Source organism: Bacillus sp. GS3m_15504 (assembly GCF_055825275.1).
The window spans coordinates 1208297-1265967 of record NZ_JBVVNL010000001.1 but is presented as its reverse complement, the minus strand read 5'-3'; the positions used below and the strand labels follow the sequence as shown (position 1 = coordinate 1265967).

The 57671-nt window shown below is 35.8% G+C and carries 54 protein-coding genes (2 of these 54 running past the window's edge); 11 read left to right on the top strand and 43 right to left on the bottom strand.

The genetic code is table 11. From position 1 onward, the window contains the following. Positions 1–1204: the 3' portion of an aldehyde dehydrogenase DhaS gene (gene dhaS / locus AC0L0O_RS06765; protein WP_000080288.1), read on the top strand. It extends 281 nt beyond the left edge of the window; only the last 1204 of its 1485 coding nucleotides appear in the window; the start codon falls outside the window, past its left edge; the stop codon is at positions 1202–1204. Between the two features lie 50 nt (positions 1205–1254). Here dhaS and fabG read toward each other — a convergent pair whose 3' ends face one another. Beyond that, positions 1255–1995, bottom strand: a complete 741-nt coding sequence (gene fabG / locus AC0L0O_RS06760) for a 3-oxoacyl-ACP reductase FabG (RefSeq protein WP_000395025.1) — start codon at positions 1993–1995, stop codon at positions 1255–1257. Between the two features lie 133 nt (positions 1996–2128). On the opposite strand from fabG, the gene AC0L0O_RS06755 reads away from it, so the two are divergent. Next, entirely contained in the window at positions 2129–2278 is a 150-nt protein-coding gene (locus AC0L0O_RS06755; RefSeq protein WP_001035808.1) for a YfhD family protein, read from the top strand. Positions 2279–2349: 71 nt separating this feature from the next. On the opposite strand, the gene AC0L0O_RS06750 is transcribed toward AC0L0O_RS06755, so the two are convergent. The 18 genes from AC0L0O_RS06750 to AC0L0O_RS06665 all read right to left on the bottom strand — a co-directional run bounded on the left by AC0L0O_RS06750 (position 2350) and on the right by AC0L0O_RS06665 (position 17981). Continuing rightward, complete coding sequence (locus AC0L0O_RS06750) at positions 2350–4203, bottom strand: terpene cyclase/mutase family protein (RefSeq protein WP_473785678.1); 1854 nt, start codon at positions 4201–4203, stop codon at positions 2350–2352. 99 nt (positions 4204–4302) lie between these two features. Then, the gene (locus AC0L0O_RS06745; protein ID WP_000447812.1) at positions 4303–4728 is read right to left on the bottom strand and encodes a divergent PAP2 family protein; all 426 of its coding nucleotides are present in this window, start codon (positions 4726–4728) and stop codon (positions 4303–4305) included. A 79-nt stretch (positions 4729–4807) separates the two neighbouring features. Beyond that, a complete protein-coding gene (gene rarD / locus AC0L0O_RS06740; RefSeq protein WP_000535551.1) occupies positions 4808–5749 on the bottom strand; it encodes an EamA family transporter RarD in 942 nt (313 codons plus the stop codon). A gap of 90 nt (positions 5750–5839) precedes the next feature. Further along, positions 5840–6088, bottom strand: coding sequence for a DUF1294 domain-containing protein (locus AC0L0O_RS06735; protein WP_000871355.1), 249 nt, complete (start codon positions 6086–6088; stop codon positions 5840–5842). 168 nt (positions 6089–6256) lie between these two features. After that, positions 6257–6655 (bottom strand): hypothetical protein, encoded by a 399-nt coding sequence (locus AC0L0O_RS06730; RefSeq protein WP_001056288.1) that lies wholly within the window; start codon positions 6653–6655, stop codon positions 6257–6259. 42 nt (positions 6656–6697) lie between these two features. Continuing rightward, positions 6698–6922 (bottom strand): hypothetical protein, encoded by a 225-nt coding sequence (locus AC0L0O_RS06725; RefSeq protein WP_000501867.1) that lies wholly within the window; start codon positions 6920–6922, stop codon positions 6698–6700. 15 nt (positions 6923–6937) lie between these two features. Continuing rightward, positions 6938–7987 carry a P-loop NTPase gene (locus AC0L0O_RS06720; protein WP_000934079.1) on the bottom strand — a complete coding sequence of 350 codons (1050 nt, stop codon included), beginning with the start codon at positions 7985–7987 and terminating at the stop codon, positions 6938–6940. Positions 7988–8053: 66 nt separating this feature from the next. Further along, positions 8054–8290: a molybdopterin converting factor subunit 1 gene (gene moaD, locus AC0L0O_RS06715; RefSeq protein WP_000628488.1), complete on the bottom strand. Its 237-nt coding sequence runs from the start codon at positions 8288–8290 to the stop codon at positions 8054–8056. A gap of 4 nt (positions 8291–8294) precedes the next feature. After that, positions 8295–8759 carry a molybdopterin synthase catalytic subunit MoaE gene (gene moaE, locus AC0L0O_RS06710; protein ID WP_000531877.1) on the bottom strand — a complete coding sequence of 155 codons (465 nt, stop codon included), beginning with the start codon at positions 8757–8759 and terminating at the stop codon, positions 8295–8297. Beyond that, positions 8740–10047 carry a molybdopterin molybdotransferase MoeA gene (gene moeA, locus AC0L0O_RS06705; protein ID WP_473785677.1) on the bottom strand — a complete coding sequence of 436 codons (1308 nt, stop codon included), beginning with the start codon at positions 10045–10047 and terminating at the stop codon, positions 8740–8742. The genes moaE and moeA overlap by 20 nt, the downstream gene beginning before the upstream one ends. An 18-nt stretch (positions 10048–10065) precedes the next feature. Then, positions 10066–11082 carry a molybdopterin-synthase adenylyltransferase MoeB gene (locus AC0L0O_RS06700; protein WP_000840954.1) on the bottom strand — a complete coding sequence of 339 codons (1017 nt, stop codon included), beginning with the start codon at positions 11080–11082 and terminating at the stop codon, positions 10066–10068. Between the two features lie 24 nt (positions 11083–11106). Continuing rightward, the gene (locus AC0L0O_RS06695; RefSeq protein WP_000007901.1) at positions 11107–11886 is read right to left on the bottom strand and encodes a formate channel; all 780 of its coding nucleotides are present in this window, start codon (positions 11884–11886) and stop codon (positions 11107–11109) included. Positions 11887–12075: 189 nt separating this feature from the next. Continuing rightward, the gene (gene moaA / locus AC0L0O_RS06690; protein ID WP_000844139.1) at positions 12076–13092 is read right to left on the bottom strand and encodes a GTP 3',8-cyclase MoaA; all 1017 of its coding nucleotides are present in this window, start codon (positions 13090–13092) and stop codon (positions 12076–12078) included. A 20-nt stretch (positions 13093–13112) separates the two neighbouring features. Then, the gene (gene fdhD, locus AC0L0O_RS06685) at positions 13113–13910 is read right to left on the bottom strand and encodes a formate dehydrogenase accessory sulfurtransferase FdhD (protein WP_000802670.1); all 798 of its coding nucleotides are present in this window, start codon (positions 13908–13910) and stop codon (positions 13113–13115) included. Between the two features lie 16 nt (positions 13911–13926). Continuing rightward, positions 13927–14271, bottom strand: a complete 345-nt coding sequence (locus AC0L0O_RS06680; RefSeq protein ID WP_000039582.1) for a Na-translocating system protein MpsC family protein — start codon at positions 14269–14271, stop codon at positions 13927–13929. Positions 14272–14386: 115 nt separating this feature from the next. Continuing rightward, the gene (locus tag AC0L0O_RS06675; protein WP_000729904.1) at positions 14387–14869 is read right to left on the bottom strand and encodes a helical membrane plugin domain-containing protein; all 483 of its coding nucleotides are present in this window, start codon (positions 14867–14869) and stop codon (positions 14387–14389) included. 12 nt (positions 14870–14881) lie between these two features. Further along, entirely contained in the window at positions 14882–17821 is a 2940-nt protein-coding gene (fdhF, locus tag AC0L0O_RS06670) for a formate dehydrogenase subunit alpha (RefSeq protein WP_473785676.1), read from the bottom strand. Beyond that, positions 17814–17981: a hypothetical protein gene (locus AC0L0O_RS06665; protein ID WP_001983542.1), complete on the bottom strand. Its 168-nt coding sequence runs from the start codon at positions 17979–17981 to the stop codon at positions 17814–17816. Before AC0L0O_RS06665 ends, fdhF begins: the two co-directional genes overlap by 8 nt. 287 nt (positions 17982–18268) lie before the next feature. Between AC0L0O_RS06665 and gerSA the strand changes: the two genes are divergently transcribed. From gerSA to gerSC, 3 genes are read left to right on the top strand one after another with little or no spacing between them, the layout of a single operon-like run. Continuing rightward, entirely contained in the window at positions 18269–19807 is a 1539-nt protein-coding gene (gene gerSA / locus AC0L0O_RS06660; protein WP_000528992.1) for a spore germination protein GerSA, read from the top strand. Then, positions 19804–20901, top strand: coding sequence for an endospore germination permease (locus tag AC0L0O_RS06655; RefSeq protein ID WP_000166508.1), 1098 nt, complete (start codon positions 19804–19806; stop codon positions 20899–20901). The genes gerSA and AC0L0O_RS06655 overlap by 4 nt, the downstream gene beginning before the upstream one ends. Next, a complete protein-coding gene (gene gerSC / locus AC0L0O_RS06650) occupies positions 20902–22038 on the top strand; it encodes a spore germination protein GerSC (protein ID WP_473785675.1) in 1137 nt (378 codons plus the stop codon). It begins immediately after the preceding gene. A gap of 79 nt (positions 22039–22117) precedes the next feature. On the opposite strand, the gene AC0L0O_RS06645 is transcribed toward gerSC, so the two are convergent. The 4 genes from AC0L0O_RS06645 to AC0L0O_RS06630 form a co-directional block, all read right to left on the bottom strand. Then, positions 22118–22252 carry a hypothetical protein gene (locus AC0L0O_RS06645; RefSeq protein WP_001116181.1) on the bottom strand — a complete coding sequence of 45 codons (135 nt, stop codon included), beginning with the start codon at positions 22250–22252 and terminating at the stop codon, positions 22118–22120. Between the two features lie 57 nt (positions 22253–22309). Next, entirely contained in the window at positions 22310–25672 is a 3363-nt protein-coding gene (locus AC0L0O_RS06640; protein WP_131369160.1) for a tubulin-like doman-containing protein, read from the bottom strand. A gap of 73 nt (positions 25673–25745) precedes the next feature. Further along, positions 25746–27845 (bottom strand): vWA domain-containing protein, encoded by a 2100-nt coding sequence (locus AC0L0O_RS06635; protein WP_473785674.1) that lies wholly within the window; start codon positions 27843–27845, stop codon positions 25746–25748. Positions 27846–28095: 250 nt separating this feature from the next. After that, the gene (locus tag AC0L0O_RS06630) at positions 28096–28431 is read right to left on the bottom strand and encodes a hypothetical protein (protein ID WP_000842891.1); all 336 of its coding nucleotides are present in this window, start codon (positions 28429–28431) and stop codon (positions 28096–28098) included. Positions 28432–28565: 134 nt separating this feature from the next. Here AC0L0O_RS06630 and AC0L0O_RS06625 point away from each other — a divergent pair, with 134 nt between their 5' ends. Next, a complete protein-coding gene (locus tag AC0L0O_RS06625; protein ID WP_000555000.1) occupies positions 28566–28961 on the top strand; it encodes a hypothetical protein in 396 nt (131 codons plus the stop codon). A gap of 40 nt (positions 28962–29001) precedes the next feature. Here the strand turns inward: AC0L0O_RS06625 and AC0L0O_RS06620 are convergent, their stop codons facing one another. From AC0L0O_RS06620 to AC0L0O_RS06585, 8 genes are all read right to left on the bottom strand, one after another. After that, positions 29002–29721 carry a class I SAM-dependent methyltransferase gene (locus tag AC0L0O_RS06620; RefSeq protein WP_000828272.1) on the bottom strand — a complete coding sequence of 240 codons (720 nt, stop codon included), beginning with the start codon at positions 29719–29721 and terminating at the stop codon, positions 29002–29004. A gap of 112 nt (positions 29722–29833) precedes the next feature. Further along, entirely contained in the window at positions 29834–31540 is a 1707-nt protein-coding gene (locus AC0L0O_RS06615) for a peptide ABC transporter substrate-binding protein (RefSeq protein WP_000728464.1), read from the bottom strand. 285 nt (positions 31541–31825) lie between these two features. Beyond that, positions 31826–33532 (bottom strand): peptide ABC transporter substrate-binding protein, encoded by a 1707-nt coding sequence (locus AC0L0O_RS06610; RefSeq protein WP_072181027.1) that lies wholly within the window; start codon positions 33530–33532, stop codon positions 31826–31828. 307 nt (positions 33533–33839) lie between these two features. Continuing rightward, on the bottom strand, positions 33840–35543 hold the full coding sequence (locus tag AC0L0O_RS06605; protein WP_000727512.1) for a peptide ABC transporter substrate-binding protein: 1704 nt from the start codon (positions 35541–35543) through the stop codon (positions 33840–33842). Positions 35544–35890: 347 nt separating this feature from the next. Then, positions 35891–37153 carry a dicarboxylate/amino acid:cation symporter gene (locus AC0L0O_RS06600; protein ID WP_001983479.1) on the bottom strand — a complete coding sequence of 421 codons (1263 nt, stop codon included), beginning with the start codon at positions 37151–37153 and terminating at the stop codon, positions 35891–35893. 199 nt (positions 37154–37352) lie between these two features. After that, entirely contained in the window at positions 37353–38390 is a 1038-nt protein-coding gene (locus AC0L0O_RS06595; protein ID WP_000430088.1) for an LCP family protein, read from the bottom strand. A gap of 15 nt (positions 38391–38405) precedes the next feature. Next, a complete protein-coding gene (locus tag AC0L0O_RS06590) occupies positions 38406–39404 on the bottom strand; it encodes a hypothetical protein (protein WP_000348530.1) in 999 nt (332 codons plus the stop codon). A gap of 12 nt (positions 39405–39416) precedes the next feature. Beyond that, the gene (locus tag AC0L0O_RS06585) at positions 39417–39950 is read right to left on the bottom strand and encodes an RNA polymerase sigma factor (protein ID WP_000864751.1); all 534 of its coding nucleotides are present in this window, start codon (positions 39948–39950) and stop codon (positions 39417–39419) included. Positions 39951–40573: 623 nt separating this feature from the next. Between AC0L0O_RS06585 and AC0L0O_RS06580 the strand changes: the two genes are divergently transcribed. Next, complete coding sequence (locus AC0L0O_RS06580) at positions 40574–40933, top strand: DUF4064 domain-containing protein (RefSeq protein ID WP_000182311.1); 360 nt, start codon at positions 40574–40576, stop codon at positions 40931–40933. A 209-nt stretch (positions 40934–41142) separates the two neighbouring features. On the opposite strand, the gene AC0L0O_RS06575 is transcribed toward AC0L0O_RS06580, so the two are convergent. The 3 genes from AC0L0O_RS06575 to AC0L0O_RS06565 are packed head-to-tail and all read right to left on the bottom strand — an operon-like array spanning position 41143 to position 43257. Next, entirely contained in the window at positions 41143–41514 is a 372-nt protein-coding gene (locus tag AC0L0O_RS06575; protein WP_000349666.1) for a VOC family protein, read from the bottom strand. A gap of 50 nt (positions 41515–41564) precedes the next feature. Further along, a complete protein-coding gene (locus AC0L0O_RS06570; protein ID WP_001041454.1) occupies positions 41565–42371 on the bottom strand; it encodes an ABC transporter permease subunit in 807 nt (268 codons plus the stop codon). Then, positions 42364–43257: an ABC transporter ATP-binding protein gene (locus AC0L0O_RS06565; RefSeq protein WP_000626603.1), complete on the bottom strand. Its 894-nt coding sequence runs from the start codon at positions 43255–43257 to the stop codon at positions 42364–42366. The genes AC0L0O_RS06570 and AC0L0O_RS06565 overlap by 8 nt, the downstream gene beginning before the upstream one ends. A 155-nt stretch (positions 43258–43412) precedes the next feature. Between AC0L0O_RS06565 and AC0L0O_RS06560 the strand changes: the two genes are divergently transcribed. Then, the gene (locus AC0L0O_RS06560; RefSeq protein ID WP_002036855.1) at positions 43413–44015 is read left to right on the top strand and encodes a TetR/AcrR family transcriptional regulator; all 603 of its coding nucleotides are present in this window, start codon (positions 43413–43415) and stop codon (positions 44013–44015) included. 23 nt (positions 44016–44038) lie between these two features. On the opposite strand, the gene AC0L0O_RS06555 is transcribed toward AC0L0O_RS06560, so the two are convergent. The 8 genes from AC0L0O_RS06555 to AC0L0O_RS06520 all read right to left on the bottom strand — a co-directional run bounded on the left by AC0L0O_RS06555 (position 44039) and on the right by AC0L0O_RS06520 (position 54926). Then, entirely contained in the window at positions 44039–45070 is a 1032-nt protein-coding gene (locus AC0L0O_RS06555) for an oxidoreductase (RefSeq protein WP_000719757.1), read from the bottom strand. 151 nt (positions 45071–45221) lie between these two features. Next, positions 45222–47645 (bottom strand): DNA topoisomerase IV subunit A, encoded by a 2424-nt coding sequence (parC, locus tag AC0L0O_RS06550; RefSeq protein WP_001147474.1) that lies wholly within the window; start codon positions 47643–47645, stop codon positions 45222–45224. Between the two features lies 1 nt (position 47646). Then, positions 47647–49611, bottom strand: coding sequence for a DNA topoisomerase IV subunit B (gene parE, locus AC0L0O_RS06545; RefSeq protein WP_001062207.1), 1965 nt, complete (start codon positions 49609–49611; stop codon positions 47647–47649). A gap of 375 nt (positions 49612–49986) precedes the next feature. Further along, entirely contained in the window at positions 49987–50400 is a 414-nt protein-coding gene (locus AC0L0O_RS06540; protein ID WP_000151380.1) for a CoA-binding protein, read from the bottom strand. A 79-nt stretch (positions 50401–50479) separates the two neighbouring features. Next, positions 50480–51721, bottom strand: coding sequence for a S1C family serine protease (locus AC0L0O_RS06535; RefSeq protein WP_000542634.1), 1242 nt, complete (start codon positions 51719–51721; stop codon positions 50480–50482). Between the two features lie 202 nt (positions 51722–51923). Then, positions 51924–52601, bottom strand: coding sequence for a response regulator transcription factor (locus AC0L0O_RS06530; protein WP_001044685.1), 678 nt, complete (start codon positions 52599–52601; stop codon positions 51924–51926). Between the two features lie 19 nt (positions 52602–52620). Further along, positions 52621–53073: an anaerobic ribonucleoside-triphosphate reductase activating protein gene (gene nrdG / locus AC0L0O_RS06525; RefSeq protein WP_000867062.1), complete on the bottom strand. Its 453-nt coding sequence runs from the start codon at positions 53071–53073 to the stop codon at positions 52621–52623. Continuing rightward, the gene (locus tag AC0L0O_RS06520) at positions 53070–54926 is read right to left on the bottom strand and encodes an anaerobic ribonucleoside triphosphate reductase (RefSeq protein ID WP_473785673.1); all 1857 of its coding nucleotides are present in this window, start codon (positions 54924–54926) and stop codon (positions 53070–53072) included. The genes nrdG and AC0L0O_RS06520 overlap by 4 nt, the downstream gene beginning before the upstream one ends. Positions 54927–55151: 225 nt before the next feature. Between AC0L0O_RS06520 and plsY the strand changes: the two genes are divergently transcribed. Then, the gene (plsY, locus tag AC0L0O_RS06515; RefSeq protein WP_000258977.1) at positions 55152–55748 is read left to right on the top strand and encodes a glycerol-3-phosphate 1-O-acyltransferase PlsY; all 597 of its coding nucleotides are present in this window, start codon (positions 55152–55154) and stop codon (positions 55746–55748) included. Positions 55749–55856: 108 nt separating this feature from the next. Then, positions 55857–56147: a HesB/YadR/YfhF family protein gene (locus tag AC0L0O_RS06510; protein ID WP_001054445.1), complete on the top strand. Its 291-nt coding sequence runs from the start codon at positions 55857–55859 to the stop codon at positions 56145–56147. A gap of 26 nt (positions 56148–56173) precedes the next feature. Here AC0L0O_RS06510 and AC0L0O_RS06505 read toward each other — a convergent pair whose 3' ends face one another. Next, complete coding sequence (locus AC0L0O_RS06505; RefSeq protein ID WP_000495810.1) at positions 56174–56593, bottom strand: acyl-CoA thioesterase; 420 nt, start codon at positions 56591–56593, stop codon at positions 56174–56176. A 111-nt stretch (positions 56594–56704) separates the two neighbouring features. Between AC0L0O_RS06505 and AC0L0O_RS06500 the strand changes: the two genes are divergently transcribed. Continuing rightward, positions 56705–57671, top strand: the 5' portion of a protein-coding gene (locus AC0L0O_RS06500) for a glycoside hydrolase family 18 protein (RefSeq protein WP_000614849.1). The gene runs 326 nt beyond the window's last position; only the first 967 of its 1293 coding nucleotides appear in the window; the start codon lies at positions 56705–56707; its stop codon lies beyond the right edge, outside the window.

Genomic DNA, 57671 nt, shown 5'->3' with positions numbered 1-57671 from the left:
GGAAGAACATAAAGAAGAGCTTGCACAGCTCGAGACGTTAGATAACGGAAAGCCAATCCGTGAAACAATGGCAGCAGACATACCACTTGCAATTGAGCACATGCGCTATTATGCTGGCTGGGCGACAAAAATCGTTGGTCAAACAATCCCTGTTTCCGGTGATTTCTTTAACTATACACGCCATGAAGCTGTTGGTGTCGTTGGTCAAATTATCCCTTGGAACTTCCCGCTTCTTATGGCCATGTGGAAAATGGGAGCAGCGCTTGCTACAGGATGTACAATCGTTTTAAAACCTGCAGAACAAACTCCACTATCTGCTCTATACTTAGCTGAATTAATTGAAGAAGCTGGATTCCCGAAAGGCGTTATTAATATCGTTCCTGGATTCGGTGAATCAGCTGGACAAGCTCTCGTTAATCATCCACTCGTTGATAAAATTGCATTTACCGGTTCTACTCCAGTCGGTAAACAAATTATGCGACAAGCATCTGAATCCTTGAAACGTGTTACTTTAGAGCTTGGTGGTAAATCACCGAACATTATTTTACCAGACGCTGATTTATCTCGCGCAATTCCTGGTGCACTTTCTGGTGTTATGTTTAACCAAGGGCAAGTATGCTCTGCTGGATCACGCCTATTTGTTCCGAAGAAAATGTATGATAATGTCATGGCTGATCTCGTCCTCTATTCTAAAAAACTAAATCAAGGTGTCGGTCTTGACCCTGAAACGACAATTGGTCCTCTCGTTTCCGAAGAACAACAAAAACGTGTAATGGGCTACATTGAAAAAGGGATTGAAGAAGGCGCTGAAGTACTTTGCGGAGGAAATAATCCATTCGATCAAGGCTACTTCATTTCTCCTACAGTATTCGCTGACGTAAATGACGAAATGACAATCGCAAAAGAAGAAATTTTCGGTCCAGTTATTTCTGCAATACCTTTTAACGATATTGATGAAGTAATTGAACGAGCAAATAAATCACAATTCGGCTTAGCGGCTGGTGTGTGGACAGAAAATGTTAAAACAGCACACTATGTTGCAAGTAAAGTACGTGCAGGTACAGTATGGGTTAACTGTTACAACGTCTTTGATGCAGCATCTCCATTTGGAGGATTTAAACAATCTGGTCTCGGCCGTGAAATGGGATCTTACGCATTAAATAACTATACAGAAGTGAAGAGCGTTTGGCTTAACTTAAATTAACAAAAAAGAACCTGACCTATCCGGCCAGGTTCTTTTCATTATGTATTCATTTAAACTTGCAGTCCTCCGCTCACATTTAATACTTCTCCTGTAATATAGGATGCATATTCTGATGCTAAAAAGGCAGCTGCGTTCGCAATATCTTCTGGCGTTCCAATTCTACCAACTGGAATCGCGCCGACCATCTTTTCTTTCACTTTATCTGGTATCGTTTTTGTCATATCTGTATCCATAAATCCTGGGCAAATTGCATTACACGTAATACCGAAACTTCCAACTTCTTTCGCTGCCGTTTTCGTTAAACCGACAACTCCAGCTTTCGTTGCAGCATAATTTGCCTGCCCAATATTCCCCTCTCTACTTATAGAAGAAATATTAATAATTCTTCCATATCCTTGTTGTCTCATATAAAGAAGTGCTGGTTGCATGCAATAAAAAACACCGGTTAAGTTTACTTGCAGTACTTGTTCCCAAGAAGACTTCTCCATTTTATGTAACATGGCATCTCTTGTAATTCCAGCGTTATTCACCAAAATATGTAATGTACCGAATTTTTGAACCGCATATTCAATTAACGACTTCGCTTCATTTTGATTACTCACATCACATCGATATAAGCTCACTTCATATCCTTCATCCAAGAACTCACGTGTCGTTTTTTGTAACTTCTCTTCATTTACATCGCTAATTAATACTTTCGCCCCTAGTTTTGCATACACCCTTGCAATCTCTTTTCCAATTCCCTGTGCAGCTCCTGTTACAACAGCTGTTTTCCCGTTTAAAAACTCCATCCCTATCCCCCATTTCTATTACTTATACTGTATATTTCGGCTTTTTCCTTTCCAATTCCTCTTTGCATAAAAAAGTCTATTTGTGTCAAACTAACTTTGCAACGTCGCATAAAGTGCAAGGAGATTGTGTCGAATGAACAAAAAAAATTTCAAACAAAACAAAGCTACTGATGGCATTGATGTAGAGTTCTCTCGTGAACTTGCTGACCACAATGACTTAGAAGCAAACGCACGTGCAAATGCCGCTGATGCACGTCAAAAACGCCAGTCAACAGAAAAATAAGGAAGCACAACCTTATTCTTTTCAACAGGGACCTACTACCCAACAAAATAAACCGAGAGATATCTCTCGGTTTATTTTCTATATTTTTTTATATAATGTGCCAAAGTAAGTAGTGGATATATATGGGCATAGCTATGATACCTAATATAAAACGCACCTGGTAAACCTGTTCCAGTAGGATATCTTTCATTCACATAAGGATTCGAAAGCAAATATGAAACACCTTTTCGAATAGCTGGCGTTTCTGTATCATAGTAAGAAATGAGAGCATCTAACGCCCATGCAGTTTGGGATGGTGTACTAAATGGTAAAGTAACGAACCTTTTCTCCACACTACTGTGGCATGATTCTCCCCAACCACCATCTTCATGCTGTATATGTTCAAGCCATGAAGCTGCTCGTGTCAATGAAGGATTGCTAGACGGAATTCCGAGTGACCGTAAACCAGTCATAACAGCCCACGTACCATATAGATAACAAATCCCCCATTTCCCATACCATGATCCATTTTCCTCTTGTACATTCATTAACCAATTTATTGCCCTTTGTATCTGTTTCTCAGGCAATTCGTTTTGTGCATACGTCCCGAAAAACTCTAACACTCTCCCCGTAATATCTGGCGTAGAAGGATCTGTAATCATATCACTTGCATTTTCGATTGGTAATTTTGCTAATAATTTGCTCGTCACACCTTTTTCAAATGCTCCCCAGCCACCATCATTGTTTTGTAATCCTTTAATCCAATTGACCCCTTTCTTCCAAGCATTATCTATATTTTTGTTTCCTCTACTTCGTGCCAATGCCCTTAGCACAGCTGTTGTATCATCTATATCTGGAATTGTCGTATTCACATCCGAAAAACCCCAACCGCCAGGAGTAAGTGCCGGAGCATGTACGCTCCAATCAGCTTTTTTTGTATGCTGTTTTTTTAATAAATACGCTGTTGCATTTTGAATCATCTTATTATCCTTTGAAACTTGAGCCTCTTGTAACGCATAGCTTAATAAAGCTGTATCCCACACGGTTGAAGGAGAGTTTTGCAAATGATTCCCTCTTTCCATCTTCCATATATAAGATGTTATCCCAGCTATAGCCTTTTGAATCATTGATGATTGAAGAGAATGCCCTAACGCAAGTAAAGCATAAATCATATAAAACGAGGCAGTTGCGTAACTATATAACGTTCCATTTTCATCAATACGCTCTTTCATAAAACGTTCTATTTCCTCATATCCTTTATGATGTAACGAAAGTGGATACGATATAATTTGTTTTACATCACTTAATAACGTTTGAAAAACTGGAGACCGATCCTCCCGAAACCATTCTCCGCCTCCGCCCGCAATGTGATTTAAATTTGGTAATAACTTTTTCCCTACTCGAAATCTTTTATTTAAACATAGCATCATCGGAATTAAATGAATACGTGCTGAGCTACTTAATTCAAATATACTAAAGGGGGAATCATTCTGTAGAAACATGATTGGTGTTGGTAAATGAAAGAGTGAAGGATATTCATATTCTCCATGAATTGCTAATAAAAACTTCGTCATAAAATGAGCACGCGCCACACCACCGCGTTCCTGAATAAAATTTTCTGCTCGTTTCATATTCGCATCTTCTTTTGTATATTTTTTCGATGCAAGTAAGGCGGCATAAGATTGAATTGTAGCTGATAAATTACCTCCTACTTCATCTTCGTGCAATTTCCATGTTCCTTCATTTGTTTGGAGTGATGCTACTCTTTCTACGAACGGTTCTATCTCTTTATCTCTACCTAATAATTTTAATAAAAAAATCATATGGCAATCTGTTAATGGAGCTCCTTCAAAACAAAATCGCCACGTACCATCTTGCCATTGCATTGTTTGAAGTGCTGTTGCTCTTCTCACTATTTCTTCATGCGCTTTTTCGTATAATAACAAGTTACTCACCCACCCTTTCGAAATCCGTATAACGATATTCAAGAAGGTAGCTGAATATGTATGAATACAAAGAAAAGCAGAACATATAAAATGTTCTGCTCATAAACAATACCCTACTCCGACAATAATCCCTAATAAAGCACCAACTACTACTTCATACGGTGTATGTCCGACAAGTTCATTTAACTTCTTATATTCTGTTTGTCTACCGTGAAAAAACTCATTCAATATTTTCGCTTGTTTACTTACTGCAAGCCTTACTCCTGAAGCGTCATACATAACTATAATGGCAAAAATAGCAGCAATTGCAAATAAAGTACTTTCCACACCTTCCACAACGCCAACACCTGTCGCCAGTGCTGTAACAGTTGAAGCATGAGAACTTGGCATCCCACCTGAAGCGAAAAACTTTGCAAAATCAAATTCACCCGTTTTGACTAATTTAAAAATCACTTTCGTAAACTGTGCTAAAAACCATGAAATTACAGCGGCCATAAGCGGATCGTTATGTAAAATTGTTTCCACGTTCTCAGCTCCCTACTAGCTATAATGGAAATCCTTTATAGTATCAGTATAAAGAAAAATGCGTAGAAAATACTACGCATTATGATACTTTTGCTGATTTATTTTTTATAAATTTCGGTTGTTTTTGCACTAAGAACTTTGTTTTCGCTACCGAGAATACAAATAATGCAACCCATATACAGAAAAATGCAATCATATGAGTAGATGTGAAATGTTCACCAAATACGAACACACCTAAAATTAAACTAATCGTTGGTGCAATATATTGTAAAAAACCTACCATATAAAGCGGAATAAGTTGTGCTCCTTTTGCAAAATAAAAAAGTGGTAGAGCTGTAACAATGCCCGCTCCTATTAATAGTAATGTCGATGACATTGAGATAGAGCCAAATGAGCCGAAACCATGTACTCCTGTCATTACTAAATAAATAATCGCAAACGGCGTTACTAACATCGTTTCCATCGTAAGTCCAATTGTCGCATCATAGTTTAACAATTTTTTTGTTAATCCATATAATCCAAATGAAAGAGCAAGTGATAAAGAAACCCATGGAATAGCCCCGAAACGTACTGTTAAAATGATAACTCCTACTCCAGCTAAACCAACTGCAACGTATTGCCAAAAGTTTAACTTTTCCTTTAAAACGACTGTACCAAGTAAAATACTAATAAGCGGATTAATATAATAGCCAAGACTTGCTTCAATGACATGATTATGATTAACGGCCCATATGTAGACAAACCAGTTTCCGCTAATCAAGACTGAAGCTATTGTTAATGACATTAATAATTTAGGTCGTTTAAAAAGATTCACGAACTCCCCAATAAACTGACGAAATCTCTTCGTAACACCTAATACGATTAACATAAACACGAACGCCCAAACGATGCGGTGTGCTAATATTTCATCTGCTGGAACTTCCTCAACCCATTTCCAATAGATTGGTAGGATTCCCCACATCGTATACGCACCAGCCGCATATATGATCCCTTTTTTCTGCTGTGCTGATTGACTCCCCATCTTCCTTTTCTCCTCTTCTCGTTTTTCTCCATTATACGGTCCCACGTGCTCACTTTACCAATAATCAATCTGCAATTCTTTCGACATTTCTCATACAGCAAAAAGTAAACATATTGTGATAACGACAAGTAACGGTATACCGAAAACAAATTTCTTTTTATGAGTTTTATGGTGAAACATATACATACCGATCCAAGCGCCAACTGCGCCCCCAGCTGCCGCTGATAAAAACAACGTACTTTCTGGCGTTCTCCACTGTTTCTTCTTCGCTTTCCGTTTATCAAGCCCCATAAGGCTAAAAGCTATAACGTTAATAAGAATTAAATAAATCCATTTCATCGCTTTCTCTCCCTACGAAAAATTCGCTTAATCGTAACATGAAAAAACGATGGAAACAACTGAAGAACACTTTTTATCAAACTAGTTTAATTCATTACTTGCATATTTATATAACCAATTAAAATCGCAGTTATAGCAATTAAATAGAAAAATGTTATGAGCAAAATCTTATACTTCATTTCCTTCACCCACAACCATATCATCGAAAAAACTTCTCTCAATCACTTTTTCATCAAAGTGAAGAACTACAATTAGCCCTACATATAAAGAAACGAAATTTAAAAACCATTCCCCATTATCATCCTTATTAGCTAAACATTTAAATATCTCTTGAAATTGCATACGCTCGTCTATAGCAACAACCGGTCGCACACCAAAATATTTCAATACGAAATGTAAATCAAGCTGCACGGATAAGGATAAAATATATTTTAATAACTCCGTATAATGAGCAACATTTTTTTGACTATATAGCTTCACGAGCTTTTGATGTAAATGAGCAATCGATAATTCTTCATCAGTCATTTTTGTTGCTTCTATCGTTTCAATCATCTTCTTCATATTCATTACATTTACCCCTCCTGTTACAAAACAAAAGCCAAAGCGTATTTATTTTATAATCAGCAATAATTGAGTATTTCTCGTCTCTCTTTCTTCTTCACTAACTAAGTCATACTTTTTTAGAAGATGAAAGACATCATTTAATATTTCCTGTGAATGATTACCTTGCAAAAATCCCTTTACCTCTTTAAAAATCACTTCCGGTAAAAAACTCTTTTGACTTTCAAGCTTACTCATTACATCTTCAATAGAATGATCGATATTACACCCCATAATAAAATTCCTCCTCTATCCTTTATAAATAATATCTTCCGCTAACGATGTAAACACTTCTCCAACAAGAGAATCTTCATCATATACAGATGAACCGTTATTTTCTTCACGTTTTGCAAAAGGTACTTGTGCGATTACTTCTGTTTGCAATTGTTCTGCTAACATTTCACCGCCGCCTTTTCCGAAGAGGTAATTTTTCGATCCATCTTGTTCTTCATAATAAGCCATGTTTTCCACAATACCTAAAATCTCGTGTTTCGTATGTTTTGCCATTACACCTACTCTAGATGCTACGAATGAAGCTACATTGTGCGGAGTTGTAACGATAATTTCTTTCGCTTGCGGAATCATTGCTGCAACATCAATGGCAACATCTCCTGTACCAGGTGGTAAATCAAGAAGTAAATAATCTAATTCTCCCCAGTGCGTATTCGCAAGGAAATTTTGAATCCATTTATTTAACATCGGTCCGCGCCACATAACCGGATTATTTCCTTCTGTAAAAAATCCCATAGACATAATTTTAACACCGTGACTAACGACTGGAATTGCCGTTTGATCAATCATCGTTGGTTTTTGATTCGTTTCCATCATAGCTGGAATGCTAAAACCATATATATCTGCATCTAATATCCCCACTTTTTTGCCCATACGAGCTAAAGCCGTTGCAAGATTAATTGTCACAGTTGATTTTCCGACTCCACCTTTTCCGCTCGTTACAGTAATAAATTGTACCCCTGAATCAGGGCGAAGCATGTTCGGCATACCAGTTTCTGTTCTAGTATTTTTCTTTAACTTCTCTGTTAAAGCTGCACGTTCTTCACTTGTCATAGAACCAAATATTAAATCCACTTTAGAGGCACCAATTGCATGAAGTGATTCTTCAATATCTTGTTGAATTTTTGCTTTTAACGGACAACCTTGAATCGTTAGCACTACTTCAAGTTTAACCTCTGTTCCATTCATTTTTATATTTCTAACCATATTTAATTCTACAATACTTTTGTGTAACTCTGGATCCTCTACATGTTTTAACGCGTTCATTATTTGTTCTTGATTAAGCATAGAACTCATCCCTTCTCGTATTAGAATTTATATATAGCATCTTCTTATCGTTTCAAGAAACGCTTATTATCCCCCACTAACAGGCGGGATGAATGCGACGATATCTCCAGCTTGTATCATCTCTTCATTCGTTACAAACTCTTCATTAACAGCCACCATCACTCTATCAAGAGATTGTAAACAATAGTTTGTTTTGAGCCATCCTTTTAATTGCTGCACAGTCATTTCTTGTTTTTCGGAAATTACTAATCGGTCTAATCCGACTTCCTCACGCAAATTTGCGAACAGTAAAATTGTAATCATTTTCTCATTCTTCCTTCTTCGGTTTTCCTTCTGGATAAGGTGTATTTTCAAGTTGATCTCCAATCCACATCGTTCCATCGTCCCAAAATTCTTTTTTCCAAATTGGGACGATTCGTTTTATACGTTCAATCGCGTATTCATTCGCTTCATAAGCTACTTTGCGATGCGGTGATGAAACTGCAATGACTACCGCAATATCCATTATTTCTAGCCGTCCTACTCGGTGCGTAATTGCTACTTTCGCATCTGGCCACTTTTCATTTATTTCTTCCCCAATTCTCGTAAGTTGTTTTACTGCCATCGGTTTATATGCTTCATACTCTAAATGCAGCGTTCGTTTTCCTTTTGTTAATTCTCTCACTGTACCAATAAAAGTTGTAATCGCACCTGCTTCTCTTCTTGCAACCTTATTCGTTACTTCTTCAACTACAATCGGTATATCTACAATTTCAAATAGCACTTGTCCCATTAGAATCACCTCTCACTTTATAAAATGTCCAAGGCCATTCACTACCTTCGTTATCTTCCAACAAGAGCACATCTACGAACATATCTTTTTTATAACCTCTCGTACCACCTGGAAGTACAATAAATATATTTGTCTCCGCTAGAGAGGAAACTGAGCTAGATTTATCAAACCCTGACGGATAAGCGATTAACTGCCCTTCGTTATATGTTAGTTTTCCTCGTACAAACCTTGTAAATGGATTTGGCTTTAAAAAGTCTTCTCCTAATAACGCTTTTTCTCTTTTTACATGTGCTTTTTCACTAAACATATACGTCCGAATACAAGGTCTTACAAACAATTCAAACCCTACGTAACAAGCAGATGGATTTCCTGATAAACCAAATAATAACTTTCCATTTAATTGCGCTACAGTCGTTACACTTCCTGGCCGCATTGCAACTTTATTGAAAAGAACTGATGCACCTAATTTTTCATATATAGCTGGCAAATAATCGTAATCCCCTACTGATACACCACCTGTTGTAATGAGCATATCTACTTGGCTTAATGCTTCTTTTACAGCCGTAAAACACGTATGAAAATCATCGCTAAACTTCCCAAAATATTTTACTCTTCCGCCTGCTCTTCGGATTTGAGACAATATCATATACGTATTACTATTTCGGATTTTCCCTGGCTGTAATGAATCGTTTACATCCAGTAATTCACTGCCAGTCGCTAATAGTCCAACTACAGGCTTTCTCGCAACTGGCACCTCGCTATACCCGAATGTAGCAAGAAGAGCTGAAATACCTGGATTAATGTATGTTCCTTTCTTTGCAAGAACCGTTCCTTTACGAGCATCTTCACCTTGAAAAGAAATATTATCGCCCGCTTTGAATGACCGCTTCAATTCCATATACTTACTGCCAGCCTCCTCATATTGACGAGTCAGCTCTAGCATAACAACTGCATCACATCCATTCGGCATTTGCGCTCCCGTCATAATTCGAACTGCTTGAAACGGACCTACTTTCTCATCGAATAGCGATCCTGCACCAATTTCACCCACTACTTCAAATACAATTGGCGTTTCATAACTTGCTAAATTCGTATCTTCTGCTCTAATAGCAAATCCGTCATACGGTGAACGATTGAATGAAGGTACGTCATGGTCAGCTACTAAATTCTCCGCTAATACACGTCCGTAAGCTAATTCAATAGGTAGTAGCTCCTTTAAACCCTCATTAGCAAATTCCATTACTTTACGAACAGCTTCTTCAACCGTAATTGGCACTCTTCTTTCCATTATTGACAACCCTTTCTATTAACCGAATACGCGATAATATAACTGTTTTGCTTTTAAAATATCATTTGTACCATGAATGAAAACACGACCATCTCGAAAAATAACGACGCGGTACTCATCTAGTTGGCAAGATAGTAAATACGGATTCCGATCTACTTTCCCCAGTTTATTTAATACTTTTTCTATATCATCAAAATTGTACTGTCTATTTTCTACCGGTCTAATTTGAACTGTATTTCTTCCGCACAAAACAGCTACCTTCGTTTGGTTTTCGTATGATAAATAAGGATAAGTTCGATTCAAACCACATGAGAGACAAGCGTCTGTTTTTATTTTCCCTAGTTTTATAAAATGGTTTTGATTACTCCATATATCAAACATGAAAAATGTTTTTCTAATAGCTGAAAAATCTTCTACTAAAATTTTGAGTGCTTCCGCCACTTGATATGCTGCAACGATTTGTACAGTCGGACTAATAATTCCAGCTGTATCACACGTCACACCTGTAACTGGAACGTTCTTCAGCACACAATGTAAACACGGTGTCTCTTGCGGAATAATTGTACAACTCATACCGTACGAGCCAACGCAAGAACCATATACCCACGGGATATTATATTTTTGTGATAAATCATTTATTATAAATCGGATATCGAAATTATCTGTTGCATCAATTATTACATCAACATTTTCTAATAGCCCTTCCAAGTTTTCTGCACATGCATCCATTACGAAAGCATCTATTTGTACTTCCGAATTAAGTTTTTCTAGCCGATTTTTAGCAGCGATTGCTTTTGGCAATTTCTCTCTCGCATCTTCCTCAGAGTACAGTTGTTGTCTTTGTAAATTACTCCATTCAACATAATCACGATCAATAATCGTCAACTTCCCAACGCCTGCACGTACGAAACTTTCAGCACTTGCACTTCCTAATGCGCCTGCCCCTACAATTAACACATGTTTATTTCGAATCTTTTCTTGTCCTCTATCCCCAATCGGTTTGAACAACTGTTGTCGTGAATACCGCTCAGCCATTACATACCCTTCCTCTCACGAACTCTATTTCATATTAGAATGCTGTTTTTGATAACAAGCATAGTAAGCAAACCCAACAAATCCAGCTCCTCCAATTACATTTCCAATAAAAACAGGAACAAAATTTCTAGCAAGATCCATCCACGTCAGATGCCCTGCAAAAATAACTGCTGAGATGACAAACATATTCGCTACTACTTGCTGAAATCCAATCACTACAAATGCCATTATTGGAATCCAAATTCCGATTATTTTTCCGACAAAATCACTCGTCCCATAAGCGAGCCAAAGCGCCAAACAAACGAGCCAATTACACCCAATTGCTAAAATTAAAGTTCTCCCAAATGATTCGTGTAACTTGCCTTCCGCTATCGCTACTGTTTTATTTAAATAATCCCCTTCTGTTAATCCGCCAAGATGCCCGAAACAATACGCTACGAAAATAGCTCCTACAAAATTCATGAAAGTAATCCAAATCCAGTTATTCAGCACACTTACGAATGTAATTTTCTTTGCATAAAGCGCCATAGACATTGACATCATATTTCCGGTAATTAATTCTCCTCCTGCTAATACGACGAGCATGAGTCCAACAGGAAAAACCGCGCCTCCTAAAACATTTACTAAACTCCCCCAGCGCTCAGGTAAATTACCTAAAACGCGAATGTTAAGTAAAAAACCGAGCGAAATAAATGCTCCTCCTAAAAAACCGAGAATAAGCATTGCTGGCAAGGTCTGACTTACTTTTTGAACACCGGCCTCAATAACAAGCTCAGCAATTTGTTCCGGTTTATGAAATGACATTACCAATTCCTCCATTTTCTCCAAATAAAAAAGCAGCTTCAAAAAACCTCTTCAAAATAAAGGTTTTTGAATGCTGCTTAATTTCTCTGCACATCTTTTACAGAGAGATCAATCATCACTTTTACTATAAAATAGAAAATCTACAATTCTTGTACACCTTCCATTTTTCACTTTTATGTCAACTTTATATTAACCACCGATATGTGACATTTCAATTTTAGGCATAGCTTTTTTATTACTATTACTTAACCGTTCATCTGAATAACGATCTTCTCGGTTGTTCCATATATCGCGTACGACATCTGTTATTTCCTCGTCAGTGTAGTCTGATCGAAGCAGTTCTCTCAAATCATTTCCTTTAGAAGCGAACAAACAAGTATATAATTTTCCTTCTGCAGAAATACGAGCTCTCGTACATGAGGAGCAGAAGGAGTCTGTTACTGATGAAATAATACCTATTTCTTCATCACTTCCAATATAACGATAGCGAGTCGCAACCTCACCTGCATAATTCGCTTCTATCCGTTCTAATGGCATAACTTGATGAATCATATCTACTATTTCTTGTTTAGATACGACCTCTTTTAACTCCCAACCATTATAATTTCCAACGTCCATATACTCAATAAAACGAAGAATATGTTTGTTTTCCTTAAAGTATTGTGCCATCTGCAAGATGTCCTGTTCGTTTTTCCCCTTTTGAACGACCATGTTTATTTTAATTTTCATTCCAACTTCAGCTGCAGCTTGTATGCCTTCCAGAACCCTTTGTACTTTGCTTCTATTACCATTTAAATAGAAAAACCGCTCTTCTTCTAAGGAATCTAAACTAACTGTCACACGTGATAAACCCGCCTTATATAAATCAGGAGCAAACTTTTTAAGTAACGATCCATTGGTTGTTAAGCCGATATCCTCTACACCATCTATTTTATTAAGACGCTCAATAAGCTGCGGAAGACCTCTTCGAAGTAACGGTTCTCCGCCTGTAATCCGTAATTTTCTAACACCTAAAGAAACGAAAATACGCGTTATCCTTTCAATTTCATCAAAAGATAAAATTTTATCATTAGACAAAAACGAGTAATCCGGACCAAATATTTCTTCTGGCATACAATATCGACAGCGAAAATTACAGCGATCAGTAACTGAAATACGTAAATCCTTTAACGGACGTTGTAGTTTGTCTAATGTGACAGATTTCATATTTATTGCCTCGCTTTTACTTATTTTATATTTAAAACACGCTCTGGGTGCGTATATACATTTAAGGATTGATTCCGAATAAACCCTATCGTAGTAATACCTAATTCTTCTGCTAGCTGCAAAGCTAACTCAGTTGGAGCTGATTTTGACAATATAATTTCACAACCAATTTTTGCAACTTTCAATAATATTTCCGAAGAAATACGACCGCTAAAAACAATGATTTTATCTTCTATAGAAATATTATTTTTTAAGCAATAACCATAAATTTTATCTAACGCATTATGCCTTCCGATATCCATTCGACTTAAAATAATACCATCTACATCACATAAAGACGCATTATGAACGCCCCCTGTATGACGAAATGTCTCCGCAGATTGCTGCATTTCTTTCATTAATCGAAAACAGTCTTCTGCAGTAACTTGTACATGCACGTCATTCATTTTCTTTGCGCTTAGTGCATCATTTGCAAAGACAAATCCTTGTCTACTCATACCACAGCATGAAGTAATGTAACGTTTATTTTGCATTTGTTCGTAATACGGATTTACTTTTGCCGTCGTGACATGTACAAATCCTTCTTTCTCTTGTACCCATATGTCATCAATATCTTCATACTTCCGAATGATTCCTTCAGATGCTAAGAAGCCTATTACCATATCTTCTATATATTCTGGAGTACTAACCATTGTAACAAACTCCTGTCCGTTCATTTTAATCGTGACTGGAAACTCTGTTACAATGCTGTCCTCTATATGTTTAAACGCCCCTTGTTCATAACGAAAGATTTCTCTTTCTACCTGTATCGGTTTCACGATCAGTATCCTTCTCTCACGTTATATTTTTATCAAAAACAAATACCGAAACTGCAATATCTTCTTCTACTTTCATATCTGAAAACAAATTCACTAATTTCGCTCCAACAAGTTCTTCCAAATGTTCACGGGAATTTGCAGCATACACTTCTTGAATCATTTTCGTTCTAGCCATATGGACCATTTCAGCACCATCCATCGTACTTGAAATGAATTTTTCAGTAGGTGTTAAGTTTCCATAAAGGGTCGCAATCGCCATATTTTCAGCAAAAACAGTATGAATTCGTTCTGGTCCTTTTCCGAAAAGTTCCTTTCGAAGTTTTCGTATCATATCATTAAATTCATGTACTTTTTTTGACATACCATTATACCTCCCACAAACCTCATTTTACTTTATTATATATTTTACCAAAATGAGCCTTCCGCCCAAACTATTTCGTACAAACATTTGGGCGAAAAGGTTCACTTCATGAAGTTTATTCTTCTTTTAATCCTTTTCCCATACCTTTTAAGAAATGAAGCCCAAACCCGATAGCACGGTTAATATCTGGGTCTTTCAATACTTTCATAAGATCGAATACCCCTACTTTTTTATTACTCTCTAAATGTTCATTACCTTTTTCTAGCCCTACTAATAAGCTACCTATAAGCTTTTTCGTAAGCTCCGGATCAAGTTCTGTTAAAGCACCCGCAGCCCCCATCATATTATTAATTAAATTTGTAACAGGCTCACGAGTCACTTGGCCAAGAACAATCTTTGCGATTGGTTCTTTCGCCTTTAGCATAGAATTTGCTGCTTCTAGCATGCCAATATCATTCAATTCCCCTACTATATTAAACATTTGATTTAGAGCGTCTTCATTATTAGCTAGAAGCTCTTTTAAATCGTCTAATTTTTGCTGTTTTACTTCTTCCTCAGTTAATTCTTGTTTTTGAATCATTTTTATAGGTGCAGCCATATTTTTCTCCTCCTACTTATCCGTTAAATGCACATACCCTGGACGTGCCCACTTACGATGTACCTCAATACCGGATTGAGGATGACGTTTTTTATTACGCGGGTTCGCTTTTGGCATCGGATTTTCGCCATCAACTTCTAGTACTTCCATACGTACTTTCGTCTGTTTATAAGCAGGTGTGTTCGTACGCGTATCAACCGCAGGACCTGTTAAGAAATTAATCGCTGTTTCATTATCTGTAGAATTCATCGGTAAATATAACTCATTTGCTTTTACACGGTCTGTTACAAGTAAACGTAATTTTAACGCTCCAAACGGAGAAACAAGACGGACTAATGAACCAGTTTTCACTCCACGTTCTTTTGCAAGTGCTGGAGAAACTTCAACGAAAACGCCAGGCACTTTCGTTTGAATACCTGTTGATTTATTTGTCATATTCCCTTCATGGAAATGCTCAAGCATACGACCGTTATTAATGTGAAGATCAAACTCCGCTGGGAATTCAGCTGGGCGTACCCAGGCAGCAATCGCAAAACGAGCTTTTTTATCTGGGAAGTTAAATCCATCTTGGAAAAGGAGCGGTGTATTCGTTCCATCAAAACTTCCCCAATGGAAACTATTCCATCCTTCAAGCACTTCATAGTTTGCTTGTGAGAATAGTGGTGATAAACTTGCCATTTCAGCAAAAATTTCACTTGGATGACTATAATTCCAGTTTGCACCTAATTTATTCGCAATCGCCTGCACAATCCACCAGTCTGGTTTCGCATCTCCAAGCGTAGGAAGCACTTGATATAGTCTTTGAACACGACGCTCTGTATTTGTGAACGTACCTTCTTTCTCAAGAGACGGCGCTGCTGGTAATACAACATCTGCATATTGAGCCGTTTTAGATAAGAAAACATCTTGCACAACGAAGAAATCAAGGCTCGATAACACCTCATGTACATGGTTCGCATTCGAGTCTACAAGAGCCATATCCTCTCCGACAAGATACATAGCTTTCATTTTCCCTTCGTCAATTGCGTGCAGCATTTCAATATTATTAAGACCTGGTTCACTATTAATTTTCACTCCATAAGCCATTTCAAATTTCGCACGTTCCATATCATTCGTAACGTGCTGATATCCTGGGAGCCATCCTGGTAAAGTACCCATATCACAAGCACCTTGTACGTTATTATGACCTCGAAGCGGATATGCACCAGCACCTGGACGACGATAATTACCTGTAGCAAGAAGTAAGTTTGAAATCGCAGCAGAAGTATCAGATCCACCTGTATTTTGCGTTACACCCATGCCCCAAAGGATACATGTACCATCTGCATCACGAATCATTTCAGCCATTTGAATAAGCGTTTCTTTTGAAATACCAGTCACTTCTTCAGCATATTCAAGTGTATATTCCGTAAGACTCTCTTTGAAATCTTCAAAGAAGTTTACATTCTCATCAATAAATTGTTGATCGTGCCAGCCTTGATCAATCATATATTTCGTAACTGCCATTAACCAGACTTGATCCGTTCCTTGTTTCGGACTAATAAAGACGTCTGAACGCTCTGCCATTTCTGTTTTACGAAGATCAGCTACAATTAATTTTTGTCCGTGTAATTTATGTGCACGTTTAATACGTGTAGCTAAAACAGGATGACCTTCTGTTGGATTACAACCTACAATAATAACTAGACCAGATTGCGCGATATCTTTAATCGTCCCAGCATCTCCGCCCATACCAATCGTACGGAATAATCCGTCTGTTGCTGGCGATTGACAATAACGTGAGCAGTTATCAATATTATTCGTTTCAAATACTTGTCGAGCTAATTTTTGAATTACATAATTGTCTTCATTCGTAATTTTAGAAGAAGAAATAAAACCGATAGCATCTTTACCGTACTCTTCTTTAATCGATCCTAATTTATTTGCAACTACATTCAACGCTTCTTCCCATGTAGATTCAACAAACGTTCCATTTTTACGAATTAAAGGTTTCGTAATTCGTTCTTTAGAATTTACGAAATCCCAGCCAAATTTTCCTTTTACACAAGTAGAAATTGCGTTAACTGGCGCATCAGAAGAGGGCTGTACTTTAAGGATTTTACGCCCTTTCGTCCACACTTCAAATGAACACCCTACACCACAAAATGTACATACTGTTTTCGTTTTCTTCGTACGAGTATCACGCATGGCCGCTTCCACTTCTGATACCGCAAAAATACCGCTATATCCAGGCTCAACTTCTTTAATTAAGTCTACCATCGGTTCAAGAATATCTGGTTTTAATCCCGTCATAAATCCAGCTTCACCGAGCATCGTTTTCTCCATTAAAGCGTTACAAGGACAAATCGTTACACATTGACCACAGCTCACGCATGAAGAATCATTAATATTTACTCCTTCATCCCAAATCACTCGCGGGCGTTCTGCTTCCCAGTCTATTGATAACGTTTCATTTACTTGTAAGTTTTGACATACCTCAACACATTGACCGCATGCAATACATTGATTCGGGTCATAACGATAAAACGGATGCGTCATATCCACTTCACTTGCATCCACTTTCGGTTCATATGGATATTTTTGATGTTCGATTTCCATTAATTCTGCTGTATTATGCAGTTTACAGTTCCCATTGTTGTTGTCACATACTGTACAGTATAATAAATGATTTTCTAGTAACCGATCCATCGCCTCTGTTTGTGCTTCTTTCGCACGAGTAGAATTACGTTCAATGTTCATACCTTCTGTCACTACTGTCGAACAAGAGCGCATTAACTTCCCGTCAACTTCTACAATACAAGTGTCACATGTTTGAATAGGATCTACTTCTGGCACGTAACAAATTTGCGGATGTTCAATCCCGTTCTCATTTATCACACCCAATATCGTTGAACTGGGCTCCGCTGTATACTTTTTTCCGTCAATTGTAATATGAACCATGTTGTTATTCATGGTCTTTCCCCCTTTTTGAGAATAAAAAAAACTCCACCACGAAAATATACGCACCACATTTCGGCACGTTATCATCATGGTGGAGTAGTTTATTAGCACATCTTGCTAAAATACCAATCCATTTATTCATAAATAAAACGATAGATTCATAACAGGTCATATCACGATTCCATCTTTAACACTATAATTATAGCGTTAAAGTTAAAAATATACAATATAAAATTTAAACTACGCATATGTCCGTATGTAACTATCCATAATAACCCATATAAAGTGAAACTTTAATCAGTGTGGGGTTTTCTTCATCCCCCACTGATTATTAGTTGAACCAATCGGGCTTTTATGGGCAGCCCGACCCCTACCTAACTTCTTTGCTTCCGCTGAATTTTGAGGGGGGCTTACTGCCCATTCAAGCGGGATAAAACATAACAAGGAGTAAGCGAATAAATGGGGCCTTTTAATAAATGGATACGTGGTGAAAAATCTTTTTCTGGACAAGAGCAAGCTGATCACATATTAAATAAATCTATCTCTTCTTCCCTTTCCCTTAATTTAAAGCACTTGTCCAAATTGTTTAGTGGTATTCCAGAATTAATTACACGCACTTTTCCGTTAAAAAACGGAAAAGAAGCTGCTCTTATATATATGGAAGGACTTGTAGATAAAACTGTTATTAATGTAGATATTCTTCGTCCCCTCTTATTTAAAGAATGGAATGAGGACGATTTTTGGGAATCTTCTATTTCTATCGGAAATATTAAAAAAATTCAACAGTGGACAGACATTGAACAATCTCTTTTACACGGCAAAAGTATTTTATTTATAAACGGGCAACTATCTGCTTTGGAACTAGATACACAAGCGGCACCAAAAAGGAGTATTGAAGAACCTACAACCGAAAGCTCACTAAAAAGCTCACACGAAGGATTTAATGAAGTCGCGAGCGACAGTATCGCTCTTATTCGCCGATATATTCCAAATCGCGAATTAAAAGTGAAAGCGTTCACTGTTGGTGAGCGGGCCGCTTCTAAAGTTTTTATGCTTTATTTAGCAGATGTTGCAAACGAAGATGTCATACAAGAAATGTCATGCCGCATCGAATCCATTAAAGTGGATGCCATTCTTACTACCGGTGAATTAGAAGGGTTTGTTGAAGATAATTCTTATACTCTTTTTCCGCAATTATCAATAACTGAACGTCCTGATACGACAGCACATCACATTCTAAACGGGCGTATTGCTGTTGTTGTAGATCGTTCACCAGGCGTATTAATTGGACCTATGACCTTTTCGTCTTTTTTTCAGACGATAGATGATTACAGCTTCAGACCAATAATCCCATCTTTCATACGATTACTTCGTTTCACCGGATTATTTATTGCAATATTTGCTCCTGCTCTTTATATCGCTATGATTTCCTTCCATTATGAAGTGATTCCACTTAAATTACTTTTAACAATTGGAGAATCGCGAGCTAAAATTCCTTTCCCCCCTATATTAGAAGCACTTTTAATGGAATTAGTACTTGAAATGCTCCGCGAAGCTGCAGTTCGGCTTCCTGGACCTGTTGGACAAACAATTGGCGTCGTAGGAGGGATTGTCATTGGACAAGCTGCAGTTCAAGCTGGAATAGTAAGTAACGTTATGGTTATCGTCGTATCTATTACCGCAGTCGCTTCTTTTATCATCCCTAACATGGAAATGTCAGCAGGAATTCGACTTCTTCGCTTTCCGATGATGATAATTGCCTCTTTATTTGGTGTCATAGGAATTATGGTTGGGATGGCAATCATTATTATTCATATACTTTCTATGGAATCTCTTGGTGTTCCTTATGGTAGTCCTTTTTCTCCGTTATTTGCTTCGGATTTAAAAGATATTCTTGTACGTTTACCATGGAAAATAATGAAGAAACGCCCACTATCTCTTAACTTAAAACAAGAAAATCGACAAAGTGATATAGAAGAAATGGAGGAAGATAAGTGACAAAGCGTGCAAAGAGGGAGATTAGTTTATTTCAATACATTTTAACGATTAGTGGTGTTCAAGTAGGATTCGGTGTCCTTACACTTCCGCGTGAAGTTGCACAAGGAGCGAATACAGATGGCTGGATGTCTATCATTATCGGATGCGCTATCACTACTTTAGTCAGTTTATGTATTGTAAAAATTATGGAAAAGCATCCTGGATATACTTTACTCGATGTGCTGACTCGTTATCTTGGAAAGTGGCTAGGAAGAATAGGAATGATTTTTTGGATTCTATATGCTGTACTTGCAGCCGTTTCCTTAGTTTTTTCCCTCCTGTATGTTATTCACATTTGGATTTTACCTAGATCTCCTATGTTTTTAATTATGATTTTGCTTTCTATTCCAATGCTTATGCTTGCATGTAAAGGTGTACTTATTATTAGCCGCTTTGCCGTTTTCACTGTGATTTTTACCCTTTGGATGCCATTACTATTATTTATTCCTCTTAAAGATGGTCATTGGATATATCTTCTTCCCTTTCTAAAGGAAGGGTGGATACCAGTTGTAACTACAGTGAAATCAACTATCATTGCGTTTCTCGGATTCGAGTTTGCATTCGTCCTTTATCCCTATCTAACTAACAAATCAGCTGCAAAAAAAGGAATCATTATTGCAAATATGATTACGCTATGCGTTTACCTACAAGTTACATTCGTTTCTTTCGTTTATTTTAGCCCAGATGGTATAACTAAGTTTTTATGGCCGACTCTTTCTCTTGTTACACCATTTCACTTTTCATTTCTAGAACGATTTGAAATTATCTTTTTATCATTTTATCTCTTCATTATTTTCGATTCTTGTATTCCTTATATTTTCACTGCTTCAGATGGAATCAATCAATTACTTAACAAAAAAGGGAGTCCATTACCTGTTTGGATTTTATTATTCGGATGCATTTTCGTTCTATTCTTTTATATCCCTTCCTCTTACCAAATAAGTGCGTTGCGAGAATTTTGGGGAACTGCCAGTTATTTTATCGTTTTTCTATTCCCAGTCGTATTTCTCTTATACATGACACTTTATCAGCATTGGAAAAGGAGAAAAATTTAAATGAGGCGCTTTATTCATTTCACTATACTTTGCTTTCTCATAACCTTATTAACAGGCTGTGGAGATCGGCTAGACTTAGAAAAACAATCCATTTCATTAATTTACGGTTTTGACGCAAAAGCAAAAGGAAAATTAATTGTGTACCACGTAAATCCTATTTTTAATGAAGATGTAGAAAAGAAGTACGAAACACATGAAGCGAAAGTACGTACACCTCGAGAAGCCAAAGCAACGTTTAATAGTTCAAGTGGCGGTTTAGTATCTACAGAAAAGTTACAGCTCATTTTATTTAGCACAAAATTTTTAAAACAAGAAGGGGCTATGCCCTACCTTGATGTTTGGTATCGCGATCCTAAAAATACTGGAAACATGCGCATGGTTGCAGTAGACGGGCCAATTTCTTCTGTTATATATAATAACTTTAAAGATAAACCTGCTCTTCCTGAGTATTTAACAGATTTAATTAATACAAATAAATTATACAATCGGACAGTTTTCACACCATTTCATGAATTTCATAGGCAAACGTTTAATAAAGGTATAACACCTGCTATTTCAGAAATAAAAAAAGGAAAAAAAGATGTTATCGTTACAGGCTCTGCACTATTAACTTCTCGCGGAATTTATAAGATGTCTTTAAATCGCTATGAAAGTGCCCTTCTGCTCATGTTGCAAAAAAAAGCTAATATACCTGTCTCACTTACAATGAAAATCCCTTCTCCTTCAGTTGAAACTAATAGTCATCTAAAAGATACAGAAGGTGAAGATTTTGTATCAATAAACGTTCTTAGCATGAATCGTGATATCCGTACAGACTATAGCGATAACCATTTCAAATTTAATGTTAAAATGGATTTTAAAATTGCCGTATCTGAACTTACATTCAATATGGATATAGATAAAGATAGGAAGAAATTAACTTCTCTTATTACAAAACAACTAAACAAAGATTTGAACAATTTAATCCATAAAATTCAAAAACAACAACTCGATCCATTCGGATTTGGTGATTATGCGAGAGCGTTTCAATATGAAGAATGGAAAAAAGTTGAAGACGATTGGCCGAGTGCTTTTTCAAAAGCTAACGTGAAAGTAGCACCTACTATTAAAATTTTAGAAAACGGGATTATTAAATAGCAAAAAACACGCTACTTGTTCTTATACGTTTAAAGAATAAGTAGCGTGTTATCATTTTATTTTGAAACTCCCTATATAGTTACGCTTCTGTTTCTGATTCTTCGTTTTCCGCTTGTTCCAATCTTTGCTGCTCTGCAAGTTCAGCTGAAATCATCCCATAATAAATTTCTGGATACAATCCAAATATTTGATATACACTTCCTAAAAACGGCATCGGAATCCCTCTTTTCTAAAGTTGTATTGCCACTTTTAAGGATTCCCTTTTCATTCATTATACATTCGTTTTTGGCGTTTCTTCTTCATCATGAACGCTTAATAAATTTTGCCACTTTTTATAAGGAGCACTATTTGGATCTACATAACCTTTCGCATACGAACGATCCCACAATTGTTTAATAAACATTTCTTTCTCTTTCTTTGCAACCATATCGGCACCTGTACCGTAATAGTTTTGGAAATATAACTCAATTTCATCAAGGAATAATCTTAATAATTCATCAGAAGTTTCTTCTAACGTCGGGTCATATTTCGCTTCACGGTCATACATTAAAATCATATCTAAAATATTATGGACATGCTCTTTACGTAGCCATCTAATATCTTGAGCACCTAATACAAATGGATGTGTATATAAATGCCCACCTTGTATCATCGCCTTTTCTTGTTCTTCTTCAAATCTGGATAAGATGTTTTCATAAATGAACGGATTATGAAGTAACGCTCTGTGCAATTTATAACTTTCGCTTGAAATATTTTTCCCCATCGACTGAATTAAGAAACTACGTCCAACGCCGTTATATTGATAAACGAATTGACCATCAACAGCAACTAAACTAATCCAGCGATATATATACGCGTATAGAAGAGCTCGATTGCATTTATCGTAATCTAACTTTGTTTGCGTTGCATTTAAATCCGGCATGAAGGCTGGTAAGTGCCAATACTTATCTAAATGCGGCGTTAAACTAGATTTTTTACTATTCAACTTATTTACACGGCGATAGTAAGACTGAAAATAATCACCTTTATCATTCATAAATCCATTTGCAATATGTCCAGACGAAAGCTTAGGAAAGTCTTGCAACGATAAGCCGTAATGTGCACGATAACAAATGACCTCAAATGGTGAAAAAGCTTCATTTACTGTATCTTTTTCTTTAAACATTTCTTGCATTAATTCCTCTTGCAGTTCTTTCTTTAAAGATGGATGTATACCCCAATATTGTAATTCCCTATGATGAGAAACTTTTGGCACGAATGGACTTGCTAAATGGAACAAGTCTTCAATTTTTTCACGAACATATTCATCACGATCACGATTCTTATAATCCGCTTCTTTTCGTAATGCTTCAACGATGTTCAGCTCTAATTTATCACGATAGCGTATTTGTAATTCATCGTAACAATAGTTTAGTATGTGCTCACGATAAAAGTCTTCTACCTTTTTCGATTGAATCTCTTCTGTTTTCGCATCCCGGCAATATTCCCCGTATAAGCTCATATAAATTTCCGCACATATATCTTTCGGTAATACACCTAAATTTAAATGTTGTTGCATATCTTGCCATATCTTTTCTTGTAACTTCTCTTCAGCTAATACGTATACATTCGTTGGGTTTGTTTTTCCTTCAAATTCCTTGCTTCGTTTTTGAATTTCGAACAATAAATTTTCACGTGTTTCATGTAAATTATCGAAAAATCTTTCCCAATATTGAATCATTTTATTAACTGCTTGATATAGCGATTGATACACGAGTTCTAATAGCATTTCTTTACGGTATTCGTTTAATTTGTGTACGTACTGCGTTACAATATCTTCAAATTCCTTTTTAAATAAACGCTGCTGGTTATTAATCATTTTTCCAAACCAGCCTTGTTGCTGTGCAATTTCTACTCGGCGTACAGCTGTTACCGTTCCATCAATATTACTCACATTAAATTTCTTATCGTAGTTTTGAATTAAATTACGCTTTTGTTCATTATTTTCATGTAGTCGATTCATTTTTTCGACTAACTGCTTTCGAATTTCATACAACATAAAACGAGCTGCTACTGGATGAACAGAATCGGTTTTCTTTAAAAACCATGTATTTAGTTGATATGACTGTCCTTCAGAACCACTTGGTGAAAAACGGTCTGATTCAATCATGTCATATAAAAGTGTCGTTACATGTTCATGTACGCGGCTCGGAATCGCATACGCATATAAACGAACCGCATGGTCTACCCTTGCTACTTCACCTTTCATTTGTTCCGTCATTTTCAGCTTGGCAGCAGAAATTTTACACTCATGCTGCAGACGATTTAATTCTTCGTCTTTTTGTACCGTACGCTGTACATAACTTTCTACAGCTTCTAAAAACAGTTTAGATTTCGCAATACCAACCTTGCCACCCTCTGCTCCTTCACGCGTTTCATTGTACATTTGTCTATAAAAAATATGAGCCTGTTCTGGACGGGTAGCAAGATGTTCTAAGTCTTCTAAATAACTTTTCCCACGCTCTGGCTTTTCACGCTGCATACCACGTTTTACATCTTGATCATATCTATGCTTCTTCTCTTGAAACAATTGATCTAAATGAAGCCACGATTCATCTAAACCTTGCACGGCCCATTTTAAAGCACAATATTTTAACACATGCTCATATGGGTAAATAATCTTTGCCGTTCCGGCCCCGCAATATCGCCCTTTCCCGCTTGATTCTGCTAATTGCTGAATTTGATTATCTTCCTGTGCAAAATGATTTGCAGACATCGGACTAAATAATTGTAAATAAATCGTATTTGCCATTTGCTCCATATAATCTGATAAATTATGCAGATGGTGTCCATGTAAATTCTCATAATCGTATAAGAAACAATAATTGTACGGTAAATGATGTTGTTTAATCGTGTGATTTGTTCTCCCATCCTCATCTACTTGATCCGGTCGATACTCTAATTCAATCGTCACGCCACCGCGTTTTGATAACTCTCCAGTAGAACCGAGTGTAATCGCATGTAATTCTTTTAACGAAGCGTAGCCGTTTGCTTGCACCGTTTCAAACTCTTTCGCACTAACCGTTCTCGTCTTCACTAACACATCCGGCATTAGAAACGCACCACGTATTAAAATGTTGTGATGTTGCAGTTTTTTCCGAAGCATTTCACGTAAATATAATGCAATTTGTAGAAACATTCCTGAACCTGTTCCGCCCGCTAATGATGTTACGATAATGACACGTACTCCATATTCCGTTTGATCGCTTGTAACTGGAAAAATCTTCTCGATTTCTTGCCAAAAGGACGTTAATTTATCTTCTTTCATCGCAGCACGTAACGCTAAACGGGAAATGACGCGTAACTGTCCTGCTCCTTCTGTTAATGGTTTATCAAGTATAGTTGGATCCATCGGAAACCACTCTGGAATCGTCGGATCTCCCGCAATATACTCCCTAGGTGTTTTACTAGAGCTCGTTTGTGTCTTAAACTTTCGAATATGATCGAATTTACTCAATGTATTCACATCTGTATCAAATACGTGCATTGCTACCTTTTTTCGACGCTCCTCAGGTAGTCTTTCATATATTTGATGTGTCACAGTACTACCGATTCCACCTAAACCAATTAATATTGTTGGAACTTGTAACGTCATGTGAACCACCTTCCTATTCTTGCTTGTTTGAAAAAAGGAGGGAAAAATAATACTCTCCTCTTTTCCCCATCTACTATTCACACTCGTATTTGTAAATCTCCTTACCATATCCTCTATCAATTACTAAAAGTTCATTTGGATATAGTGTCTTATGTTCCATTCCAACCTCATCCTCTGTTATAAACATCCCATCAATAATCATTCCTACTACTTGTGACTCTTTCGCTACAAATATCGATTTCGATCCTTTCTTTGCTATAAACGTAACGGATTGCACAGTCTTCCTCTCTGCTCTATACGGAATACCAAAATAATGTTTCCACCATTTATTTTTGAGTAACTCTGGCTCAGATTGATATAACCAATCTTTTGCTACCTCTTGATCCCATTCGTAATACAATAATGCTTTCCGGTGAAATCTCGGACGGACAATCCATCCTAAAACGATTATTCCTACTAGTAACAGTAATAAAGTGATAGGAATAACAAACTTAAAAATAAGCGCATACTTTTCATAAAACGGCGCATTTTGAATATGGAGTGTTATGTCTTTCTTTACTTTTTGTAATTTTGAATCCTGCACTACGATGGTAGCTTCTACGGTGCCGGTATCTGTAAAATTGAATGTGTCGGAGTAATACGGTCGAGGATAAATATAAATTTGATTATCATGTTGTTTTATTTCATAGTTAATTGATTGTTTAGATGTGACACCAGTTGATTTTAATAGTTTCTTTACAGCCTCTTCTGTCATCGGCTTACCATCTAACTGTGGTTGTATAATAAACGGTTTACTATTCTCTAAGTTTGTTACTTTTTCTTTATAATCTTTCGTGACAGTTTGAAGTGATAATTCAGGCTTTTTAGTTGTTTCGATTTTAAATTCTTTCGTCTGTCTGTAAAACCCCTTTATGTTCATATGAACTTTCCCGCGTATTAATCCTTTTGTAAGCTTAGTTTCGTAATAAAACACATGTCTTTTATCGTCCCACTTCATCGCATATTGCTTTCCATCTATTTCTACTTCTGCCTGGAAGTAAGAAGACTGAACGGGCAACTCAGTAGGCTTTGCTTCAATAACAGCTGTCACACCTTCATACATTTCCTCAACATTTTTTCTATCCTTATCTTCTTTATCATAAGTAGAAACGTTGTAATTAAGCGCTGGTTCAACAAGTACTTGTAACCCTTCTTTCTCAATCTCCTGGTCCACTTCTATCGTATAAGTTCCTGGTTTAATAACTTCCTCATTTTCCGTACTTATATGAACTATATTTCCGAACAATTTCGCTTCGCCTGGTGCATGTATAGAAAAAGAAGATTGTAATTGTAATGGTTTAGAAATTTGTTTGACCTGATAATCGGGCAGAGAAGGCGATTGTCGTACAAGCGTCATACGCTTTAACGGAAATGGTGTTGTAATCTCTACTTTCTTCCCTACTACTTTCGTTTTTACAATCGATTCAACAGAGGAAAACGGATCACGATTTGCAACTAATGCTGCCACTTGATTGACGCTTTTTACAATACCATCCTCTCCACTAGATGGCATCGTAACTCCATTTATCTCTTTCTTCCATATTTCTTTAAACGTATTTAGTTGTGCCTTTTCTTGCTGTCCTAAATCCTCTTCCATCGTAATTAAAACCGGATGTAATGATATCTTTTTTTCATCCATTTCTTTCTTAAACTGCGCTAACTTCTGCAAAATTTGTTCTTTTCCGCCAACCTTATCTTTCTCTAAATCATTAAATGCCCCGTCAGTTAACACAATAAGCCAAAATTCACGTTTCCCATCTATATCGGCTTCCTTTTTTATAGATTGCATCGCCGTTTCTACTGCGCTAAACGGAGTATTTAAATACGTTTTCCATGCTCCAATTCCCTCAATTTCCGTTTGTCTCTTATCCTTCGTTAACGAAATGTTTACTGGATCATTTGGCTTGCTCATTGGAACGTAAGAAAATTTATCTTTTTCATCTAATAGCGCAACTAAACTTTGCAAAGCGTAATTGGCATATTTCCAGCGATCGTTATTTCTCATGCTGCCCGAATCATCATATACAAGTGAAACGACCCTTTCCTTTGCCTCCTCTCCTTTTGCAAAAGTCCAAAAAGGATGTAACCATATTAATAGAAACAACATGAATGTGGCACAAATTCGAATTTTCATGATGAGGCTTCGCCACCTTTGTAGACAAATTCCTATGTTTAAATTTATGAGAGGATACAAGATATATGACTTGTATTTTAGGACAACGAACACAGCATAACTTTATTATGTAAACAGTTATAAAAATTGATTATGATTCCTTCTAGCGTTTCCTATCCGATTATATAAGTAAAAAAGCCTGTTTAAGCTCTACACTTAAAACAGACTTTTCCTACTTTTCATATTGAAAACACTTAACAAAAAGTTTGATTTATTGCTTCACATACACTTCAACAATCGGATTATCTTTATGATCCGCATGTAAGCGTATATTCTCTTCACTTGTACTATAAATGCTAGCTAATAACATAATTGTTAACACGTTAGGAGTTTTTGCATCACTCCCATATTTCCTTTCCAGCGCTTCCTTATATTCAAAATCCAAATCCCCCTGCACATACGTATACACTTCAAATCCGTCTTCTAAATTACAAACTACTGTATCAATAATATCCGCCCCTACTTGCTTCTTCATTTCCTCTCGCAATGCTGCAATAAACTCTTCCCACGGTACTTCGTATGTCTGAAACTGATCTGTCGATTTCATGCCTTTTCCTCCTTATATATCCTCTTCCTATATTTCCCCTTTCCTATAACAATTATGATAGATAGGGCATTCGTACAAGCCGCACTTGTCCCCTTTACATATCGTATTACTGTAATGGGGAAGGAGGAATGAATATGCATAGACAAAAATGTTATGATACATGCCGACGTTACTTCGGAAAAGTTGTTCGGATTGAAGACCGTGATGGCCGTATACATTTAGGGAAAATAATCGATGTGACACAAAGCTCTGTATGGATTGAGCCGGTGCAACAGCGCTCATCTTTTGATTCAGGATTCGGATACTATGACGCTTATGCAAACGGTGGTTGTGATCTTTGCGGCGGCCTTAGCAGATGTGATAGTTGTGGATTTGGATGCGGTGGTGGATTCAGTAGCTGCGGTTGTGGTGGTCGTGGTTGTAGTAGTTGTGGTTGTGGCGGCTGGGGAGGCGGCGGTTGTGGCTGGGGTGTTGAACTCGGATTTGGTTTCATCTTCGGAATTACATTAGCTGCATTATTTTTCATTTAACATAGTAAAGAGTTGACTACCTTTAGCCAACTCTTTTTCTTTATTTTTCACATATAAAAATACGATGCCCTAAAATATGTTGGTACATAAGCCGTACATTTTCATGCTGTACCCATGCCTCATATAACTCATTCGGAATAAATTGTGATACATTCCATTCTGGCTCTTCTACATAGCTAGAAATCGTTTCTGCAATCGTGCCACCGCCAGCAATTGTAATTCTTTTAAAATTTGCTTTCTGAAATAATTGTACCCACTCATTCTCAGTTAATAGTTCTTTCATGCCATATAATTGAGCGATTTTTTCTTCCTCTTCCCTCCCAATGTGGGCATTAATAATCATTTCAATTACAACTAACTTTCCGTCCTTCTGTAATACACGATAGCACTCCGAGATAACCCTTTCTTTCTCTGTAAAAGCAAGTATCGATTCTCCGAGTACGAATTCAAATGAGTCATGCAAACAAGGTAATTGCTCTGCCTTTCCTTCAATTAATTGAATATCTATTCCTTCAGACGACCACCTATCTTTCGCCTTTTGAATCATAATCTCATTCTTTTCAACCGCCGTTACTTTATAACCACAGTCTTTTGTCATATACGCTGCTGTTTTCCCCGTACCGCAGCCTATCTCAAGGACGTTAGCTCCATATCTAAAAGGCAGTTGTGCTAACAATTGTTTTGTTAACGTAAAACCACCAGGGTGAGCACTCCCTATTCCGTAATACGCTAAGAAATCGATGTATGTGTTTCGTTTCATGGGATTCTCCTTTTAATTTTCTATAATACATATATTCACCCATCAAAAAATCGTGCACGTAAAAAAGCATTTCCAAGTGCTATACAGCAACTTGAAAATGCTCTTCTCTTTTTTATTTCTCTTCTACATACGCCCATTTAAAGCTATATTCCGGACTAATATTATGTTTCACAATTCCCTTTATATTTGGTTTCATAACATATGATCTAGCAGTTTGATATAAAGGCACAAGCGCTACATCTTCTTCAAGTAACAATTTTTCTGCTTTCCCTAACTCTGTCCAACGTTTTTTCGCATCAGCCATCCATTCTGTCTTACTTTTAGTAATAATGTCATCATATTTTGAATTTGAGTAGCTCATCTGGTTCTGCGAATTTTTTGTTTCAAACATATCAAGGTATGTCATTGGATCCGCATAATCTGGATTCCAGCCGCCATATGAGAAATCATAATCTTGGTCTGATTCTAATTTTAGTTTTTGCTTAAATGGCTGCAGTTTAATATTTACTGTTACACCTTTTAAATTCTTTTCAACTTGGTCTTTTACATACTCCCCAACTTTTTTCGCATTACCAGTATCATAGTTTAACAGTTCAATTGTGACTTGATCTTTTCCAAGTTCTTTTTTCGCTTCTTCCCAGGCTGCCGCTGCCTTTTTGGAGTCTTGTTTTAAACCATTTTTGAACGTTTCTGCGAAATCTTTACCGTCTGGTCCACTCGCTAAACCTTTTGGTACTAAATAATCCACTGGTTTTGAACCATCATTTAAAATAACATTCGTTAAAGCTTTTTTATCAATTGATAATGCAATTGCTTCACGTAGTTTTTTGCTCTTTAACGGTGTATCTTGCCCACCACGTTTTTGGTTTAGACGTAAATAAAACGTACTTGTTTCCGAATATGCACCAAATTCTTCTTTATTATTTCTATACTTATCAACAAATTCACCTGATAAAAGTGTGAAATCAATCGCACCTGTGTCATATAAATTTACTCTAGTAGCTGGTTCTTTTACTACACTATAATTGATTTCTTCTAGTTTGACAGTCTTTTTGTCCCAATACTGCTCATTTTTCTTTAATTTCCAACCTTGCTCATGCTTCCAATCAGTAAGCACGAATGGTCCATTATAAAGTGTTGTATCAGACTCTAAACCGAATTTATTCCCTTTTTCTTTCACAAACTTTTCATTTAATGGATAGTAAGACGCAAATGCCATTAAGTTCAAGAAATATGGTACTGGTCTTTCTAGTTCCACTTCAAGCGTATAATCATCTACCGCTTTTACACCTAATGTAGAAACTTCTCCTTTTCCTTGATTAATTGTTTCCGCATTTTTAATATAGTAAGCGATAAATGCATACTCAGCAGCTGTTTTTGGATCTACTAGACGTTGCCATGCAAATACGAAATCTTTCGCTGTTACTGGATCACCGTTTGACCATTTTGCATCTTTACGTAGTTTAAATGTATATTTTTTACCATCCTCGCTTTTTGTGCTAGATTCTGCTACAGCTGGGATTGGCTTATTGTTTTTATCAAGGCGATATAACCCTTCCATTGTATTCCCTAAAATTTGTGAGCCAAGTGTATCTGTATTTTTGGAAGTATCCATCGTCGGAATTTCATTCGTTTCTGTACGATTTAACACTTGCTTCGCCGCATATTTAATATCAGACTTCTTCTCTTCCCCACCATTATTAGACGTTGTAGTCGATTTCTTCTCCCCACCAGAAGATCCAGAACATGCTGTTAAAGCCATACTCATTGCCAAAACTGGTGCTACAACTGCCGTGAATTTTTTCATCTTTTTCTTCATTCTTGTACCCTCCCCAATTATATGTACGAAACTAACTTTGAGAGATTTTCTACGAACATAATCATTAATACTTTTTCACCAATTAACACGCTATTAATTACCCTCATTTTTAAAGTTTTTATTATCTTATTTTTATAGTAACTATGTATTTTACTATTATTACTATACGAATTCTCCCCCATCTACTATATGTCAGTACCACATTTCTTATTCTTCTCTATTTAATTGAATATAAAAAGAGCGTGTTAAAAATAACTTATCTACTTTTAAACACGCTCTTTTTTATTATTTACCTTCCGTTACATAAGCCCACTTAAAGCTATATTCTGGACTAATGTTATGTTTCACAATTCCTTTTACATTCGGTTTCATTACATACGCTCTTCCTGTTTGATATAAAGGAACTAATCCTGCATCTTCTTCAAGGAATAATTTCTCTGCTTTTCCTAACGTTTCCCAACGCTTCTTCGGATCAGACAGTAATTCATTACCTGCTTTCGCTACCATTTCATCATATTTTGGATTCGAATAACTCATTTGGTTATATGGGCTCTTCGATTCAAACATATCAATAAATGTCATTGGATCCGAATAATCTGGACTCCAACCTGCAAACGAAACTTCATAATCTTGTGCTGACTCTAATTTTAGTTTTTGTTTGAACGGTTGAATTTTCGTGTTAACCGTTACACCTTTTAAGTTTTTCTCAATTTGATCTTTAAAGTAGTCAGCAATTTTTTTCGCAGTTCCATCATCATAGCTTAGTAATTCAATTGTCACTTGATCTTTTCCAAGTTCTTTTTTCGCTTCTTCCCAAGCTGCTGCACCTTTTTTCGGATCATATTTTAGACCATTTTTAAACGTATCTTGGTAGTCTTTACCGTCTGGTCCTGTCGCAAGCCCTTTTGGTACTAATTGATCTGTTGCTTTTGAACCGTTATTTAAAATAACGTTTGCTAATCCTTTTTTATCAATTGATAATGCGATCGCTTCACGAAGTTTTTTGCTCTTTAACGGTGTATCTTGTCCGTTACGCTTTTGATTTAAACGTAAGAAGAATGTACTTGCTTCCGAATACTCGCCGTACTCTTCTTTGTTCGATTTATATTTATCAACGAATTCTCCTGATAATAACGTGAAATCAATTGATCCTGTATCATATAAGTTTACTTTCGTCGCAACTTCTTTTACTACACTATAGTTAATTTCTTCTAATTTTACAGTCTTATTATCCCAGTACTTATCATTTTTCTTTAGCTGCCATCCTTGTTCATGTTTCCATGAAGCCATAACGAACGGTCCGTTATACAACGTTGTATCTGCTTCTAAACCGAATTTATCTCCTTTTTCTTTTACGAACTTTTCATTTAAAGGATAGTAAGATGGGAATGCCATTAAATTCAAGAAATATGGTACTGGTTTCTCTAATTCTACTTCTAGCGTATAATCATCTACCGCTTTTGCTCCTAAATCTGTTAGTGGTTTTTCACCTTTATTAATTGCCTCTGCGTTTTTAATATAGTAAGCAATAAATGCATATTCTGCCGCTGTATTTTTATCAAGTAAGCGCTGCCATGCATATACGAAATCTTTCGCTGTTACAGGATCACCATTTGACCATTTTGCATCTTTACGTAATTTAAATGTATATTTTTTGCCATCCTCGCTTTTCGTACTAGATTCTGCTGCAGCTGGGATTGGCTTATTATCTTTATCTAATCGATATAAACCTTCCATCGTGTTCCCTAAAATTTGAGAACCTAATGTATCGGTAGATTTTGAAACATCCATCGTCGGAATCTCTTGATTCTCTGTACGATTTAACACTTGTTTCGCTGCGTATTTAATTTCAGACTTTTTCTCTTCCCCACCACCACTAGACGTCGTAGTTGATTTCTTCTCCCCACCAGATCCAGAACAAGCTGTCAACGCCACACTCATCGCTAAAACAGGCGCTACAACTGCCGTGAACTTCTTCATCTTTTTCTTCATTTTTGTACCCTCCCCAATTATATGTACGAAACTCATTTTGAGAGATTTTCTAATAACTAGTTATCAGAAAATTCTTATTAATTAATATTCTACTAATTTTTCTGGTTTTGTAAAGTTATTTTTAAAATATTTAGAAAATTTATTTTACTTAACGATAGTAACATTCTATTTTCTATGACCATACTATACGTATCCTCCATCTACTACATTTCATTTCTTCTCCACTCTTTCATTTTCGCGTTCAATCGTACAATAAAAAAAGTACTTCAAGGCATGTAGACTGCTTTGAAGTACTTTTTCAACTCTATTATTTTTCAGTAACATATGCCCACTTATAGCTGTATTCTGGGCTAATATTATGCTTAACAACACCTTTTACATGCGGTTTCATAACATAAGATCTAGCACTTTGATATAAAGGTACAAGGGCAACATCTTCTTCAAGAAGTAATTCCTCTGCTTTTCCTAGCTCCTCCCAGCGTTTCTTCGCATCAGTCATTAATTCTCCACCAGCTTTTTTGATTATTTCATCATATTTCTGATCAGAGAAACTCATTTGGTTATGAGAGTGCTTACTTTCAAACATATCTAAATATGTCATTGGATCCGCATAATCTGGGCTCCATCCACCATATGAAATATCATAATCTTGATCTGATTCTAATTTAAGTTTTTGTTTAAACGGTTGCAGTTTAATATTTACTGTTACACCTTTTAAGTTTTTCTCAATTTGATCTTTTACATATTCCCCAACTTTTTTCGCATTACCAGTATCATAGTTTAAAAACTCAATTGTAACTTGATCTTTTCCAAGTTCTTTTTTCGCTTCTTCCCATGCAGCAGCTGCTTTTTTCGCATCTGGTTTAACACCGTTTTTAAACGTTTCTTGGAAGTCTTTTCCATCAGGTCCAGCTGCTAATCCTTTCGGCACTAAATAATCTGCAGGTTTTGACCCATCATTTAAAATTACATTTGTTAAATTCTTTTTATCAATTGATAGCGCAATTGCTTCACGTAATTTTTTACTCTTTAATGGTGTATCTTGTCCACCACGTTTTTGGTTTAAACGTATAAAGAACGTACTTGGTTCGTTATACACCCCATATTCCTCTTTATTATTTCTATATTTGTCAACAAATTCACCTGTTAATAAGGAGAAATCAATTTGACCACTATCATATAAATTCACATTAGTTGCTGGCTCTTTTACAACACTATAGTTAATTTCATCTAATTTTACAGTCTTTTTATCCCAATATTGATCATTCTTCTTCAGTTTCCAGCCTTGCTCATGCTTCCAATCAGTAAGAACGAACGGTCCGTTATATACAGTTGTATCAGATTCTAAACCGTATTTATCCCCTTTTTCTTTTACGAATTTCTCATTTAATGGATAGTATGATGGGAATGCTACTAAGTTTAAGAAGTATGGTACTGCTTGTTCTAATTCAACTTCTAAAGTAAGGTCATCTACTGCTTTAACTCCTAGTTCTGTTACAGGTTTTTCCCCTTTATTAACCGCTTCTGCATTTTTAATTGGGAATGCAATGAATGCATACTCAGCAGCTGTTTTTGGATCTAACAAACGTTGCCATGCAAATACGAAATCTTTCGCTGTTACAGAATCACCATTTGACCATTTTGCATCTTTACGTAATTTAAATGTATATTTTTTACCATCCTCACTCTTCGTGCTTGATTCTGCCGCAGCTGGGATTGGTTTATTCTCTTTATCTAAACGGTATAAGCCTTCCATTGTGTTCCCTAAAATTTGAGAGCCCAAAGTATCTGTACTCTTCGACGTATCCATTGTTGGAATTTCCTGATTTTCTGTTTTATTGAACACTTGTTTCGCTGCTAATTTTTCTTCTGATTTGCTATCTCCGCCAGAGCTAGAATTTGTGCTTGTCTTCTTATCTCCACCTGATGTAGAACATGCTGTTAATGCCATACTCATTGCTAAAACTGGTGCTACAACTGCTGTTAGTTTTTTCATTTTTTTCTTTTTCACTTTCTGTACCCTCCCTAATTCTTAACGCTCTCATTTAAGAATTTTCTGATAATTCTGTTTTTCTTTATATATTTATCAGAAGATTCTTATTAACTATTATTCTACTAATTTTTTGAGTTTTGTAAAGTGTTATTATTGAAAATTTTTAAAAAATTATTTTATTACAGTAATATTCATAAAAATTCCATAATCTTTTAAAACACTCTACCTCATTGAATTGTATGTATTGATTTAATAGTCTTTATATCCCTTCTCTACAAAATACCTGTAAATTATTGTTAATAAATAATGTATATTATAACAAACCTCTTTTCTACAAAAATAAAAAAGTCAGCAAAGCTGACTTTTTATCCGGCCATTTTCTCTCTTTTCATTTCTTCTAGTACTTTCATATACTTCTCATTATCAAATTCATTTTCACTTTTTGCAACTACTACAGTCGCAATACCATTACCAATTAAATTAACGATAGCACGTGCTTCTGACATGAAACGATCTACACCAAGTAATAGCGCTAACCCTTCTAACGGAATAACATTCATTGCCGATAAAGTAGATGCTAGTACAATAAATCCCCCGCCTGTTACTGCTGCTGCTCCTTTAGATGTAACTAATAAAATAGCTATTATAGTTAATTGTTGACCTAGTGAAAGATCGACGTGAAAGACTTGTGCTAAAAATATAGTAGCCATGGATAAATAAATTGTTGTTCCATCTAAGTTAAAAGAGTATCCCGTCGGAATGACTAAACCTACTACCGGCTTCGAACATCCGAAGTCTTCCATCTTTGTCATCATTCGCGGCAATACTGATTCTGATGATGATGTCCCAAGAACAATAAGTAATTCTTCTTTAATATGCGCTAAATATTTCCACAAACTAAATTTGTACAGTTTACAAATGAAATTTAACACAATAAAAACAAATAATGCCATTGTCGCATATACACAAATCATTAGTTTACCAAGTGGTATGAGCGTGCTTAAACCGTATTTTCCAATTGTAAATGCCATTCCACCGAATGCTCCAACCGGTGCTAATTTCATTACAATTGATAAAATGTTAAAAAATACTTTCGATAATCTTTCAAAAAAGTCGATTACCGGCTGTCCATTTTTCCCTAGCATCGTTAACCCTGCGCCAAATAAAATAGAGAAAAATAACACTTGTAAAATATCACCTTTTGCAAATGCTTCAAACATGTTAGACGGCACAATATGTAAAAAGAAATCCATCCATTTCATTTCTTGACCACTTTGGACATATTGTGAAACATCTCCGCCCTTTAGTTTTGAAGGGTCTAATCCGTCTCCTGGACGCACAACATTCGCTACGATGATACCAATTATTAAAGCCGCTGTTGTAACAATTTCAAAATATAATAGTGCCTTCCCGCCAACACGGCCTACCTTTTTCATACTTCCCATACTTGCAATACCAAGCACAATTGTTAAAAAGATAATTGGTGCAATAACCATTTTAATCATATTGATGAATGTTTCACCAATTGGCTTCATCTCTTGTCCAACACTCGGCCAAATTGATCCTACTGCAATACCACAAATAATGGCCACAATAACTTGGAATGTTAAATTCTTTACAATTCTCATTTTTAATACTCCCTTATTTTTTCATTTCTCCCAAACTATTTTCATCAATAACATTTATTCTATGTGATGGCCCCCCTGTTATGTAACTTAAACCTTAACTTTATGTTACACTATTATATTATTTTTGAAAATAGTATATAATATTTAATGATAAACGACATACTATTAGACATAATAAAAAGCAGACATTTCGCCTGCTTCAATTTTCCTCAATCTCCTTTTCACTTAATCCTAGATGTGTCCTAAGAGTATTACTCAAACTCTGTAAATCTTTTTTATTAGGATTATAATAATATACACGTTGGCCGTTTGGGCCATTAGGTAAGTATAAATCATCACCTGCTAATTGAATTTTTTCAACCGAACAATTTAAACCGTATTTATAAAAAGATAAAATATCATCCATTGCTAAATTTGTTTTAAAATCACCGTCAACCGCCTCAACTATTTTTTCTAGCTTCGTAATTGATCCTACACTTTTTAATTTACTTAAAATCGCTTCCATAACAAGTTGTTGCCGCTGCCCTCTCATTGCATCACTATCAATATGACGCGTTCTTGCTAGAGCAAGTGCTTCTTCCCCATTTAATTTTTGTAGTCCTTTTTTCAAATGGATCGCATCAGGTTCATCTTTACTATTTTGCTCCGTAAATTCAACTGGAACATCTACTTCAATCCCATCTAACCCATCAATAATTTTAGTAAATGAATTAAAATTAAACTTCACAAAATAATCAACAGGCACTTGTAATAATTTTTCTACCGCTTCCACTGAAGCTTGCGGTCCTCCATCTTTACCATTTTTAACGAAACCACTTCCATATGCATGCGTTATTTTATCTTTTTTCTTTTCAACCGGCACATATGTGTATGTATCACGTGGTATGCTCGTTAGTTTCACTGTTTTATCGTCTTTATTAAAAGTAGCTAACAGTAGCGCATCTGTATGAAATGCACCATTATACTCTTTTTGTCGTTCTTGATTTTCATCTATTCCCATAATTAAAAGTGAAACATTATTGGTGATCGGTTTAACAGTTTCCTCACGTAAATTTGATTTTTCACCACGTGCTAAATTAACATTTGACTTTTGTACGAGATTAGAAGTTTTCATATATACATAAGCACCATATCCAACTCCACCAAATAGTAATACCGCTAGTAGTGAACTTATTATCGTTGTCTTTTTATATTTTCGTTTATATTTCCTTTCTCTTGAAGAAGAGTTATTCTCCATATAATTATCCCCTTTTTATTCAGATAAAATGTTTTTCATTTTTTCATAATTAGTGCTATCCTTTTGAAATACATTCTCTTTCAATCCTTTGTTTATTTGTATCCATTCGGTCGTAATCGAATATTGAATCATACCTTCGTGGAAACTAAGGAATTTTAGCATAATCCCTGTATTTTTCTCTACAACCATTTCAAATTTACCTCTTAAATCTTCAGATGTACTTACAGGCATTTCTATATTTACTGTTCCTTCGATTTTGTAGCAATCAAGTCCAAGATACTTCGTTTCTTTATAATTCCAATCTTTGTATCGAATTAATAGATCAGCAAATTCTGATTGAATACTATACTTTGCGAATCCCACATATTCATCATCATATCGTTTCTTCTCACCTGATTTTCTCAATAACCTTTCCGTAGGATTTAATTTTAATAGTTCATCGTTTCTTTCTTTTCGGTTCCATTTTGTCTCTTTATATGTATACTTCTCGTCATCAAACTCTTTTTTCTTTCCCTCGTTATATATAATTGTTCGTTTTTTCGCTAGTTTATCTTCTTTCGAAGAGATACCTCTTTGTTTCTCCGTATCAATCGCATACTTATACGTTGTAGCAATTCTTGACGAACTAGAATATTCCTCAAATTGTCCTGAAATATTTTTAAAATGATCAATGGAATCTAGCATCTTTTCATGAATCTTTTCCTTATCTGGATAATTTACATTTGATTTTATTTCCTCTTCATTTTCATAATCAGAAAATGCCTTTTTCTTTACATATTCAAATACTCCTCCGTTTTGAGCAAAAATTTGATCAGAAAACTCCGACATAGACACAATTGAGAGCACTAGGACAGCAGCACTTATAGCCATCATATAAACTCTATAACCTTTCTTTTTTACGGGAAGATTATGTAGTGTACGATTAATCGTTTCATTTAACCCTGGCGGCACTATAACATTCTCTTCCTTTATTCTCTTTTTTAATTTCTCATCAAATAATTTTTCACCATCCATCCTTTGCACCCCCTATTCCATCTTTAATCGTTTCTGTAGTTGTTCCCTCGCACGTGACAATCTCGATTTCACTGTTCCTTTTGGTATTTCTAAAAGCTTCGCTATACTCTCTTGATTCATATCTTCATAATAATAAAGCACCGTAACAGCTCTTAACTCTTCATGTAACGATTGAATCGCATTACACAAATCTATATCTTCATACTGATCGCACGCACTCACATTGTAATCATTCTCTTCTGTCACAATTACCTTTTTATACGCTCTAATAATGTTGTTACATTCATTCATTAAAATTCGAATTAACCAAGTTTGAAAAAACTCTTCTTTCTTTAATTTTTTTATATTTTCATAGGCTTTTAAAATTGTTGTTTGTATCGCATCCTCTATATTTGTCTCATCACGTAACATAGCCTTTGCAATACGATACATCTTCACTTTTTCTGTATGTATAAGAGTCATAAAAGCTTCATGATCACCTTTTTTCGCTAAGGAAACATCTGTTTCTTCTTTTACCAACATTTTATATAAAGGGATTACTTTCACAATTGCTCCTCCTGTTTCATCCTCGCTTCAAATTTAACTTTACATGTATTAGACGTATGAGCCTAGAAAAAGGTTCATTTTTTTGAATATTTTCACACAAAATAATATATTCCAAAGTCTTCCGAAACGAATAAAACCCACAGAGAAAGGAATTTTTCTCTGTGGGTTTTAATTTCTCTCTTTGAACAATCGGTTCTTCTCCGCGTGTTTGAGGAAATTATGAGCCACGGCGCTCCGTCCAAACTCAATCATCCCCCTTTGCTAATCCTCTTAATGAGAATCGACGAAACGACCGATTACTTTTGATGTGACAAGAATATAAAAAAATAATGTTTTTTAGATTTTTTTCTTTATTTTACCAAGTTTAATATATTATCATGCCATTTAAATACATAATAGATAAGACTATACGAAAAGAATTTAAAAAGAAAGGAAATAGCTTTATTACCTATAAAAAAGGGGTTAATGAGTAATTGGAACAACTCGCAATTTGACTTATTCGGAGAAACTATAGTCGGTAAACATCATATACTCCCCTTCTAAACATCTCTATTACTATGAATGAGTTATTACAAATTGTACAATCAAATATTACAACTGAAGATGAAAAGGATGCTATTATTATGACAAACAAATTCGAATTTATTTTAGGATTAATTGGAGGCATTTTAGGGATTTTATTTTCATCATTTGCAATATTCATCGGATTTATAAGTGATTTAGGTCCTATCATGGATTCTACAACTGGTGAAATACCAACTAATACAACTATGATTTTAGGTAGTATTTCTTTAATTGCTTCAATTTTAGGAATTATAGGTTCAATATTAATAAAAACAAAGAGAACATTAGGCAGTTTAATCATGATAATTTCAGCGATAGTTGGATTTTTATGTATCTCAATTGTGTATATTTTACCAGGTATTTTTTTCTTAATTAGTAGTTTAATGATTATATTCAGAAAAAACAAAACTTCTACATAAAAATAATATTGTATCTAGAAAATATATTTATGTATTTTTGAAGTATTTTAGGTTTATTAATTTTGACACTCATTTTCTTTATGCGCCGACACTCACAAAAAAAAACAATAGGAACCTTTTCCAACAGATTTTTCGATCACTTTTGTTGTTCTTTTAAACGCCGGAAAAAGGAGCTGTTCAAGACGGTTTCACCGACTTGAACAGCTCCTTTACTTAGACGTAATCCTAAGGAAGTATCCATCTGGATCCACTACTTTAAATCCTCTCATCTCCCATGGATAAGTTTGAATTTCTTCTTGTATTGTGCACCGATTCTCTTTACAACATTCATATACTTCTTCAATCCTATTGACAACAATAATTAGTTCAAAGCCATTCCCCTTCATCTCTTTTCGATTGTAAAAATAGTGATTTTCATTCAATGTTGAATCACTAGCTAGTAATAAGGAGAACTGGTCGTGATTAAAACGCACTGCATGCATATTTCTTTTATACAGCTTTAAACCAATTACTTCCTCATAGAACAATAATGACTTTTCGATATCATTTACATATAGCTTCACCCGGAATAAATGATCCACTAGTTTCCTCCTTATCAAAAAAAGTCCACTCATATAGTGGACTTTCTACTCTACAACGGTAAATCCCTCTTCTTAAACAATACAATCGCTACTATAAAAATACAAAGCGCTCCCGCAGCTAAACCTATACTTACCGGCCATATATTATACGTTCCTTCCGCAATTTCTTTTGGGCGAAACAATGTAAATAACGATAAACTTTTCATCCACTCTAACTTATCACTTAATTTACCTACCATATTTAGTACAAAAAATAAAATAGTTAAACTTGCTGAATAACTAAGTGCCTTTCTTTCGTCATTACATATACAAGAAAAGAAAAATGAATAAGCACTAACGACTAAAAATATGAGCCCTCCGACTATATTTATCTTCAGGAATAATTCTTTATTTAAATTATTATCTTGTAAAAACCATTCCGCACCTACTATGCCCGCTACATACGTAACAACTACAATGATTAGTAGTCCTAATATGAGAACAGCGGCTTGCGTGATTGCAATTTTCACTCTAGATACAGGTGTCGCTAATAAATATGCCATCGCCCCTTTATCTACATGCCGCACAATTAAATGTGTTGCAACTGTAACGCAAAAAATTGTTAATATGATAATAAACAATAGACTATAGTACTCACCAGCTAAAAAATCCATTACGTTTTGAATCGGACTTTCCATGCCAACAATTTTTTTCACACTATCAGGCATAGCGCTTATTAATTCATTTAAACCTTTCGCTGATACCATTGAAGGGAATATCCAAATTAACAACCATAAATATAGAGCTGCACCAGTTGCGTAACTCAAAATACTTTTTTGCGTCTCTTTCAAACTAGCTAAAAACAATTGCTTATTCATGCTTTACCCCTTCTTTCTTATCGTAATAATGCATAAATAAATGTTCTAAATCCATTGCTCTCGTTTGAAGTGCCGTTACATTATAGTTTGAAAGTATTTGTAAAACAGTTTGATAGTTTCCTTGTACAATAATCGATGCCTCTCTACCTTTTACCGCTTCAAATTGCAAATTACATTTTGTAAGAGAATCAATCTCTTCCTCTGATGATACGGTTACATCTATCACTTGTCGTCTCATCCCTTGTAAATCATGAATATTTTCAACCGTTACAAGGCGCCCATCTTTAATAATCGCTACTCGGTCACATGTACGCTCAATCTCAGTGAAAATATGTGAAGACATAAGAATCGTTTTTCCCCTTTGCTTTTCCTCTACTATTAAATCTATAAACACTTGCTGCATAAGCGGATCGAGTCCTGAAGTCGGTTCATCTAAAATTAACACTTCCGGATCGTGCATAAATGCAGCAACAATTCCTACTTTTTGTTTCATTCCTTTAGACATTTTGCGAATTGGTGTTTTCACATCAAATTGCAGACGTTCTATTAGTTCATCTCGTCTTTTCGTATCCTTTAGCCCACGCATTCCTTGCATTAACTTCAGAAATTCTAATCCGTTCATTCCTTCAATAAAAGAAATTTCACCTGGCAAATAACCAACTTCCCTTTGAATTTTCGCTGCTTCATTCCAACAATCCAATCCAAAAATTGAAGATTTTCCAGATGTCGGTTTTATAAATCCCATTAAATTACGAATCGTCGTTGATTTACCTGCACCATTCGGTCCTAAGTAACCGAACACTTCTCCTTCTTTTACATCAAATGTAATATGAAACAAGCCTTTTCCGTTCGAAAATTGTTTTGTGACATTTTGAACTGAAATCATAAATCCACCTCATTTTTTGAAATATTTAATGTATGATATTTCAAAATTATTGTACTCCTCCTCTTCCATATTCGCAACAACTTTTTGAAATATTTATATGTCCATATTTCAAAAATATTGTTTCCACCTATATTTTCCTGTATATTTTTATTGAGGTGATTGTATTGAATGGCTTTGAAAAAGTGAAAGAAAAGAAAAAACGCGCTATTAAAGAGGCAGCTTTCTTATTATTTTCAGAACGTGGATTTAATGAAGTAAAAATAGAACATATCGCAAAAGAAGCAAACGTTTCTCAAGTTACAATTTATAATCATTTTGGAAGTAAAGATGCGTTATTTAGAGAACTTATACAAGAATTTATCATATGTGAATTTCAATATTATAAAGAACTTGCTGAAGAAAAATTACCTTTCCATGACATGATGCAAAAAATGATTGTACGAAAAATGAATACTGGCGGGTTATTTCAACCTGATATGTTACTACAAATGATGCAAAGAGACGAAATTCTCCGAGAGTTTATTTATAGTTATCAAAATGAAAAAATACTGCCATGGTATTTAGAAATATTAGAACGAGCGCAGCGCAATAATGAAATTAATCCTCATCTTACTAAAGAAATGATGTTACTTTACATTCAAATGTTTACTAAATTAGGTGATGATTTCGGGGCACAGCTTCTTGAAGGGGATCGTGAAAAACATATTCAAGATATTGTCACTATGTTTTTCTATGGTCTTTCTGTTCCACAAAAATAAAAAGACACGAAACTCGTGTCTTTTTATTTTATAAATATGATCCTACCTGTTTCACTACTTTCAACCGCCAATTGAATCAACTTAATTACTTCTAAACCTTCTTGCGCTGTTACAGGTGGTTTCTCACCATTTACAATACTATCCCTTACCCTTTTATAATACATGTCATAACAGCCAACTTCTGTTGGAATACGTACTAACTCTTCTTCTGTTTCTACAGTAGCAAAATTAGCTTCAGTATCTACTCCGTAACCGTTATCCCCTGGCTTCATTCCATTTTTTAATTGTTCTTCCTGTGAATCCATACCATATTTCACGATAGAACCTTTATCCCCATGCATTGTAAAGTGTGGACCTGCCTTTTTCACATAACTGCTACTACGTAAAATGACACGTTTAACTCCGTAATGAAGTACTATGTGGAAATAATCATCCACCTCTGCACCTGGGCGTTGTTTGATTATATCTGCACGTATCGCGTCTGGTTTCCCAAATAATGATAATGCTTGGTCAATTAAATGCGAGCCTAAGTCATATAATATACCTGATCCTGGTAAGTTCTTTTCTCTCCAGCGATCACGTACATGTGGACGGAAGCGATCAAAATGCGCTTCATATGCGTATAGGTTCCCTATTCTATTTTCTTCTAATAATTTCTTAATTGTTAAGAAATCATTATCAAAACGACGATTATGATATACACTTAATACGACATTATGCTGCTCTGCTAATGAAATAAGCTCTTCTCCTTCTTCAATTGAAACAACAAATGGTTTCTCTACAACAACATGCTTACCGTTTAATATTGCTTCTTTTACATATGGAAAATGAGTTGTATTTGGTGAAGTAATAACAACTAAGTCAATATCAGCTCGCTTCACCAATTCATCAATTGTACTCACGACGTTAGCATTCGGTAATGTTTCTTTTACTACCTCTTCTTTTGAAGATAATACGGCACGAATATCGTATTCTTCTATCGTTTGTAATAATGGGATGTGAAATGTTGTACTAGAAAATCCAAACCCTACAATCCCTACACCTATTTTTTTCATGTTGCCCCTCCATTTATCCCGCTATTTGTGGGTAGTAAGTCCACTTCATGAGAACGATTTCATTCAGTTATTATAACAAGATTATTATTATTTACATAATAAGTTGCCTAGAAAAAAGCATCTTGCCATTATTCATGGCAAGATGCTTTTTTTATTCCGGTCTTTTTTTCGTCCACGTTTCAATAACTTCACCAGTATCATTAACATCTAGCACTAAACTACCGTTACTATACCGGTCTTTATTTCGATACGCTTTCGGATCAATTTCTTCTACAATATGTTTCTCTGTCTTCATGTAAACTAATTCATCGTCTCGAACGATTTCAATACCGACAATGCGGTATGGATTACGTTTTAACTCTTTGAAAATAACAAGACCTCGCTTCGCCCTCGTTGATTTCTCAATTTCTGACGCTTTTAGGCGTTTTATAGCACCGCGCTGCGTTACGAGAATAAGTTGATCTTTATCAGCATTTAATGGTTTACCAGAAGCGACATAGTCATCTTCTTTTAAATTAATTGCTTTCACACCAGCGGCTCTTACACCGACTGGACTTACTTCATCTTCATGGAAAATAAGTGCATATGCACCGTGTGTAGCAAGAACGATATCACTCGTTCCATCTGTCGCAAATATATCAACAACTTCATCATCTTTTTTCAAGTTTACAGCAACGAATGCTCTTGAGTAACGCTGTACTTTATATTGGTTTAATTCTGTTTTCTTAATCATACCGTTCTTTGTTACAAATACGATAAATCGCTTTTCTTCCTCAAAGTTCGGTACGACAGTTGCCCAAATGATGGTTTCATCCCGATCGAGTGAAACGATATTAGCAACGTGCTGTCCTAAATCTTTCCAACGAATATCTGGCATTTCGTATACTGGCAGATATATATAGTTTCCTTTATTCGTAAATAAGAGGACTGTCTCTGTCGTATTCGTATCGAATCGTTCAAGTAAGATGTCACCCTCTTTCATACCGAAGTCTTTGCCATTTGAGGCATTATGTGAGCGCCATCCAGTACGTTTCACATATCCTTCTTTCGTTACAGTAACGATGACATCTTCTTGTGGGATCATCACTTCTACATCGATTTTAATTTCCTCGATTTGATCTTCAATAATCGCGCGTCGATCATCACTATATGTTTTCTTAACTCTCTTTAAATCTGTTTTAATTACTTGAAGTAATCTTTTTTCACTTTGTAAAATTGCCTGTAGCTCAATAATTTTCTTATTAAGCTCATCTGCCTCTTGTTGTAGCGCTGTAATATCTGTATTCGTTAAACGATATAATTGCAAGGATACAATTGCTTCCGCTTGCGCTTCTGTAAAACCAAATTTCGCACTTAAATTATCTTTTGCATTACGCTTATCTTTTGAAGCTCGAATCGTTTCAATAACTTGGTCTAAAATCGATAATGCTTTCTTTAAACCTTCTACAATATGTTGACGATTTTCTGCCTTTCGTAATTCATATTGTGAACGTCTCGTAACAACTTCTTTTTGATGGCCAATATATGCATCTAAAATTTTCGGTAATGTCATAAGCGTTGGACGACGATTATTAATCGCTACCATATTAAAGTTATATGGAATTTGCAAATCTGTATTTTTATATAAATAATTTAAAATACCTTCAGAATTTGCTTCTTTTTTTAATTCTACGACAATGCGAAGACCTGTACGATCTGTCTCATCACGTACTTCAGCAATACCATCTAATTTTTTATCTAGACGTAACTCATCCATTTTCTTAACAAGGTTTGCTTTATTTACTTCGTATGGAATTTCAGTAATTACGATTTGCTGTTTCCCGCCACGAACCGTTTCAACTTCTGCTTTCCCGCGAATAATAATTTTACCTTTACCTGTTTCATACGCCTTTTTAATACCATCAATCCCTTGAATAATACCACCTGTTGGGAAATCTGGACCTTTCATAACTGTTAATAAATCATCAACAGTACTATTCGGTTTATCAATACGCATCATTGTAGCGTCAATAACTTCTCCAAGATGATGCGGAGGAATTTCTGTTGCATAACCAGCGGAAATTCCTGTAGATCCGTTCACTAATAAGTTCGGGAACGCTGCTGGTAAAACAACCGGTTCTTCACTCGTATCATCAAAATTAGATACGAATTCTACTGTTTCTTTATCAAGATCACGTAATAACTCAGATGCAATTGGTGATAATCGGGCTTCCGTATAACGCATTGCTGCTGCCGGATCCCCGTCAACACTACCATTATTACCATGCATCTCAACTAAAACATTACGTACTTTCCAAGTTTGACTTAAACGTACCATCGCTTCATATACAGAGGAATCACCGTGCGGGTGATAGTTACCAATAACGTTACCGACTGTTTTAGCCGACTTACGGAACGCTTTATCATGTACGTTTCCTTCTACATACATAGAATATAAAATACGTCTTTGTACTGGTTTTAAGCCGTCACGCGCATCTGGAAGTGCGCGATCTTGAATAATATATTTACTATAACGTGCAAAGCGGTCACCTAACACGTCTTCAAGCGGGAGGTCATGAAACTTCTCTGCTTGCATGTTATTCCACCTCCGTCTCCATAATCATTTCATTTTCTAAAATATTTCCTTCTTCTTGCATACCGAACTGTACATTACGCTCAATCCATTTACGGCGCGGTTCTACTTTATCGCCCATTAATGTTGTTACGCGGCGCTCTGCTCTTGCTGCATCATCAATTTTCACGCGAATTAATGTACGTGTTTCAGGATTCATCGTTGTTTCCCATAATTGATCCGCATTCATTTCGCCAAGTCCTTTGTAACGCTGTAACATGTAACCTTTTCCAACTTTTTTCGTTACACTATCTAACTCTTCATCTGACCATGCATATTCAATTACTTCACTTTTCCCTTTTCCTTTACTTACTTTGTATAAAGGTGGAAGTGCGATAAACACTTTACCAGCTTCGATAAGTGGTTTCATATATCTGTAGAAGAATGTTAATAACAATACTTGAATATGCGCTCCGTCTGTATCGGCATCGGTCATAATGACAACTTTATCGTAGTTAATATCTTCCACATCGAATTCATTGCCTACACCGCCGCCAATTGCATAAATGATTGTATTAATCTCTTCATTTTTGAAAATATCAGCAAGCTTTGCTTTTTCTGTATTAATTACTTTACCACGTAACGGTAATACCGCTTGGAAACGTCGATCTCGCCCTTGTTTTGCAGAACCACCGGCAGAGTCACCCTCTACTAGGTATAGTTCATTTTTCTGCGGGTTACGTGATTGTGCAGGTGTTAACTTACCACTTAATGTACCTTCTGATTTCTTTTTCTTTTTACCAGTACGCGCTTCCTCTCTCGCTTTACGAGCGGCTTCACGTGCTTGCGCTGCTTTAATTGCTTTTCTCACAAGAAGTGTGGCTACGTCCGGGTTTTCTTCTAAAAAGTAAGCCAAATGCTCTGATACAATGGCATCAATTGAAGAACGAGCTTCACTTGTACCTAGTTTCCCTTTTGTTTGTCCTTCAAACTGAAGTACTTCTTCTGGTACACGTACAGAAACGATAGCCGCTACACCTTCACGAATATCTGTACCTTCTAAGTTTTTATCTTTTTCTTTTAATAGTGAAACTTTGCGAGCATACTCATTGAACACACGCGTCATTGCTGTCTTAAATCCAGCTTCATGTGTTCCACCATCTTTTGTACGTACATTATTTACAAACGAAAGAATATTTTCTGAGTAGCCATCGTTAAATTGAAATGCTAGTTCTGCTTCAATCCCATTTTGTTCACCAGTGAAGTATACAACTGGGTGAATTGAATCTTTTTCTTCGTTTAAATAGGAAACGAAAGCTTCAATTCCTGTTTCATAATGAAAGACATCTTCTAAATCATTTCTTTCATCTTTTATTGAGATTTTCATCCCTTTTAATAAGAATGCAGATTCGCGTAATCTCTCACATAATGTTTCATAATTGTAATTTGTTGTACTGAAAATCGTTGTATCTGGTTTGAAATGCATTGTTGTACCAGATTCTTTCGTCTTTCCGATTTTCTCAAGCGTCGTTACAGGAACACCGCCATTTTCAAAGCGTTGTTCATAAATATTTCCGTCACGCTTAATCGTTACGACTAACCATTCAGATAAGGCGTTTACAACTGATGCCCCAACACCGTGTAAACCACCACTCGTTTTGTAACCACCTTGACCAAACTTACCACCGGCATGAAGTACAGTTAAAATAACTTCTGGTGTAGGTTTTCCAAGCTTATGCATTCCCGTAGGCATTCCTCGCCCTTTATCTATAACGCTAATACTATTATCTTTATGTATTACGACAGAAATTTCGTCGCCAAATCCCGCTAACGCTTCATCAACGGAGTTATCTACTATTTCGTATACTAAATGATGCAATCCACGGCTGTCCGTGCTCCCGATATACATACCCGGGCGTTTTCGAACGGCTTCAAGTCCTTCTAACACTTGAATCGCATCTTCATTATATTGGAACTGATGCTTCGCCAAACTCCTTGCCCCTTTCCTAATCCAAAATCAGAACATATGTTTCTATTATAGAATAACGCCTCGACTATAGTTTTGGCAAGTTATCTTATCTCTTTTATATACCATTTTCAATAGAAAAATCCTTGTTTTTTCACAAGGATTCTTCTAGGCTACTATTTCAGAAAAATAATCGTTTGTCAACGAGAAATGGATATGTATTCCAAGATTACACATTCCAAACCTTTATTATGATCCAAATGATCAATATCCAAAACGGGATTACAAGTAACAATCCCCAAAAACAGCCTTTAAAAAATCTCATGATGAACACCTCGTTCATCGGCCCTACTTATTATCATGAGGGCTGAAGCAATCTTTCTAACTTTACAGTCTACACTATTTTGTCATCGCATGTTCTACTTTTATACAACGATCCATTATTACAGTATAGTCTTTTTCTTTTAAAAGTTTGTATGTATCTTCATCTTGTACTCCTAATTGTGCCCAAAAAACATCTGCATCAATCTCTACAAATTCTTTTGCAACATCCATTAAAAATTCTGAACGGCGGAATACATTTACAATGTCAACATGTTCCTTAATATCCTTTAGTGAAGCAATTGCCTTTTCTCCAAGCACCTCATCTACTGTTGGGTTAACTGGAATAATGCGATACCCAGCATCTTGCATTGCTTTTGAAACCATATACGATGTACGTTCTGGCTTATCTGATAATCCAACAACCGCAATTGTTTTGCTTTTCTTTAACACTTCACCAATTTCCGTACGAGTTGGGTTTTCAATTGTCATAATTAATCCCTCCTATTCCTTTAGTATAGCCGATAAAGAAAGTCTCTTTCAATATGAAAGAGACTTTCTTTTATTCCGATTATTGATTCTTTGTAGCTGAGTTATCTGCTAAAGTAGCTGTTTTCGTCATTTTTTGACCGTTACGGTAGAATGTAACTTCCACTTTCTCGCCTACTTTTTTCTTCTCATATAAATATTTACGGAATTGAAGTGAGTTTTCTACTTTTTGATTATCTAATGCTACTACAATATCATATTGCTCTAAACCAGCTTTTTCTGCAGGTGATATTGGGTAAATTTTACCTAATACAACGCCGTTTGTTACTTCTTTTGGCACTTTCAATTGATTTACTGCATAAGCTTGCACATCTTCTAATGAAACGACACCTACTCCAAGAGCTGGACGTTTCACTACTCCGTCTTTTTCAAGTGATTCAATAACTGGTTTTGCGATATTAATTGGAATAGCAAATCCAATTCCTTCAACTTCTTGTTGTGCAATTTTACTTGAATTAATCCCAATTATTTCTCCGTTTTGGTTAAATAACGCACCACCACTGTTCCCAGGGTTAATTGCTGCATCTGTTTGAATAACTTGAGCATTCCAATCTGCACGCTTATCGCCATCGATATCTACTGGAATTTCACGTTCTTTACTACTAATAATACCTTCCGTTACACTTCCGTCAAATCCTAATGGGTTACCGATTGCAATTGCTTTTTCACCCGCACGAAGTTTACTTGAATCACCTAAAGTGGCAACTTTATTAACATTAGCACCATCAATTTCAACAACAGCTAAATCTAACCAAGGGTCTTTCCCTACAAGCTTTGCATCTACCTTCTTGCCATCGCTCAGTTTTACAGCAAGTTTATTTGCACCATCTACTACATGATTGTTCGTTACAATATATGCTTTATTTCCTGCTTTTTTATAAATAACACCTGATCCTGAACCAGCTTGTTGTTCTTGACCTGTCGGTTGCATTGCAAATGGATCAATGCTTTGTTGCATATTAATAACACCAACAACAACATCTTTCGCGCCTTCAATCATACCAGGTAAATCCGTTTCATTTTTTGCTTTATTGACAACAGGAACTACAGTACCTTCAACTTTTGAATCTGAACTAAAAGATGATACAGCCGCTCCATTATTTTGAGCCCATGGCATATATGGTGCCGCAAAACTAATTGAAACAGCCCCAACTACAGCTCCGACTAAACCTGTGAAAAAATAGCCTTTTTTACTGCCCGATTTTCTCACTTCTCTCGTTTCACTATGCTCTTCATTTAAATTTGGTCCGTCGTAATATCCCATGTTTACTTCCCCTCTCTGGTGAATTCGTATTTTCAGTATAGTCACGTTTTGTGTCCTTCTTGTGAACTCATCGTGAAATCCAATTAAAAAAATACGCTTATTTAACATTGTAGACAAAAAAAGCATTTTTTGTACATTCTACCTGCAAAAGAGGATATAAAATTGTTATTTTCCTAGACTGAAGCACACAATACGTTCCGAGTTATTCTTCAAATTTATAACCAACACGAATAACAGTACCAATATGCTTCGCTTTCTCTCCTAGCTTATTTCGTAGTTTTTTAATATGAGTATCAACCGTTCGGTCATCACCGTAATAGTCATATCCCCATAACTGATCTAATAAATGTTGACGTGACAACACAATTCCTTTGTTCTCCATTAAATAAACGAGAAGTTCAAATTCTTTATGTGTTAATATAATTTCTTCTCCATCTACTAAAACAGTTCTAGATAGACGATTCACTTCTATTCCAGCTAAAGACATAGCATTTTCTTCTGCTACTCCTACCACGCCATCCGCACGTTTCAGTAACGTCTTCGCGCGAGCTACTAACACTTTCGGGCTGAAAGGTTTCGTTACATATTCATCTGCACCTAATTCAAATCCTAATAATGTATCATCCTCATCCGAACGTGCTGTTAGCATAATAATTGGTACTGCTGATTCTTTTCTAATTCGTCTACAAACAGACCATCCATCTATTTCCGGTAACATAATATCTAACATGATTAAATCAATTTCATGCTCTGCAAATAATTCTAGCGCTTTTTTTCCGTCTTCTGCTTCGATTACTTCAAAGCCTTCATTACGAAAATAATCGCTAACAATTTCACGTAATCTTCTTTCATCTTCAACAAGTAATACTGTTTTATTCATAATAATCTATCCCGCCTTTTTACTCTTTCAATCGAATAATACGTTGATTGGAGCTTCCGCGAAATGGAAGTGTTAAATCTTTTTTCCCGATTTCAAATCTTCCATCGACTAAAACATCCCCATAATGTAACAACTCTATCATATCATTATTTTGAGAACTCTGTATCTCTTCTAACGTATAACCTGTATACATCCATAGATTTTTTTTCAAATCTTTCACAGCTTTTGCTACTTTTTTCACTTCAGCAGCTTGGAAAAATGGATCTCCACCTGAAAATGTTACATCAGTTAATGGATTACTTGCAATCTCTTTCACAATTTCTTCTACTGTCATTTCAGTTCCATTACAAATATTCCACGATTTCGGATTATGGCAACCGAAACAACGATGCGGACAGCCCGCAAAAAACACGACTGTCCGCAACCCTTCTCCATCTACTACACTATCATGAATAATGTTCATCACTTTCATTTATGTTTCACCCGATCCATCTCTTCACTACGTTTCGCACTATTCCACTTCGACATATCTCCTACAAGATAACCTGTTATACGGCGAATTCTTTCTATATTAGCCTCATCTTCATTTCCGCAGCTCGGACATTCATTTCCAATAACCCCGTGATAACTACAGCACTTACAACGGTCAACAGGATGATTAATTGAACCGTATCCAACGCCATGTTCTGCCATCGCTTGCACAATTTGTTTTAATGCCTTTTTGTTATGCATTGCTGCTCCATCTAGTTCAATATACGTAATATGTCCCCCGTTACATAGAGCGTGGAACGGGCCTTCTAAACGAATTTTATTTATCGCTTGCATGTTATAATAAACTGGAATATGGAATGAATTCGTATAGTAATTATGATTTGTTATACCGCTAATCACGCCAAATTCTTCTCTATCTTTTTTCACAAACTTCCCTGATAATCCTTCTGCTGGAGTTGCAATTACCGAGAAATTCAGTTCATGTTCTTCTGTCGCTTTATCCATTCTATCCCTCATAAAGGAAATAATTTCATACCCGAGTTTCCATGATTCTTCATCTTCTCCATGATGCTTTCCTGTTAAAGCTACTAAACACTCCGCAAGGCCGATAAAACCAAGACTTAACGTCCCTTGCTTTAAAATGGATGCTACAGAATCTTCAGGCTGTAACTTTTCTCCACCGCGCCATACACCTTGTGAATATAAAAATCGGAAATCTCTTGCTCGCTTCGTACATTGATACTCAAATCGCTCTAATAATTGCTTAATTCCTAAATCTAAATAATAATTTAACGCTTCAAAAAACGCTTCTTTTGAACCACTAATTAATGCTAATTTGACTAAATTAATAGATGTAAATGATAAATTCCCTCTTCCAATCGCCGTTTCTTCTCCATGTATGTTCGACATAACACGAGTACGACATCCCATGTAACATACTTCACTTTCCGGTCGTCCATCATAATGCACAGCATTAAATGGCGCATCTAAAAATGAAAAGTTAGGGAATAACCTTTCAGCCGTTGTCTCTAACGCTAATTCAAATAAATCATAGTTCGGATCACATTCTTCAAAGTTCACACCTTTTTTCATTTTAAAAATTTGAATAGGAAAAATTGGTGTTTCCCCTTTACCAAGACCAGCTTGTGTCGCTTTTAAAAGCTGTCTAACTAATAATCGTCCCTCTTTAGACGTATCTGTTCCATAATTAATAGAAATAAACGGTACTTGTCCTCCGCCCCTACTATGCATACTATTTGAATTATGAATGAAAGCTTCACAAGCCTGATACGTATCATTTTCTGTTTCTTTCCACGCAAATTCTTCTATTTGTTCTTTCGTAAGCGGATATGACTGCAATCGTTTCTTATGTCTCTCTACTGTTTTTCTCACATATGGAGCTAAATCAACATCAAAGAGTGCAAACGATTGACCACCGTGCTGCATATTTTGATTCGCTTGAAAAATAATAGATGAAAGAGCCAATGCACTTTTAATGTCTTGCGGTTGTCTCATATGTCCATGTCCGGTATGAAAACCGTTCGTAAGCATTTGCGCTAACGGAATCTGCGAACAAGTCGTTGTTCCAGTCGCATAAAAATCTAAGTCATGCGGATATAATATATTTTGATTGATCGCCTTTTTCACTTGATCTGACAATAAATTTTCAACTGCATAATATTTCGCACTCTCAGATGCGAACGTTCCCATTACGCCCATCGGAGAGCGGCCATCTACATTTGCATTTTCTTGCATTAAATCTTGTTCATTGCCGTGGACAATCGTCTCAAACACTCTCATTAATTCTTCTCCACGTTTATTTTTTTGTAACATTTATAACCCTCCACCAATATGTTGTTGTCTTTTGATTAAAATGTTACTACATATAGTCTTATTGTTTCTGTGAGAAATGTAACATTCCTGTGAAATTTTTTGCACGAAATAATGAATTTTTCATTTACAAAAAAGAAATGTGCTCTTTACAAATGTATGGTACAATATACGGGAAAAACTCTTTTTACCCTTTATCAACACATTTGAATAAAGGAGACTGAACTTATGGTTACTACATATCTTTTATTTATCGTTGCCTACTTACTTGGCTCGATTCCATTTGCACTAGTCGTTGGAAAGATTGGTTATGGAATTGACATTCGTGAGCATGGAAGCGGTAATTTAGGCGGAACAAATACATTCCGCACATTAGGGAAAAAAGCAGGTTTTACCGTTACAATTGCTGACATTTTAAAAGGGACATTAGCAACAAGTCTACCAATGGTTTTCGGATTAGATATTCACCCACTATGGTTCGGGTTAGCAGCTGTTCTTGGACATGTCTATCCAATCTTCGCGAAATTCCGTGGTGGTAAAGCAGTTGCAACTTCTGCTGGGGTGCTATTATGCTATTCACCAGTTGTTTTTGCAATATTAGCTGTTGTATTTTTCACCCTTTTATTTACAACAAGATACGTATCACTTTCTTCTATGGTAACAGCAGTTGTTGCTGTTATTGCATCCATTGTTAGCGGGGATAAAATCTTCATTATTGCGATGTGTTTATTAGCAGGTATGGTTATTTATAAACACCGTGCAAATATTGGACGAATTATAAATAAAACTGAACCGAAAGCGAACTTTTCAAAAAAGCAAAAATAAGATCGTAACCCACATAACGCAAAAAGAAAACGTGAAGCATATTAATAGCGTCTTTTTGCGTTATTTTTTATACTAAAGAAAAAGCAACATAATTTGGAGGAACTATACATGAATCTTTCCGTAACAAAAGAAGCAGCACAATGGTATAAAAACGAATTAAACTTACAATCAGGTGAAACACTACGCTTTTTCGTACAATACGGTGGTTGCAGTACTGTGCAAAAAGGACTTTCTTTAGGTATTCGTAAAGATGATCCTGCACACCCTACTGTTCAAATTCAAGAAGAAGATATTAACTTCTTTATTGAAAGCGATGATGAGTGGTTCTTCGATGGACATAATTTAGTTGTTACATTTAACGATGGTGATGATTTCCCGCAATTTAATTATGAAAAATAAAAAAACGTGGCTTCCGCCACGCTTTTTTATTTTTTCTTGATTTCCTCATATTTCGCATACCACTCTGGATAGAACTTTTTAAATGATACAGGGCGGAATCCTTCTTTTTTTGCACAAATATTCGTTGTACTTGCAGTAATACAAAGTTCGCCATCACCATTATAAATTTCATATCCATATACAACGCGAAGCGGGCTCACTGTATCAACCCACGTCTTTACAATTGCTTTTTCTCCGTAACGCATCGCTTTACGATAAGAAATTTGCAAATCTAAAACAGGAGAAATAATTCCTTCCTTCTCCATTTCAACATATGAAAAACCTAAATCTTGTATAAGTTTCGTGCGACCTAGTTCAAGCCACACCAAATAGTTTGAATGGTAAACAACACCCATTTGATCAGTTTCCGCATAACGGATTTCAACTTCATGTTCTGCTACAAACATATGTATATTCGCCTTCTTTCACTTCTGCTACCTTGCATACATTTAATCATAATACAGCGGAATCAAAAATAAAATAAAAACAGTGAATCTTTTACCGAAAGGAGCAAGCATATGATTCAAATTGTAACGGTTCGCAGCGGTGATAGCGTATATAGCTTGGCATCAAAATATGGATCAACACCTGACGAGATAGTAAAAGACAACGGACTCAATCCAGCTGAAACACTCGTTGTTGGTCAGGCACTAATTGTGAATACGAAAGGGAATAATTATTATGTACAGCCTGGCGACAGCCTATATCGAATCTCTCAAACATATAACGTTCCTCTCGCTAGTTTAGCTAAAGTGAATAATTTATCTTTAAAATCCATTCTCCATGTTGGCCAGCAATTATATATTCCAAAAGGGACGAAACGAGCAGTAGAATCCATCGCTTATTTACAACCTTCAACTATCCCCATTAAAGAAAGTTTAGTTAATTCTACACGTGCTATTAATCCATTTTTAACATACTTAGCCTACTTCAGTTTCGAGGCAAAAAGAGATGGTACGTTAAAAGAACCAACTGAAACAGCTAAAATTGCTAATATTGCAACGCAAGGAAACACCATTCCTATGCTCGTTATTACAAATATTGAAAATGGAAACTTTAGTGCCGATCTAACATCCGTTATTTTACGTGATGCAACGATTCAAAATAAATTTATTACAAACATTTTGCAAACAGCTGAGAAGTACGGTATGCGAGACATTCATTTTGACTTTGAGAGCGTGGCACCTGAAGATCGCGAAGCGTATAATCGCTTTTTACGAAATGTAAAAACACGCTTACCTAACGGGTACACATTAAGTACAACACTTGTACCGAAAACAAGTTCAAATCAAAAGGGAAAATTTTTCGAAGCTCATGATTATAAAGCACAAGGTCAAATTGTTGATTTCGTCGTCATTATGACATACGACTGGGGTTGGCAGGGCGGGCCGCCGATGGCTATTTCTCCTATCGGTCCTGTAAAAGAAGTACTTCAATACGCAAAATCTCAAATGCCTCCGCAAAAAATTATGATGGGACAAAATT

What these genes read in the sequence shown, in the direction of transcription:
- AC0L0O_RS06630 (WP_000842891.1), bottom strand. Translation starts at nt 28,431, where the DNA reads ATGAAATCGACAGATCAGTTTCAGACATACGAAGTACCGTGGGAAGAG.
- AC0L0O_RS06665 (WP_001983542.1), bottom strand. Translation starts at nt 17,981, where the DNA reads ATGACCTGTTATGAATCTATCGTTTTATTTATGAATAAATGGATTGGT.
- moeA (WP_473785677.1), bottom strand. Translation starts at nt 10,047, where the DNA reads ATGGAAAGAAGAGTGCCAATTACGGTTGAAGAAGCTGTTCGTAAAGTA.
- AC0L0O_RS06505 (WP_000495810.1), bottom strand. Translation starts at nt 56,593, where the DNA reads ATGTTTGTAGCAGAACATGAAGTTGAAATCCGTTATGCGGAAACTGAT.
- moaE (WP_000531877.1), bottom strand. Translation starts at nt 8,759, where the DNA reads ATGGGACAAGTGCTATTTGAAATTGTAGATATACCGATTGTAGTTGAA.
- AC0L0O_RS06700 (WP_000840954.1), bottom strand. Translation starts at nt 11,082, where the DNA reads ATGGCTGAGCGGTATTCACGACAACAGTTGTTCAAACCGATTGGGGAT.
- AC0L0O_RS06520 (WP_473785673.1), bottom strand. Translation starts at nt 54,926, where the DNA reads ATGTTACAAAAAAATAAACGTGGAGAAGAATTAATGAGAGTGTTTGAG.
- AC0L0O_RS06565 (WP_000626603.1), bottom strand. Translation starts at nt 43,257, where the DNA reads ATGATTTCAGTTCAAAATGTCACAAAACAATTTTCGAACGGAAAAGGC.
- AC0L0O_RS06540 (WP_000151380.1), bottom strand. Translation starts at nt 50,400, where the DNA reads ATGACAATTGAAAACCCAACTCGTACGGAAATTGGTGAAGTGTTAAAG.
- AC0L0O_RS06720 (WP_000934079.1), bottom strand. Translation starts at nt 7,987, where the DNA reads ATGCTTAATCAAGAACAAATAATGAACGCGTTAAAACATGTAGAGGAT.
- AC0L0O_RS06510 (WP_001054445.1), top strand. Translation starts at nt 55,857, where the DNA reads ATGAATCTTTCCGTAACAAAAGAAGCAGCACAATGGTATAAAAACGAA.
- AC0L0O_RS06755 (WP_001035808.1), top strand. Translation starts at nt 2,129, where the DNA reads ATGAACAAAAAAAATTTCAAACAAAACAAAGCTACTGATGGCATTGAT.
- AC0L0O_RS06610 (WP_072181027.1), bottom strand. Translation starts at nt 33,532, where the DNA reads ATGAAGAAAAAGATGAAGAAGTTCACGGCAGTTGTAGCGCCTGTTTTA.
- plsY (WP_000258977.1), top strand. Translation starts at nt 55,152, where the DNA reads ATGGTTACTACATATCTTTTATTTATCGTTGCCTACTTACTTGGCTCG.
- AC0L0O_RS06645 (WP_001116181.1), bottom strand. Translation starts at nt 22,252, where the DNA reads ATGCCGTTTTTAGGAAGTGTATATCAAATATTTGGATTGTATCCAGAA.
- AC0L0O_RS06580 (WP_000182311.1), top strand. Translation starts at nt 40,574, where the DNA reads ATGACAAACAAATTCGAATTTATTTTAGGATTAATTGGAGGCATTTTA.
- AC0L0O_RS06695 (WP_000007901.1), bottom strand. Translation starts at nt 11,886, where the DNA reads ATGTCATTTCATAAACCGGAACAAATTGCTGAGCTTGTTATTGAGGCC.
- AC0L0O_RS06555 (WP_000719757.1), bottom strand. Translation starts at nt 45,070, where the DNA reads ATGAAAAAAATAGGTGTAGGGATTGTAGGGTTTGGATTTTCTAGTACA.
- AC0L0O_RS06635 (WP_473785674.1), bottom strand. Translation starts at nt 27,845, where the DNA reads ATGAAAATTCGAATTTGTGCCACATTCATGTTGTTTCTATTAATATGG.
- parC (WP_001147474.1), bottom strand. Translation starts at nt 47,645, where the DNA reads ATGCAAGCAGAGAAGTTTCATGACCTCCCGCTTGAAGACGTGTTAGGT.
- fabG (WP_000395025.1), bottom strand. Translation starts at nt 1,995, where the DNA reads ATGGAGTTTTTAAACGGGAAAACAGCTGTTGTAACAGGAGCTGCACAG.
- AC0L0O_RS06590 (WP_000348530.1), bottom strand. Translation starts at nt 39,404, where the DNA reads ATGGATGGTGAAAAATTATTTGATGAGAAATTAAAAAAGAGAATAAAG.
- AC0L0O_RS06640 (WP_131369160.1), bottom strand. Translation starts at nt 25,672, where the DNA reads ATGACGTTACAAGTTCCAACAATATTAATTGGTTTAGGTGGAATCGGT.
- AC0L0O_RS06735 (WP_000871355.1), bottom strand. Translation starts at nt 6,088, where the DNA reads ATGAAATGGATTTATTTAATTCTTATTAACGTTATAGCTTTTAGCCTT.
- moaA (WP_000844139.1), bottom strand. Translation starts at nt 13,092, where the DNA reads ATGAAATCTGTCACATTAGACAAACTACAACGTCCGTTAAAGGATTTA.
- AC0L0O_RS06620 (WP_000828272.1), bottom strand. Translation starts at nt 29,721, where the DNA reads ATGAAACGAAACACATACATCGATTTCTTAGCGTATTACGGAATAGGG.
- fdhF (WP_473785676.1), bottom strand. Translation starts at nt 17,821, where the DNA reads ATGAATAACAACATGGTTCATATTACAATTGACGGAAAAAAGTATACA.
- AC0L0O_RS06625 (WP_000555000.1), top strand. Translation starts at nt 28,566, where the DNA reads ATGCATAGACAAAAATGTTATGATACATGCCGACGTTACTTCGGAAAA.
- AC0L0O_RS06570 (WP_001041454.1), bottom strand. Translation starts at nt 42,371, where the DNA reads ATGAATAAGCAATTGTTTTTAGCTAGTTTGAAAGAGACGCAAAAAAGT.
- AC0L0O_RS06730 (WP_001056288.1), bottom strand. Translation starts at nt 6,655, where the DNA reads ATGAATATGAAGAAGATGATTGAAACGATAGAAGCAACAAAAATGACT.
- AC0L0O_RS06535 (WP_000542634.1), bottom strand. Translation starts at nt 51,721, where the DNA reads ATGGGATATTACGACGGACCAAATTTAAATGAAGAGCATAGTGAAACG.
- AC0L0O_RS06530 (WP_001044685.1), bottom strand. Translation starts at nt 52,601, where the DNA reads ATGAATAAAACAGTATTACTTGTTGAAGATGAAAGAAGATTACGTGAA.
- gerSA (WP_000528992.1), top strand. Translation starts at nt 18,269, where the DNA reads ATGGGGCCTTTTAATAAATGGATACGTGGTGAAAAATCTTTTTCTGGA.
- AC0L0O_RS06680 (WP_000039582.1), bottom strand. Translation starts at nt 14,271, where the DNA reads ATGTCAAAAAAAGTACATGAATTTAATGATATGATACGAAAACTTCGA.
- rarD (WP_000535551.1), bottom strand. Translation starts at nt 5,749, where the DNA reads ATGGGGAGTCAATCAGCACAGCAGAAAAAAGGGATCATATATGCGGCT.
- AC0L0O_RS06675 (WP_000729904.1), bottom strand. Translation starts at nt 14,869, where the DNA reads ATGGCTGCACCTATAAAAATGATTCAAAAACAAGAATTAACTGAGGAA.
- nrdG (WP_000867062.1), bottom strand. Translation starts at nt 53,073, where the DNA reads ATGAAAGTGATGAACATTATTCATGATAGTGTAGTAGATGGAGAAGGG.
- AC0L0O_RS06600 (WP_001983479.1), bottom strand. Translation starts at nt 37,153, where the DNA reads ATGAGAATTGTAAAGAATTTAACATTCCAAGTTATTGTGGCCATTATT.
- AC0L0O_RS06725 (WP_000501867.1), bottom strand. Translation starts at nt 6,922, where the DNA reads ATGGGGTGTAATATCGATCATTCTATTGAAGATGTAATGAGTAAGCTT.
- gerSC (WP_473785675.1), top strand. Translation starts at nt 20,902, where the DNA reads ATGAGGCGCTTTATTCATTTCACTATACTTTGCTTTCTCATAACCTTA.
- moaD (WP_000628488.1), bottom strand. Translation starts at nt 8,290, where the DNA reads ATGATTACAATTTTACTGTTCGCAAATTTGCGTGAGGAAGTCGGATTA.
- AC0L0O_RS06595 (WP_000430088.1), bottom strand. Translation starts at nt 38,390, where the DNA reads ATGGAGAATAACTCTTCTTCAAGAGAAAGGAAATATAAACGAAAATAT.
- AC0L0O_RS06615 (WP_000728464.1), bottom strand. Translation starts at nt 31,540, where the DNA reads ATGAAGAAAAAGATGAAAAAATTCACGGCAGTTGTAGCACCAGTTTTG.